We start from the raw sequence: 57,671 nt of genomic DNA on the forward strand, positions 1-57,671 counted from the left end.
CGTTCACCGTGTTCGGAACATGCAGGGGAAACAGATCTATGGGTGAACGGAATAACTACGGAGAGAAAGATATCTCACGAGGGATTTGCAAGAAACGTGTAACTAAGAAACAGCCCCCATGGACCGGGAGCTAGCCATAAAAAAGGCACCGTGAAGGTGCCTTTTGCATTTACTTGGTAACGCGCTTGTACTTGATGCGTTTTGGCTCCAGAGCATCTGAACCCAGGGTACGCTTCTTGTACTCTTCGTATTCGGTAAAGTTACCTTCGAAGAATTCGACTTTACCTTCATCCTGGTAGTCCAGAATGTGGGTCGCGATACGGTCAAGGAACCAGCGGTCGTGCGAGATAACCATCGCACATCCCGGGAACTCCAGCAGGGCGTTTTCCAGCGCGCGCAGGGTTTCGATATCCAGGTCGTTGGTTGGTTCATCGAGCAACAGAACGTTACCGCCAACCTGCAGCAGTTTCGCCAGGTGCAGACGACCACGCTCACCGCCGGACAGCTCGCCCACGCGTTTGCCCTGGTCGACGCCTTTGAAGTTAAAGCGGCCGACGTAGGCACGGCTTGGCATTTCGGTGTTACCGATACGCATAATGTCCTGGCCGCCGGAAACTTCTTCCCACACGGTTTTGCTGTTGTCCATAGCGTCACGGAACTGGTCCACGGAGGCCAGCTTCACGGTTTCACCGAGGGTGATAGAACCGCTGTCAGGCTGTTCCTGACCGGACATCATGCGGAACAGGGTGGATTTACCCGCGCCGTTCGGACCGATGATGCCGACGATAGCGCCTTTCGGTACGGAGAAGCTCAGATCGTCAATCAGCAGGCGGTCGCCGTAGGATTTACGCAGGTTACTAACTTCCACCACTTTATCCCCCAGGCGTGCGCCAGGTGGAATAAACAGTTCGTTGGTTTCGTTACGTTTCTGGTATTCGGTGTTGTTCAACTCTTCGAAGCGTGCCAGACGGGCCTTGCCCTTAGACTGACGGCCTTTAGCGCCCTGACGAACCCACTCCAGCTCTTTCTCAATGGATTTGCGGCGAGCGGCTTCCGTTGAGGCTTCCTGCGCCAGACGCTGGTCTTTCTGCTCCAGCCAGGAGGAGTAGTTGCCTTCCCATGGAATACCTTCCCCACGGTCAAGCTCGAGGATCCAGCCGGCGACGTTGTCGAGGAAGTAACGGTCGTGGGTGATCGCCACAACGGTCCCTTCGAAGTCGTGCAGGAAGCGTTCCAGCCACGCCACGGATTCTGCATCCAGGTGGTTGGTTGGTTCGTCGAGCAGCAACATGTCTGGTTTTTCCAGCAGCAGGCGGCACAGCGCAACGCGGCGACGTTCACCCCCGGACAGCTTCTCGATTTTTGCATCCCAGTCCGGCAGGCGCAGGGCATCAGCGGCGCGCTCCAGCTGCACGTTCAGGTTATGGCCGTCGTGCGCCTGGATAATTTCTTCATACTTGCCTTGCTGCGCGGCCAGCTTGTCGAAGTCCGCGTCCGGCTCGGCGTACTTGGCGTAGACTTCGTCCAGGCCTTTCAGCGCGTTAACCACTTCGGAAACGGCTTCTTCTACGGACTCACGTACGGTGTGTTCCGGGTTCAGCTTAGGTTCCTGCGGAAGGTAGCCGATCTTGATGCCAGGTTGAGGACGGGCTTCGCCTTCGATATCGGTATCGATGCCGGCCATGATGCGCAGCAGGGTGGATTTACCGGCACCGTTCAGACCCAGCACGCCGATTTTGGCGCCAGGGAAGAAGCTGAGCGAAATATTTTTCAGAATATGTCGTTTCGGCGGGACAACTTTGCCGACACGATGCATGGTATAAACGAATTGAGCCACAGTGCGACTTTGCCTCTTTTATCGTGATGTAAGATGGTACATAACAAAGGCGAAGTGTAGCGGTTTTCACGGTCTAATCCCAGCGGGGTATCGTGCTTCTGCCGCGCATGGCGCCTTTATACGTTTAATGACCAAAATATCCCTCCCGGACGTGGCGTATTGTGTCTCCCCTGGTTAGCATGAATGCATTCGCTTATTGCAGCGCAGGCATGATGCCGTCAGCAAAATAATGAGGAGAAGGTGTGGTAAAAGCCAAACAAGTCGTATGGCAGTTGCTTGCCGCAGGCGTTAGCCTGGTGATGTTAAACGGCGCGGTACGTGCGGATTCTCTCGATGAGCAGCGCAACCGTTACGCGCAAATCAAACAAGCCTGGGATAACAAGCAAATGGACGTGGTGCAGCAGCTGATGCCCACGCTGCAAACCTATCCCCTTTATCCTTATCTCGAATACCGTCAGCTCACCGACGACCTGATGAACGAGCCGACCGTCGCGGTGACCCAGTTTATCCAGGCGAATCCAACCCTGCCTCCGGCGCGCACCCTAAGCTCCCGCTTTGTTAACGAGCTGGCAAGGCGCCAGGACTGGCGAGGTCTGCTGGCCTTTAGCCCCGAGCCGCCAGCCACTAACGAAGCAAAATGTAATTACTACTATGCCAAGTGGAATACCGGGCAAGCGGATGCCGCCTGGGCCGGTGCGAAAGAACTTTGGCTGACGGGAAAGAGCCAGCCATCGAGCTGTGATGCTCTGTTTTCGGCGTGGCGGGCCTCTGGCACGCAGGATCCGCTGGCTTACCTTGAGCGCATCCGCTTGGCGATGAAAGAGGGGAATACCTCGCTGGTGAACGCGCTTGCGAACCAGATGCCAGCGGAATATCAGACCATTTCCAGTGCCCTGGTCAGCCTGCAAAATAACCCCAGCACGGTGCTGACCTTCGCCAATACGGTGGGCGCAACGGATTTCACTCGTCAGGCGGCCGCTATCGCCTTTGCAAGCGTTGCCCGTCAGGATGTAGAAAATGCGCGTCTGATGATTCCTTCCTTGGCCCAGGCGCAGAAGCTGACCGAGGAGCAGGTGCAGGAATTGCGTGACGTTGTGGCCTGGCGATTGATGGGCAGCGACGTGACGGATGAACAGGCTCGCTGGCGGGATGACGCTATTATGCGCTCCCAGTCTACCTCGTTGATTGAGCGGCGTGTGCGCATGGCGCTGGGTGCCGGAGACCGTACAGGACTGAATACCTGGCTGGCGCGTTTGCCGATGGAAGCCAAAGAGAAAGACGAATGGCGCTACTGGCAGGCTGATTTACTGCTTGAGCGGGGGCGTGAAGACGAAGCGAAAGGCATACTTCGTGCCCTGATGCAGCAGCGAGGTTTTTACCCGATGGTCGCCGCACAGCGGCTTGGGGAAGAGTATCCCCTGCGCGTGGATAAAGCTGAACCTGTGAACCCGGAGCTGGTACAGGGGCCTGAAATGGCCCGCGTCCGCGAGCTGATGTACTGGAATATGGACAACACGGCGCGTAGTGAATGGGCTAATCTGGTCACCAGCCGCAGCAAGCAGGAGCAAGCCGGGCTGGCGCGCTATGCATTTGAGCAGGACTGGTGGGATCTTAGCGTGCAGGCAACGATTGCCGGCAAGCTGTGGGATAACCTGGAAGAGCGCTTCCCGCTGGCTTATAAAGGCACCTTTGCCCGCTACGTGAGCGGCAAAACTGTGCCACAAAGTTATGCCATGGCGATTGCCCGCCAGGAAAGTGCCTGGAATCCGAAGGTACGCTCTCCAGTGGGGGCAAGCGGCCTGATGCAAATCATGCCGGGCACCGCTACCCATACTGTGAAGATGTTCAGCATTCCAGGCTACAGCAGTCCGGTGCAGCTTCTGGATCCGGACACCAACATCAATATCGGTACCAGCTACCTGCAGTACGTGTTCCAGCAGTTTGAGAACAACCGTATCTTTGCTTCCGCCGCCTATAACGCCGGGCCAGGGCGCGTGCGGACCTGGCTTGGGAACAGCGCAGGGCGGATTGACGCCATCGCGTTCGTGGAAAGTATTCCGTTCTCAGAGACGCGCGGCTATGTGAAAAACGTGCTGGCCTACGATGCCTATTATCGCTATTTCATGGGGCAGCCTGACAAAATCCTGTCGGACAGCGAATGGCAGCGACGTTACTGATTGCGCGAAGAGTATGTTATGCTGCCGTACTAGTTAAAGAGTATGGTGGCCTGACATGACTCAGCTCTCTCAGTATTCGGCAGAACAGGCCGAACAAAGTAATAAAGAGTGGCTCCGCTTTGTGGGGCTGTTGCAGCAAGCTTTTGGGCAGGAGCTTCACATGCCTTTGCTGACGCTGCTGCTAACGCCGGATGAACGTACTGCGTTAGGTACGCGGGTACGGATAATCGAAGAGTTACTGCGCGGTGAGCTTAGCCAGCGTGAGCTGAAGAACGAACTGGGCGCGGGTATTGCAACCATTACCCGCGGCTCCAACAGCCTGAAGGCCGCGCCGACCGAGCTGCGTGAATGGCTTGAAAAAGAGCTGCTGCAGGGCGGAAAGCCAACCCGCTAATGCGCTACCGGCCGTAAATCTCGTTATGAAACGGGCTTAGCGCCAGAATCACCGCCTGATGGTAAACGCTGCTCCGCGTGAGCTTTCCGGCGGTGAACACCCCAATCGCTCCCTCTTTACGCCCAATCTGATCGATACCCGTATAGTCCGACATCACCGGCCCCAGGGCGTTTCCGGCGCTGACTTTCTGCAGAATAATTTCCGGCAATGGCAGGGTAGCGGAACGGGCTTCACCGCGCTGCTGACGGTTCTCAATCACCACCCAGCTGAAGGTGCTACCTTCATCGATTCCGGCCTCAATGGCGACCCAAAAGTCGGCATCTGGTCTGATCTCCCGGGCATTTGCTACCCGGCACCGTGCGCCAGTTCGCGTTTCCTGACAGCCGTTGGGCTGCTCCGGCACGCCACTATCGACGACCACGGGCTCAATATGGCAGGATCCTTCACCATAAATCTCGCTAAACGCCTGCAGAATCGCCTGAATTTTGGCGGGATTGGTTGTTGCAGCTACGACATGGTTCATAATAAGTCAGAACTCTCGATATTTCGTGACCGGAGTATAACGGAAAAAACGCATGTTACAGGTATACCTTGTTCGTCATGGCGAAACGCAGTGGAATGCTGAGCGCCGCATTCAGGGGCAGTCAGACAGCGCGCTGACTGAAAACGGAGAACGTCAGGCCTGGCAAGTGGCCGAACGAGCCAGAGCCCTTGGCATCACCCACATCATCAGCAGCGATTTAGGCCGTACTCGCCGCACCGCAGAGATAATCGCCGAAGCCTGCGGCTGCGAGATTATCCTGGATTCGCGCCTGCGTGAGCTCAACATGGGCGTGCTTGAACGCCGTAAAATGGACTCTCTGACCGAAGAGGAAGAGAGCTGGCGACGTCGCCTGGTGGACGGCACCCCGGACGGGCGTATTCCTGAAGGCGAAAGCATGCTGGAGCTGAGCAACCGTATGCACGAAGCCCTGAACGCCTGCCGGGAACTGCCGGCCGGAAGCCGACCATTGCTGGTGAGTCATGGTATGGCGCTGGGTGGGTTGGTGAGTACGATTCTTGGCTTACCGGCATGGGCTGAACGTCGCTTGCGTCTGCGCAACTGTTCGATTTCCCGTGTGGATTATCAGCACAGCCCGTGGCTGGCGTCTGGGTGGGTGGTTGAAACAGCAGGAGACATCTCGCATCTTGATGCTCCTGCTCTGGATGAGATCCAGCGTTAACGACGAACCGGGATCAGGTATTCACAGCGGATATGCATCGGCACATCCTGTTCCCGCGTTTCATCCTGAGGATAGAAACGTTCGATGTCCTGACCTTTACGACGGGTCAGGTTGAGCGATGGCATACAGGTGCCATAAACCGTCAGGATAAAGTCCTGCAGCCCGGTGCCCAGCCCTTCATAGTTAAACTGTACATAATCCCCCCCTTCCAGCACCACCGGATGCGAGTCCGGCAGGAAACCATTCGCCAGCTCAGGCGTAAGCGCCGTGGTGTAGAAGACTTCCTGCTCATCGTCTTTTTCCGAGCTTGGACGAGGTTCATGCAGGCCGTACAGCACTCGCGGAATCGTCGGTGAGTTGCCGAGGAACTGTGTCCAGAACTGGATGCGCATCTCATTGCGGAAGTCGGAGATTTGTTCCAGCGTGCAGCTGTAGCTTTGCGTCACCCCAACCAGATGCGTTTCCGGCATCGTGATGAAGTGGGCCTGCGGTGGCGTAAATTCGCCGAGACGCAGCGGCGGGCGCATGCCAAAAGCGCTCCAGTCCGGCGAGCGACGATAGAGCGCCGGTGTTTGAGCAAACTGCTTTTTAAACGCACGGGTAAACGTCTGCTGCGAGTCAAATCGGTACTGAAGCGCAATGTCCAGAATAGGGCGCGCAGTCAGGCGCAGAGCAACGGCGGATTTGGAGAGTCGGCGGGCGCGAATATAGGCACCAATTGCGTGCCCGGTAACCTCTTTAAACATCCGTTGTAAATGCCACTTGGAATAACCTGCCTTTGCCGCCACATTATCAAGGGCGAGAGGCTGGTCGAGGTGGCCCTCCAGCCAGCTAAGAAGATCGCGAATGATCCCAGCCTGATCCATAAAATATCCTCATCCATACAAGCGAATGCCTGTTTACTAAGGTAGCGGATGATAGCATTTTTGTACTTTATGCATTCACCGTTTTTATTTAACAAGTTGTGCCAAATTTGCCGATTATGGAGGCAGGTTTTGCTAATAATGTGATATTCAACGACTTTTTGTCCGATTGTTGAATAGTCCCGTAGGGTAATTTTTAAACAATGGTAACAATATGAAATATAAAGCTTTAGCACTTTGCAGTGCGCTTCTGGCCGTGAGCTACGGCGCGAGCGCGGAGCAGATCGGATCGGTGGATACCGTGTTTAAAGTCTTTGGCCCCGATCACAAGATTGTAGTCGAAGCATTTGACGATCCTGATGTGAAGAATGTGACTTGTTATATCAGCCGTGCAAAAACCGGGGGCATTAAGGGCGGCCTCGGATTAGCGGAAGACACGTCTGATGCGGCAATTTCCTGCCAGCAGGTAGGCCCGGTTGAACTCAGCGACAAGATAAAAGCGGGTAAAGCACAGGGGGATGTCGTCTTCCAGAAGCGAACGTCGCTGGTGTTTAAAAAGCTGCAAGTGGTGCGTTTCTATGATGCGAAGCGTAATGCGCTGGCCTATCTTGCCTACTCTGACCGCGTTGTTGAAGGTTCGCCGAAGAACGCCATCAGCGCGGTGCCGATTATTCCGTGGAGTAAATAATCGTCTCTCCTGCCGTTGAACGGATGCGCCCACGCGTGACCGGCATGAGAAGCCTGATGTATTTCTGATGCATCAGGCTTGTCAGTTCTTACCTTCCTTATTAGTGTGTTATGACCGTGCCGTTGCCTTTTAAGGCTTCTTTGATGCAGATCGAGCCTCTACCGCCCCTTAATACCCTTATCGCCTTCGAATGTGTGGCCCGCTATGGCAACATTTCTCGTGCGGCGGAAGAGCTTAACCTGACGCAAAGCGCCACCAGCCGGCAAATCCTGCAGCTGGAAGAGATGCTCGGCTGCAAACTTTTTACCCGCACCCAGCGGCGAGTGCTGCTTACGCCACGCGGTGAAGCTTACGCGGAGCGGGTCAGGCAGCAGCTGGCTGCACTGTCGCATGCCACGGCGGAAGTGATGGGCTGGACCGGGCTGCCACAGGTGACCATCGCCTGTACCAGCGCTATGAGCTCGCTTTGGCTGTCGTCGCGCCTTTCGGCGCTACATCGTGAGCTGCCGGATTTACAGATTCGCATGAAAATCACCGACAACTTCTCCGAACTGCGCTCATCGGAATTTGATCTGGCTATTTTTTACCTGCGGAGCGTGCCCATCGGCTTTCACGCCACGCCGCTCTTCGATGAAGTCTGCTACCCCATGTGCTCCCCGGCGTTTCTCTCACGCATTGGTTCAGACGCCCCGGCGGAAGCGCTGCTGCAGCACACGCTGCTGATTCAGGACGATCCGCAGCGGGAGTGGACCGGGTGGAGCGACTGGTTTGCCTCGCAGAATGTTTTGAGCTTTGTGCCACGGCAAACCTGGCGAGCCAATAACTACCCGTTTTTGGTGGAGACGGCGGTCCGCGGCGACGGGATATTACTCGGCTGGGAAGGGCTAGTGCAGGATTATCTTAACCGGGGTGAACTTGTTGCGGCGCACTCTGGAAAGCTGGCGGCCGCCAGTAAATGTTTCCTGCTTATCCCACAGGATCGCTATATGAAGCCGGTTGTTCGTCATGTGATGAGCTGGCTTCAGCGACAGCCGTTGGTGGAATAAGCAGAAAATAGATGTAAATCACAAAAGACGATTATTTTATTATTTGGGTCATCAATAAATTATCTGCATATTTTATTAGCCATAACGTTTTCTTATGTAACGTAGCGAGAAATAATCGATGCATTACTTTTAATCCTTTGGTTTATTTATTGTCTCTAAATCCAGAGGCGGTATTTTATTTTTTAACTCGCCCCGGCGACGATAAGAAGTATGCATACCTATAAGCGTGAAAACCAGCCACATCGACTGTGATATTACTGACGCTAAATTAAAATCATGGCTGAGAGAATACAGCCCGCCCACGCAGCCTGCGATGTTAAGACAGGCGTAACCATTTGAATCTATTGATAGCCTTCGCATTTGAACCAGCGCGTATGCCAGCAGGTAACAAAACACGCCAATTAAACCTACAAGGGTATGTAGTTCCACTTTTTCTTTCCTGATGTGACTCCGTGAACGGGAAATTATCTTTTTTGCCGTGGTTCTGCCGTGCATTTTTTTCATAGTCTGATACGAAAAACTCATGCCTCAGTGTTTAGCTGTTTTGATATAAATCATAAATAGATGTGCTATGGCATCTGGCCGGTGGTCAGACAAACAAATAATAACGGAGAAAAATAAATGAAAGACGATCGTTCAGACGAAAACAAATACCTGCAAGGCGTGAGCATGAGCCGCCGTTCATTTATCAATACGGCGGCGCTGATTGGCGTGGGCAGTGCTTTATCGCTGTCGCCGCTGGCGGGTTTTGCAGCCGAAGCGACGCCTAAAAAAGGTGGCGTGCTGAAACTGGGCATGTCTGGCGGCAATACCAGCGACTCTCTGGATCCCACGCTCTTTAGCGACTGGGTGCCGCTTAACCAGGCGTATATGTTGATGAACGGCCTGGTGGAAATCGATGAGAATAACCAGGCCACGCCGGAACTGCTGGAAAGCTGGGAAGCTAAGCCGGGCGCGCAGGAGTGGACCTTTAAAGTGCGCCAGGGCGTGACCTTCCACAACGGTAAGGCTCTTACCGTGGAAGACATTCTTTACTCGATTAATCTCCACCGTGGCGACCAGTCACGCAGCGCCATTAAAACGCAGCTGGCGGCTATCAAAGAGCTGAAGAAGAGCGGCGAGAACGAAATTACCCTGACGCTGGACAGCGGCAACGCCGACTTGCCCTTCCTGCTGGCGGACTACCACCTCGTAGTGGTGCCGGACGGCTTTACCGACTGGAAACATCCGATTGGCACCGGTGGCTTCGTCTTTGATCAGTACCAGCCGGGCGTGCGCTCCTACTTCAAGCGCAACCCGAATTACTGGAAACCTAACCGTGCTTTTGTTGATGCCGTTGAGGTGTTGGTTATCAACGATGCGACCGCGCGCACCAACGCCCTTATCTCGGGCCAGGTGCATGCCATCAACCGCGTTGACTTTAAAACCGTTGATTTCCTGAAGCGCAGTCCGGCGCTGAACATCGTGCGTGCGGCCGGCGGGCAGCATTTCACCTTCCTGATGGATTGCCGCGTGGCACCGTTCAACAACAATGATGTTCGTACGGCGATTAAATACGGCATCGATCGTGAAAAATTACTGGCTACCGTGCTTCGGGGTTACGGCACGCTCGGCAACGATCACCCCATTCCGAAAACCGATCGCTTCTTCAATAAAAGCCTGGAGCAGCGCGCCTACGATCCTGACAAAGCGAAGTTCTTCCTGAAAAAAGCCGGGCTGAGTGCGCTGCCGCTTGAACTGTCGTCATCTGATGCTGCCTTTGCCGGGGCGCTGGACGCCGCCGCATTGTTCCAGGGTGAAGCCGCCGCGGCCGGGATCCAGGTCAGCATCAAACGCCAGCCGGCAGACAGCTACTGGGATGACGTCTGGATGAAAGCGCCGTTTAGCATGGGCTACTGGGGCGGGCGTCCAACTGCGGATCAGATGTTCTCCACCGCCTGGCAGTCCACGGCGAAATGGAACGATACCCACTGGAAAAACGACAAGTTCGACAGCCTGCTGATCCAGGCGCGATCGCTGCTGGACGATCAAAAACGTGCGGAAATTTATGGCGAGCTGCAAAGCATTGCCCGGGATGACGGCGGGGCGATGATCCCGCTGTTTGGTGACTATCTGGATGCCACCAGCAAAAAAGTCGGCGGCGTGAAACCTCATCCGCTGTTCAACTTTATGGGTGGCCGCCTGGCTGAACGCGTCTGGCTGGAGTCGTAATGAAAAAACAGATCCTTCATCGCTTATTGCTGGGCGTGCTGACGCTGTGGCTGGTTTCGGTGCTGATCTTCGTCGGCACTGAGCTGTTACCTGGCGACGTGGCGAGCGCCATCCTGGGCCAGAACGGCACGCCTGAAACCATTGCCGCGCTGCGTCTGCAGCTTGGTCTGGATCAGCCTGCAGTTTATCGCTATCTGCACTGGTTGTCTGGCGTGCTGCACGGTGACCTGGGCACTTCGCTTGCCAATAACCAGCCTATCGGTGCAGAGCTGCTGCCTCGCCTGGCGAACACACTGTTCCTTGCTGCTTATGCCGCCCTGATTGCGATTCCGTTAGCGGTGGTGCTGGGCATTGCCTCTGCGGTATGGCGCGGGTCCTGGTTTGACCGTCTGGCGAATACGCTGACGCTGATGAGCATTTCGGTGCCGGAGTTTTTCGTGGGCTACGTGCTGGTAATCTTCTTTGCCATTCGTCTGGCCTGGTTCCCCAGCCTCGCGCTGGTCGACCCGGATGCCAGCCTTCTCGACAGGCTCTATGCCTGCACGTTGCCAATGCTGACGCTGGTGCTGGTGGTGCTGGCGCACATGCTGCGCATGACGCGCGCTTCAGTCGGCGCGGTGATGTCCAGCAGCTATATCGAAACGGCGCTGCTAAAAGGGCTTTCCCGCTGGCGTATTGTGCTCAGCCACGCGCTGCCTAACGCGCTGGCGCCGATCATCAACGTGATTGCTTTTAACCTGGCGTACCTGGTGGTAGGCGTCATCCTGGTTGAGGTGGTCTTTGTTTATCCTGGCATCGGGCAACTGATGGTAGATGCGGTGACAAAACGAGATTTACCGGTCGTGCAGGCCTGCGGATTGCTGTTTGGCGGGACGTATATCCTGCTGAATACGACGGCAGATCTGCTGGCTATCTGGTGTAACCCACGACTGCGACATGCGAGGTAGGCCATGAAAAATATCAAAATTCGCACGGTGCCGCTGTCGGCAATATTGGGTTTGACCATCATTGCCGTCAATTTAATTGCCGCGCTTTTTGCACCCTGGCTGGCGCCGCACAGCGAAACGGCACAGGTGGGTGACATCTGGATGCTGCCGTCCAGTTCGATGCCGTTCGGTACCGACAGCCTGGGACGTGACATGCTGTCGCGCATTCTGTTTGGTGCCCGAACCACCATTGCGATTGCGCTGGCGATCACCGCTATTTCGTTTGTGGTGGGCATTATTACCGGGTTTACCGCCGCGATTTACGGGCGCTGGGTGGATGTCGTGCTGACCCGTATTGTGGATACGCTGATGTCGATTCCGGTGCTGATCCTGGCGCTGATCGTCCTGTCCGTGCTGGGGACATCTATTCCTGTGTTGGTGGGAACTATTGCGTTATTAGACGCAACTCGCGTTTTCCGTCTTGCCCGCCTGGTCGCGCAGGGGATCGTCTGCCTTGAATACGTTGAGGCGGCGCGCCTGCGTGGAGAGGGGCTGTGGTGGATCGTCCGCAAAGAGTTTCTGCCTAACGCCATGCCGCCGCTGCTGGCGGAATTCGGCATGCGCTTCTGCTTTACCTTCCTGTTTATTGCCGGGCTTAGCTTCCTTGGGCTGGGCATTCAGCCGCCGTGGGCGGACTGGGGCAGCATGGTGCGCGACAACGCGCAGGCCATCAACTTTGGCCAGTTTGCTCCGCTGTACCCCGCTGCGGCGATTGCCCTGCTGACGATCGGCGTCAACCTGGTGGTCGACTGGCTGCTGGTGCGTAACAACCTTTCGCTGGGAGAAGAGGCATGACACAACCGATTTTACAAATGCGTGATTTACGTATTGAAACCGAGCAGGGGCTGCCGCTGGTGAAAGGCGTATCTCTCAGTCTGATGCCCGGCGAAGTGCTGGGGCTGATTGGCGAGTCCGGCGCGGGGAAATCAACCATTGGTCTTGCGGCTCTGGGCTATGCCCGACCAGGCTGCCGGATAGCGGGGGGGGAAGTGCTGGTGGCCGGGAAAAATATCGTGGCGCTGTCCAGCAAAGAGAAGCGCGAGTTTCGCGGTAAGCGCGTGGCCTATGTGGCGCAGAGCGCGGCGGCGGCGTTTAACCCGGCGCTCACCATCGGCAAGCAGGTTTGCGAAGGGCCACTTCGGCACGGTTTGATGAATCAGGAGGAAGCGCAGGCCTGGGCCGTAACGCTGTTTAAAGCGTTGGATCTCCCTGAGCCTGAAACTATCGGCCAGCGCTATCCGCATCAGCTCTCGGGCGGGCAGCTACAGCGGGCGATGGCGGCGATGGCGATGTCCTGCAAGCCGGATGTCCTCGTGCTGGATGAACCGACCACCGCGCTGGATGTGACCACGCAAATCGAAGTGCTGGTGATGCTGCGCAAACTGGTCCGCGAGTTTAATACCGCAGCGCTTTATATCACCCACGATCTGGCGGTTGTCGCACAGATTGCCGACCGCATTATGGTGCTGCGTCAGGGAAGTGAAGTGGAATGTGGCAGCACGGCCGATATTCTGCAAAACCCAGCTGAGAGCTACACGCAGCGGCTGGTTTCCGAACGCGCCCACGCCTTAACGCCGGTTCATGCTGAAAGCAAACCTGAAGGACAGCTTCTGGCGCTAAACAATCTCTCTACGGGCTATAACGGTAAGACGGTCGTCCACAACGTCTCCCTCAGTATTGCCAAAGGGGAAACGATGGCCATTATCGGCGAGTCCGGGAGCGGGAAGAGTACGCTGGCCCGTGCGCTTTGCGGCCTGCTCACAGACACCAAAGGCAGCGTCACTTTTGCCGACAAGGCGCTGGCCAACCGCTATCAGCAGCGTGATAAAGAGACGCTGCGGCGTATTCAGATGATTTATCAGTTGCCCGATGTGGCGCTTAACCCAAGGCAAACCGTGCTTGAGGCGATTGGTCGCCCGGTGGCGTTCTATTTTGGCCTTGATAAACAGCAGGTTCGCACACGTGTTCTCGAACTCCTGAAACTAACTGAACTCCCTGATTACCTCATTGACCGCTACCCTGGTTCGCTTTCCGGTGGCCAAAAGCAGCGGGTATGTATTGCGCGAGCGCTGGCCGCGAAGCCCGATCTGATTATCTGCGATGAGGCAACCTCCGCGCTTGACCCGCTGGTAGCGGAAGAAGTGCTGAAGCTGCTGCGAAACCTGCAGGAACAGCTGGGGCTGTCTTACTTATTCATCACCCACGACCTGAGCACGGTAAAACGTATTGCCCAGCAGGTTGCCGTGATGTACCAGGGCAACGTCGTTGCGCAGGGCCCGACAGCGCAGGTATTCAGTGCCCCAATGCACAGCTACACCGAAAAACTGCTGACTTCCGTGCCGGAAATGCGCCCTTCCTGGCTGGATGAGGTGCTGGGTCAGCGTCAGTTAAATGCTATGGCAGGAGCCTCATGAAAACTCTTATTACGCAATTCCCTCACAGCGTGAGCGTGACGGAGCATTTGTGGATTGTTTTGAAAGACGGGACTCGTCTGGCCGCGCGTATGTGGCTGCCTTTATCGGCTTCGCAACAGCCGGTGCCCGCTATTCTGGAGTACATTCCCTATCGCAAGCGCGACGGAACTCGCACCCGTGATGAGCCGATGCACGGCTATTTCGCCGGCAATGGCTATGCCGTGCTGCGGGTAGACATGCGCGGCAGCGGCGATTCCGACGGGCTGATGGCCGATGAATATCTTCTGCAGGAGCAGGAGGATGCGCTGGAGGTGATCGACTGGATCAGCCGTCAGACCTGGTGCAACGGCGCCGTGGGCATGATGGGAAAATCCTGGGGCGGGTTTAACTGCCTGCAGCTGGCGGCTCGCCGCCCGCCGGCGCTGAAAGCCATTATCACCGTATGTTCGACGGACGATCGTTACAACGACGATATCCACTATAAAGGCGGCTGCCTGCTGAATGACAATCTGTGGTGGGGCGGCATTATGCTGGCCTACCAAAGTCGCCCGCAGGACCCGGAGCTGGTGGGGGAGGGCTGGTATCAGGCCTGGCTGAATCGCCTTGAAAATATGCCGTTCTTCCCGGCGCTGTGGATGGAGCATCCGCTGAAAGATGCCTACTGGAAGCACGGCTCGGTGGGGGAAGACTGGCAGGCCATTACCTGCCCGGTGATGGCGGTGGGCGGCTGGGCGGATTCCTACAGCAACGCGGTTTTCCGTCTGATGGATAACCTTAACGTCCCGCGTAAGGCGATCCTCGGCCCGTGGGCGCATATTTATCCTCAGGATGGCTCACCTACGCCGGCTATCGGCTTTCTGCAGGAGGCGGTGAGCTGGTGGGACCGCTGGCTGAAGCAAATCGATAACGACGTGCTGGATGGCCCGCGCGTCCAGGCCTGGCTGAACGACAGTCAGCGGCCGGATTCGCAGCGGCCGCAGGCCTTTGGGGAGTGGATTGCCATTGAGGATGATACGGATGCGGTGACCGTCCCTCAGCGCTGGCATTTGCAGCCAGGTCGGCTGGGAACTTCGCCATTAACCAATGAATATCAACAAGATATCCGTAGTGTGCAGAACCACGGATTGTTTGCCGGAGAGTGGATGGGGGCTGGCGTGCTGGGGGAAAGCCCGAGCGATCAGCGAATGGACGACGGGCTGGCAGAAAGTTTCGATAGCGCGCCACTGAGTGAAAGTCTGGCGATTTACGGTTTTCCGCAGTTTGACGTCACGCTTTCCAGCGATAAACCTGCGGCAATGCTGTATGTCCGCCTGTCAGACGTTGCGCCAGACGGAGCTTCGACCCGGGTCAGCCACGGCTGGGTGAATCTGAGTCATTTGCAGGGGCAGGAACAGAACGTCGCGCTGGTGCCCGGTGAAAAGGTCAATGTGACCGTGCAGCTAGATGGCATCGCCTGGCGCTTTGCAGCCGGGCACCGGCTGCGGGTTTCTCTCGCGACCACCTTCTGGCCGATGATCTGGCCGATGGCCGAAAACGCGACGCTTAGCGTTGATCTGGCCAGCGCCCAGCTGCAATTGCCGGTTTGTCGGGAAGTGAAGCCGATTGCTGGCCCGAACCCTCACCCTGAAACGGCGGCCAATACGCCTCTGACGATTCTCTCTCCGGGGCGCGTCGATCGCGAGCTGCGCTATGACGTGGTGAAAGACAGCTGGCAGAGCATTACTCAGGGTGTGGGCGGTGTTTTTGGCGAGGGCGTGTATCGCTTTGACGATATCAATACCACCGTCGATCATAGTCTCAGACGTCAGCTGACCGTGCAGAATGCCGATCCGCTTTCAGCGCATTATCTACTGACTCAGAACATGAAAATCGGCCGGGAAGGCTGGTGGACGGACACAGATATTGTGCTGGAGATGCGCAGTGACCTGACGCATTTTATCGTGAGCGGACAAATGACGGTTCAACACAACGGGGAAGTGGTTTTTACCCGCGACTGGAATGAACGCATTTCCCGCTGAAAGGCGGGAATAAAAAAGGGCCGACATATGTCGGCCCTTTTTGTTATTTCTAACCGTTTATTCCTGCAGATCGCCGCAGAAACGGTAGCCTTCGCCGTGGATGGTGGCGATGATTTCCGGCGTATCCGGCGTGGATTCGAAATGTTTACGAATACGGCGGATAGTCACATCGACGGTGCGGTCATGCGGCTTCAGCTCGCGACCGGTCATTTTCTTCAGCAGTTCAGCACGAGACTGAATTTTGCCCGGGTTTTCACAGAAGTGCAGCATCGCACGGAATTCACTGCGCGGCAGCTTATACTGCTCACCGTTCGGGCTAACCAGAGAGCGGCTGTTGATGTCCAGCTCCCAGCCGTTGAATTTGTAGCTTTCAACGGAACGACGTTCTTCGCTGATGGCCCCTAAGTTCATGGTGCGGGACAGCAGGTTACGTGCACGAATAGTCAGCTCACGCGGGTTGAAAGGTTTGGTGATGTAGTCATCCGCACCGATTTCAAGACCGAGGATTTTGTCCACTTCGTTGTCACGACCCGTCAGGAACATCAGCGCCACGTTAGCCTGTTCGCGCAATTCACGCGCCAGCAGCAGGCCGTTTTTACCCGGCAGGTTGATGTCCATAATGACGAGGTTGATGTCATTATCGGCAAGGATTTGATGCATCTCTGCGCCATCGGTCGCTTCAAAAACATCATAGCCTTCCGCTTCAAAAATGCTTTTAAGCGTGTTGCGTGTTACTAATTCGTCTTCGACGATAAGAATGTGCGGGGTCTGCATGTTTGCTACCTAAAATTGCCAACTAAATCGAAACAGGAAGTACAAAAGTCCCTGACCTGCCTGTTACATGCCATAAATTAACATGCCGGGCTTAACATGACTAAAGTACGTAATTGCGTTCTTGATGCACTTTCCATCAACGTCAACAACATCATTAGCTTGGTCGTGGGTACGTTCCCTTTGGACCCGACGGTGTCAAAAACGGCTGTTATCCTAACCATTTTAACAGCAACATAACAGGCTACTGCTGCTTAGACACCTGATAAAACTACGCTTCGTTGACATATATCAATTTCAATTGTAGCACGTTAACAGTTTCATTAAATCATCGTAGCTCAATGCTAGCTTTTGTCACAACTTTTTAATAATCAAGATCGTAAAGCGTTAAAAAAGTAAGCTGAATCTGGCCTGTGGCGGTAATGCGCTTACGGAAGAATAAACCATGCTAAACAAGTGGATATAACCGTTATTTACCCCATTGTCATGGTATATAATCACGTAAAAGCATAAGCTTAAGTTATAAATCCATCGAAAGCCGTTGTCACAATATATGTTGCAACAAAGTAAATTTGCGATGCGTATTATCCAAATTTGTGCATCACTTCGCACGTTTTAACGAATTTTAGAAGAGAGTTCCAATGCGTTTGCCAATTATCCTGGTTTCACCGGCCAGAGCAGAGAACGTCGGGGCCGCTGCCCGGGCGATGAAGACCATGGGGTTTACGGAGATGAGGATTGTCGCCAGCGATGCGCATCTTCAGCCCGCTGCGCGCTGGGTGGCGCACGGCGCGGGCGATATCCTTGATGGTATTCGTCACTTCGACACGCTCGCTGAAGCCCTGAGTGATGTCGATTTTGCTATCGCCACCACGGCCCGCAGCCGGGCGAAATTTCACTACTACGCGACGCCGCAGCAGCTGGTGCCAATGCTTGAAGAGAAACGCCAGTGGGTAGGATGTTCGGCGCTGGTTTTTGGTCGTGAAGATTCCGGGCTGACTAACGAAGAGCTGGAGCTGGCGGATGTTTTAACCGGCGTGCCGATGGTCGCGGATTACCCGTCGCTTAACCTGGGCCAGGCCGTGATGGTTTATTGCTACCAGCTTTCTGCTTTGATGCAGCAATCACCGGTGGAGCACATGGCAGGTGACGGGCAGCAATTGAATGCGCTGCGTTTGCGAATGACGGCGCTTTTGCATCGTCTTGACGTCGCGGACGACCAAAAAATGGTCGATTGGGTTCAGCAACGTTTGGGCCTGCTGGAGCAAAGAGACACGGCGATGCTTCACCGTTTGCTTCATGACATCGAAAAAAAAGTGCCAGAATGAAATGTTTTTGAATGTCTATTTTTTGAGACGTTCATCTAACTTATTGCGGTATTTTCGCGCTTTTACTCCCATTTTTGATGGGTTTTCCAGCGCGACCGGTCGAGGTCGTTTTTTGTGACAGAACTAAAAAAAATTGACTTGGAAAAGGGATTGCTTTAACCAATAGAGCTATTCCAAATTTAGAGCACACAACATCCATGTTTCGCTTCAGCCTGATTACCACAATTATCACAACCACCATTACCACAGGTAACGGTGCGGGCTGACGCATACAGGTAAAAATGAAAAAAGCCCGCACCTAAACAGTGCGGGCTTTTTTTTCGGGAAAAAATCAAGGGGTCACAACAATGCGAGTGTTGAAATTCGGCGGTACTTCGGTGGCTAATGCGGAGCGTTTCCTTCGCGTTGCCGATATCCTGGAAAGTAATGCCAAACAGGGGCAGGTAGCGACCGTGCTGTCTGCTCCGGCAAAAATTACTAACCATCTTGTGGCGATGATAGAGAAAACTATCGGTGGCCAGGATGCAGTGCCGAATATCAGCGACGCCGAGCGTATTTTTGCTGAACTGCTGGCTGGCCTGGCAGAGGCGCAGCCAGGCTTCCCGCTGGCCGAACTAAAGGCCGTGGTGAATCAAGAGTTTGCCCAGCTTAAACATGTTCTGCACGGGATCAGCCTGCTGGGTCAGTGCCCGGACAGCATCAATGCGGCGATTATTTGCCGGGGCGAGAAGTTGTCTATCGCTATTATGTCGGGCGTGCTGCAGGCCCGCGGCTACCAGGTTACCATCATCGATCCGGTCGAGAAGCTGCTGGCGGTCGGGCACTACCTGGATTCCAGCGTGGATATCGCAGAGTCAACCCGCCGTATCGCCGCCAGCCGTATTCCTGAAGATCACATGATCCTGATGGCCGGCTTTACCGCCGGGAACGACAAAGGTGAGCTGGTGGTGCTGGGGCGCAACGGCTCCGACTATTCTGCCGCCGTACTGGCTGCCTGTCTGCGAGCCGACTGTTGTGAGATCTGGACTGACGTCGACGGCGTTTATACCTGCGACCCGCGCCAGGTGCCCGATGCCCGGTTGCTGAAGTCGATGTCTTATCAGGAAGCGATGGAGCTTTCTTACTTTGGCGCCAAAGTGCTTCACCCTCGCACCATTACCCCGATTGCCCAGTTTCAGATCCCTTGCCTGATTAAAAATACCGGAAACCCGCAGGCGCCAGGTACGCTCATTGGTGACAAGAGCGATGACGAAGGGCTGCCGGTGAAAGGCATTACTAACCTGAACAATATGGCGATGTTTAGCGTCTCAGGCCCTGGAATGAAAGGCATGGTCGGCATGGCTGCACGCGTGTTTGCCGCCATGTCCCGTGCCGGGATTTCCGTGGTGCTGATCACCCAGTCCTCCTCCGAGTACAGCATCAGTTTCTGTGTGCCGCAGGCTGACTGTGGTCGTGCCCGCAAGGCGATGGAAGACGAGTTCTATCTCGAACTGAAAGAAGAGCTGCTGGAGCCGCTGGCGGTGACTGAACGCCTGGCGGTTATCTCCGTCGTGGGCGACGGCATGAAGACGCTGCGCGGTATCTCCGCCAAGTTCTTTGCCGCCCTGGCTCGTGCAAATATCAACATTATCGCTATCGCACAGGGCTCTTCAGAGCGTTCTATCTCCGTTGTGGTCAATAACGACGATGCTGTGACCGGCGTGCGTGTGACCCACCAGATGCTGTTTAACACCGATCAGGTTATCGAGCTGTTCCTGGTGGGCGTTGGCGGCGTGGGTGCGGCTCTGCTGGAGCAGGTTAAACGCCAGCAGGCATGGCTGAAGGCGAAGCACATCGACCTGCGCGTTTGCGGCGTGGCGAACTCTAAGGCCCTGCTGACAAACGTTCATGGCCTGGATCTCGAAAACTGGCAGCAGGCGCTGGAGCAGGCTAAAGAGCCGTTCAATCTTGGCCGCCTGATCCGGCTGGTGAAAGAGTACCATTTGCTGAACCCGGTGATTGTGGACTGTACTTCCAGCCAGGCGGTGGCGGATCAGTACGCCGATTTCCTGAGCGAAGGTTTCCACGTGGTGACGCCAAACAAAAAGGCCAACACCTCGAGCATGAATTATTACCATCAGTTACGTAATGCCGCGGAGAGTTCGCGCCGTAAGTTCCTCTACGACACCAACGTGGGGGCGGGGCTGCCGGTGATCGAAAACTTGCAAAACTTGCTGAATGCGGGCGATGAGCTGCAGCGTTTTTCCGGCATTCTTTCCGGGTCGCTTTCTTATATTTTCGGTAAGCTGGATGAAGGGATGAGCTTCTCGCTGGCGACCAGCACTGCCCGTGAAATGGGGTATACCGAACCGGACCCGCGTGACGATCTTTCCGGTATGGATGTCGCGCGTAAGCTGTTGATCCTGGCTCGTGAGACCGGAAGCGATCTGGAACTTTCGGATATCGAGATTGAATCCGTGCTTCCGGAAAATTTTGATGCGAGCGGAGACGTTGAGTCTTTTATGGCACGCCTTCCTCAGTTGGATGATGAGTTTACGGCTCGTGTGAGGAAGGCGCGTGACGATGGGAAAGTGCTACGTTACGTCGGCATTATTGAAGAAGACGGCAGCTGTAAAGTGAAAATCGACGCCGTAGACGGCAACGATCCGCTTTATAAGGTGAAGAACGGCGAAAATGCCCTGGCCTTCTACAGCCACTATTATCAACCGCTGCCGCTGGTGCTGCGCGGTTATGGGGCGGGTAACGATGTTACTGCCGCCGGCGTCTTCGCGGATCTGCTTCGCACCCTGTCATGGAAGTTAGGAGTTTAAGATGGTTAAAGTATATGCCCCGGCTTCCAGCGCCAATATGAGCGTTGGTTTTGATGTGCTGGGCGCGGCGGTGTCGCCTGTCGATGGCTCACATTTGGGCGATTACGTCACGGTTGAGGCGGCGGATAGCTTCAGCCTGACTAACCTTGGGCGCTTCGCCAGCAAACTGCCGGATGAACCGCGTGAGAACATTGTTTATCAGTGCTGGGAGCGTTTTTGTCAGGAGATAGGTAAAACTATCCCCGTAGCGATGACGCTTGAGAAAAACATGCCAATTGGTTCTGGCCTGGGTTCCAGCGCCTGCTCTGTAGTCGCTGGCCTGATGGCGATGAATGAATTCTGCGGCAAGCCTCTTAGCGACACGCGTCTGCTGGCGCTGATGGGCGAGCTGGAAGGGCGCATTTCCGGCAGCATTCATTACGACAACGTCGCGCCTTGTTTCCTCGGCGGAATGCAGTTGATGATCGAAGAAAGCGGCATCATTAGCCAGCAGGTGCCAGGCTTTGATGAGTGGCTTTGGGTACTGGCGTACCCTGGCATTAAGGTTTCAACCGCCGAAGCGCGTGCGATTTTGCCTGCCCAGTATCGCCGTCAGGACTGCATCAGCCACGGCCGCCACCTGGCCGGTTTTATTCATGCCTGCCATACCCGCCAGCCTGCGCTCGCCGCGAAGATGATGCAGGATGTGATTGCTGAACCTTACCGAGCCAAACTGCTGCCTAAGTTTGATGAGTCCCGTAAAGCCGTGGCGGATATTGGCGCCCTGGCGAGCGGGATCTCGGGTTCTGGCCCGACCTTATTTGCACTGTGCGATAACACCGATACCGCACAGCGCGTGGCTGACTGGCTCAGCCAACATTATTTGCAGAACCAGGAAGGTTTTGTACATATTTGCCGTCTGGATACGGCTGGCGCACGAGTTTTGGGATAAAGCATGAAACTGTACAACCTTAAAGATCACAACGAGCAGGTCTCTTTTGCACAGGCTGTTACCCAGGGGCTGGGCAAGCAGCAGGGCCTGTTCTTCCCGCACGACCTGCCGGAGTTTGAGCTGACTGAAATCGACGCCATGCTGGAGATGGACTTTGTCAGCCGCAGCAGCAAAATTTTGTCCGCGTTTATCGGCGATGAGATCCCGCAGGAGATTCTGGAAGAGCGCGTGCGTGCGGCTTTCGCTTTCCCTGCACCGGTTAATATGGTCGAGCCGGACGTAGGCTGCCTGGAGCTGTTCCACGGCCCGACGCTGGCGTTTAAAGACTTTGGCGGGCGCTTTATGGCGCAGATGCTAACCCACATCAGCGGCGATAAACCGGTGACCATTCTGACTGCAACATCCGGTGATACCGGTGCGGCGGTGGCCCATGCGTTTTACGGCATTGAGAACGTACGCGTAGTCATTCTTTACCCACGTGGGAAAATCAGCCCGCTGCAGGAAAAACTGTTCTGTACCCTCGGCGGCAATATCGAAACCGTGGCGATTGACGGTGACTTTGATGCCTGTCAGGCGCTGGTGAAACAGGCGTTTGACGATGAGGAACTGAAGGCGGCGCTCGGGTTAAACTCGGCGAACTCCATCAACATCAGCCGCCTGCTGGCGCAGATTTGCTACTACTTTGAAGCCGTGGCTCAGCTGCCGCAGGAAGCCCGTAACCAGCTGGTGGTTTCCGTGCCGAGCGGTAACTTTGGTGACCTGACTGCCGGCCTGCTGGCGAAATCCCTCGGCTTGCCGATTAAGCGCTTTATTGCGGCCACGAACGCCAATGACACCGTTCCGCGTTTCCTCGCGGAAGGCCAGTGGGCGCCTAAAACGACCGTCGCAACGCTTTCCAACGCAATGGATGTTAGCCAGCCGAACAACTGGCCGCGCGTGGAAGAACTTTTCCGCCGTAAGATCTGGCGTCTGACCGACCTTGGCTATGCTGCCGTGACCGACGAAACGACCAAAGATACGATGCGTGAGCTGAAGGCAATTGGCTATGTTTCCGAACCACACGCGGCCATTGCTTACCGAGCTCTGCGCGACCAGCTGCAGCCAGGTGAGTTTGGGCTGTTCCTGGGGACTGCGCATCCGGCGAAGTTTAAAGAGAGCGTAGAAGAAATTTTGGGTGAAGCACTGCCGCTGCCGCAGGAGCTGGCGTCCCGTGCCGACCTGCCGCTGCTGTCCAACAATCTTCCGGCTGATTTCGCCGAACTGCGTAAGTTTATGATGGTTAAAGCTTAATCTTGAAGCCCCATTTTGTGGGTAAAAATGGGGTCGTTTTCTCTGCTGAATTAGGGAGAAAATTAGCAGAAATCCCGCAGGGATAAAGGAGAAATTCCCATAAAATGCGGGAGGTTAGAGATTAGGATTGCGGAGAATAACGCGGGTGTGATTTCCGACATAAGCTCATCTTAACGGGCCCAGTGGGCCGGCTTAAGAAGTAAGGAGCAAGCTATGTTGAAATCCATTTTTCTGGCGTTGTCCCTGCTGGTGGTGACGCCGCTGGCAGTACAGGCGGGAGAAATCACGCTGGTGCCTGCCGTGACGCTGCACTTTGGCGATCGGGACGATCACGGGCGCTACTGGGACGGCCGTTACTGGCGAGATCATGACTGGTGGGGAAGGCACTATGAGTGGCGTGAACATCGCTGGCAGCGCCATGCACAATTCGATGGCCCGCCGCGTTATCATCATGATAATCGCTGGGATAGATAACCGGTGTTAGTTCAAAGTAAAACGCCAGCTTAGTGCTGGCGTTTTTTTATTGCTCGTGGCGCTTAAACACCAGCTCGTTTTTCTGCGAGGCGTCTTGATCAAAGAAATAGCCGTCGGTATTAAACGCTTTCAGCTGTTCGGGCTTCGTCAGGCGATTCTCAATGATGTAGCGGCTCATCAATCCGCGCGCTTTTTTCGCGTAGAAGCTAATGACTTTAAACTTGCCGTTTTTCTCATCCAGGAAGACGGGCTTGATGATGTCCGCATTCAGCTTCTTCGGCTTAACCGCCTTAAAGTATTCATCAGACGCCAGGTTTACCACGATGTTGTCGCCCTGCGTCGCCAGCACCTGGTTCAGCTTCTCGGTAATCGTGTCGCCCCAGAAGTGATAAAGATCTTTGCCTTTCGGGTTTTCCAGGCGAATGCCCATTTCCAGGCGGTAAGGCTGCATTAAGTCCAATGGACGCAGCACGCCGTAAAGCCCGGAAAGCATACGCAGATGCTGCTGGGCGAAATCAAAGTCTGCTTCGCTAAACTCTTCGGCCTGCAGGCCGGTATAAACGTCACCTTTAAAGGCGAGGATAGCCGGGCGCGCGTTTTGCGGCGTGAACGCAGGCTGCCACTCGTGGAAGCGCGTTTCGTTCAGTGAAGCCAGCTTGTCGCTGATGCTCATCAGCGAGGCAATTTGCGGCGCGCTAAGCTTGCGGGCAACGCTGATTAACTGCTGGGAGTATTCCAGCAGTTCAGGCTGTGTGTAGCGGTCCGTCGGGAGCTCGCTTTGGTAATCCAGCGTCTTGGCAGGTGAGATAAGAATTAGCATGTCCACTCCTTGCATAGTTTGGCCGTTACTTTAGCAAATTTCCCGCCTGTCGCGGCCTATGGCTGCAATCAGCTAAGGTTTTTTTTCCACGTTTCTGTCCCAAACGCCGGGGGCAAGCTGGTTCTTAATCTCCGGGAAACGGTTGGGGTTGAAAATGGGCGAGATCCCCAGCTTTTGCTGGCGCAGATAATCCGCCGCTATCGCTTTCACCACCGGGGAAAGCAACAGAATCGCCGTGATATTGGTTATCGCCATAATAGCCATCGCCACGTCTGCCAGCTGCCAGACCAGCGGCAGCGCGGCCTGCGTACCGAACATCACCATAGCGAGTACCATAAAGCGCAGTAAAAATTTCAGCGCGCGGCTGTCCTGGTTAAGGAACAGTAAATTGTTCTCTGCGTAGGTGTAGTTCGCCATGATGGACGTGAAGGCGAAAAGGAAGACGATGATCACGATAAAGCCGCTACCCCAGCCGCCAACCGCCGAGCTAAGCGCCTGCTGAACCAGGATAATGCCGCTACGCGAGGTTTCAATGCCGTCCATCATGCCGGACATCAGCACGATGGCGGCTGTCGCGGTGCAGATGATTACCGTATCAATTAACACACCAAACATTTGCACCACGCCCTGAGTAGCCGGGTGTGGAGGCCATGCGGCAGCGGCAGCGGCGGCATTCGGCGTGGAGCCCATGCCCGCTTCGTTTGAAAACATCCCGCGCTGAAAGCCATTGGTGATGGCCTGGCTGACGGTATAGCCCAGCGCACCTGAAGCGGCTTCATGCCAGCCAAAAGCGTGGCTGAAAATCAGCCTGATAACCTCCGGGAAGCGTTCAATGTGCAGGCCAACAACATACAGGCTCATGAACACCCAAAGTAACGCCATCAGCGGCACCAGCCATTGCGAGAGTCTCGCGATGGTTCTCATGCCTCGCCAGATAACCAGCGCGGTCATGGCAACCAGGAAAAGGCCCACCCAGATTTTCGGCACGTCAAACGCGTACTGAGTGGCAATAGCGATAGAGTTGGCCTGTACGGCATTGAACACCATACCGAAGGCTACGATCAAAAAGATGGAAAACAGCACGCCCATCCAGCGCATGCCAAGCCCGCGTTCCATATACCAGGCCGGGCCACCGCGATAGTTTCCTTCTTTGTCCCGGGTTTTATAAAGTTGGGCGAGGGAGCATTCTGCAAAGGCCGTTGCCATGCTGAGCACTGCGGCAACCCACATCCAGAACACCGAACCGGGGCCACCTGCGGAGATGGCCAGCGCGATGCCCGCAAGGTTGCCGCTGCCGACGCGCGCGGCAAGGCTGGTGCAAAGTGCCTGGAATGAGGATATTCCGGAAGGATCCGGCGAGCCGCTGTTGCGGAGGAAGAGACGCAGCCGGGTAAAGTAGCGGAACTGGACGAAGCCGCTGCGGAAGGTGAACCAGATGCCTGCCCCAATCAGCAGCCAAAGCAGTACCGAGCCCCAGAGTACTTCGTTGATAAAGAATAAGAAATCTGTCATTAACGTCCCTCTTGTTAATGCGTGATGGCGGCGAGGTTGACGGGCCCGGGCCATGCAATCCATTACGTTACAGATAAATTGGCGGTCGAGTTTAGCATATTCTCGTCCACTGGACGGACAGCACTTGTCGCGGTTGCACCTGATGGGCGGCGTGATATCATCAAGCCAGACCGGTTACATCTCCCTAACAAGCTACACCTGAAGAGAAACACTCATTATGACGGATAAATTGACTTCTTTGCGTCAACTGACCACCGTGGTTGCTGACACCGGAGATATCGCGGCAATGAAGCTGTATCAGCCGCAAGATGCTACTACCAACCCTTCTCTGATCCTTAACGCTGCGCAGATCCCTGAGTACCGCAAACTGATTGACGAAGCGATTACCTGGGCTCGTAGCCAGAGCAACGATCGCGCTCAGCAGGTGGTTGACGCTTCCGATAAGCTGGCTGTAAACATCGGCCTGGAAATTCTGAAGCTGATCCCTGGTCGTATCTCTACCGAAGTGGATGCTCGCCTGTCTTATGACACCGAAGCCAGCATCGCTAAAGCCAAACACCTGATCAAGCTCTACAACGACGCGGGCATCAGCAACGATCGTATCCTGATTAAACTGGCTTCTACCTGGCAGGGCATCCGCGCTGCAGAGCAGCTGGAAAAAGAAGGCATCAACTGTAACCTGACCCTGCTGTTCTCCTTCGCTCAGGCTCGTGCCTGTGCTGAAGCCGGCGTGTTCCTGATTTCTCCGTTTGTTGGTCGTATCCTTGACTGGTACAAAGCTAACACCGACAAGAAAGAGTACGCTCCTCAGGAAGATCCAGGCGTGGTTTCCGTGACCGAAATCTACCAGTACTACAAGCAGCACGGTTATGAAACCGTGGTGATGGGCGCAAGCTTCCGTAACGTCGGTGAAATCGTCGAGCTGGCTGGCTGCGACCGTCTGACCATTGCACCTGCTCTGCTGAAAGAGCTGGCAGAAAGCGAAGGCGCGCTCGAGCGTAAACTGAGCTACACCGGTGAAGTGAAGGCGCGCCCTGAGCGCATCACCGAGTCCCAGTTCCTGTGGCAGCACAACCAGGATCCAATGGCCGTAGACAAGCTGGCGGACGGTATCCGTAAGTTTGCTATCGACCAGGAAAAACTGGAAAAAATGATCGGCGACCTGCTGTAATCATTCCCGTGGCCGGCGCCTGTCGGCCACGCTTTTCACCGCTTTCCCTGTCTGCAACGCCTTTCCCCGTGTATCATTCCACTCAGACTTGCTGATTTCCGGGATTGATATGAATACCTTACGCATTGGACTCGTGTCCATTTCAGACCGCGCTTCTAGCGGCGTTTATCAGGATAAAGGCATCCCTGCGCTGCAAGAGTGGCTCGAGCACACTCTGACGACGCCCTTTAAGATAGAAACCCGTCTGATCCCTGACGAACAATCCCTCATTGAGCAAGCGCTTTGCGAGCTGGTGGATGAAATGGCCTGCCATTTGGTACTGACGACCGGCGGAACCGGGCCGGCACGTCGTGACGTAACGCCGGACGCTACGCTTGCCGTTGCCGATCGCTTAATGCCGGGTTTTGGTGAGCAGATGCGTCAGATTAGCCTGCATTTTGTCCCCACGGCGATCCTCTCGCGTCAGGTAGGCGTCATTCGCAAACAGGCTTTGATCCTCAACCTTCCGGGGCAGCCAAAATCGATTCAGGAAACGCTGGAAGGCGTGAAAGATGAAAACGGTAAGGTTGTGGTGCCGGGAATTTTTGCGAGTGTACCGTATTGTATACAGTTGCTGGATGGGCCTTATGTTGAAACGCATGACCATGTGGTAGCAGCTTTCCGCCCTAAAAGCGCCCGTCGCGAGACAAAACCCTGAATAATTAGCTTTTGTGACATAAGATCGAATTGGAGTGGAGTGTGAACATTTTGCCGTTATAGTAACTCTGGCTTTACAGCTAAACGGAAAAAATAATTAACACTCCTCTTTACAAGCGGTCCCCTATGTCAAAACAGCACGCCAGACCTCTTAATCGCCAGGATTATAAAACCCTGACGCTTGCTGCCCTCGGTGGCGCCCTCGAATTCTACGATTTCATCATTTTCGTCTTCTTTGCGGCAGTACTGGGAGAGCTGTTCTTCCCGGCCAACATCCCGGAGTGGCTGCGCCAGGTGCAAACATTCGCTATTTTTGCGGCGGGTTATCTTGTGCGTCCGCTGGGCGGGGTTGTAATGGCACACTTTGGCGATCTGGTCGGCCGCAAAAAGATGTTTACCCTTAGCATCCTGCTGATGGCGGTGCCGACGCTGGCCATTGGCCTGTTGCCAACATATGCCTCGTTAGGCATTGCGGCTCCGTTGCTGTTATTGCTGATGCGCATCCTTCAGGGCGCGGCAATTGGGGGAGAAGTCCCCGGAGCCTGGGTATTTGTTTCCGAACATGTTCCTGAGAAGCGCATCGGTATTGCCTGCGGTATCTTAACGATGGGGCTTACCGTCGGCATTCTGTTGGGATCCGTGGTAGCAACCATTATTAATACTTCCATGACCCAGCAGGCGATTCATGACGGCGGCTGGCGCATTCCTTTCTTCCTTGGCGGAATTTTTGGCCTGGTGGCGATGTACCTTCGCCGCTGGCTGCGTGAAACGCCGATCTTTCTCGAAATGCAGCAGCGTAAAGCGCTGGCCGAGGAGCTACCGCTTAAGTCGGTGGTCGTTGGGCATAAAAAAGCGGTGGTCGTTTCTATGCTGCTGACCTGGCTGCTCTCTGCCTGCATCGTGGTGGTGATTTTGATGTCGCCGATCTGGCTGCAAAAACAGCATGGGATTGCTCCTGCCTTAACGCTGCAGGCAAACAGTATTGCCACTATTATGCTGTGCGTGGGCTGTCTGCTGGCAGGGCTGTCGGCTGATCGCTTTGGCGCGGGGAAGACCTTTACCGTCGGCAGCGTCCTGCTCGCTATCTGTAGCTGGATTTTTTATCACCTGAGTGGGACTCATCCGGAACATCTCTTCTTGCTCTATGGCCTGGTCGGGCTGAGCGTGGGCGTGGTTGGCGCGGTGCCGTTTGTTATGGTACGTGCGTTCCCGGCGCAGGTGCGTTTTACCGGCATATCGTTCTCTTACAATCTGTCGTATGCCATTTTCGGCGGCCTGACGCCAATTGCGGTGACCATGCTGATGGGCGTTTCGCCAATGGCACCGGCCTGGTACGTGCTGGCGCTGGCTATCGTGGGATTAGTGATGGGGATTTGGCTGAGAAAGGATATTCATCATCAGGATAAGATAGAAGAAGGGGCACTTACGTCGTCCTGAATAAAAAAACGCGGAGCAGGGCTCCGCGTTTTAGTTTCCGCTAAAGGAAGATTAGTGCTTTTCACCGATTGGCAGCACGGTGCGGCCAAACTGCTCGTTCAGCACTTCACCCATTGCCAGGTAGATAGCGCTTGCGCCACAAACCAGGCCAATCCAGCCCGCAACCTTCACGATAGCTTCGTTATCTGCCAGGTGGCCAATCGCCAGCAGGGCAAACAGCACGGTCAGGCTGGCAAACACGAACTGCAGCATACGTGGTGCTTTCAGGGTGCCGAAGAACATGAACAGCGTGAATACGCCCCACAGGCCCAGGTACGCGCCAAGGAAGTGGCCGTTGGCCGCATCGCTCAGGCCCATCTTAGGCATCAGCAGAATCGCCACCAGCGTCAGCCAGAAAGAGCCGTAAGAGGTGAAGGCGGTTAAACCGAAAGTGTTCCCTTTTTTAAACTCCAGCAAGCCCGCGAAGATTTGCGCGATCCCACCGTAGAAAATCCCCATCGCGAGGATAGTAACGTCAAAACCAAAAATACCTGCGTTATGCAGGTTGAGCAAAATGGTGGTCATGCCGAAGCCCATTAAGCCCAGGGGAGCTGGATTAGCCAACTTAATGTTGCCCATAGTTCCTCTGAAAAATTCATTTGAAATGTAGTGTTAATTAACGCCCTGCAGCCGGGAGTCCGGTTGCGGGCGCGGCATAATAATCAGGCAGCACGTCGCCGTCTATGATCTGAGCGGGGGGAAAGCGGAAAATTTTTTTTCACCTGCCCCTTGATGGCAAGCGTTGTGACCCCATCTTGTATGCAACCGCAGTTGGCGGACCTGAAAAAAAACGCTTCGGGCAGTTGAAACAGACGCTTTTGCCCGCATAACAGGTTCACAACCACATGATGACGAATTTTTAGTGGAGACGTTTAGATGGGTAAAATTATTGGTATCGACCTGGGGACAACCAACTCTTGTGTCGCGATTATGGATGGTACAACTGCTCGTGTGCTGGAGAACGCCGAGGGCGACCGCACCACGCCTTCTATCATTGCTTACACGCAGGACGGCGAAATCCTGGTAGGTCAGCCGGCTAAACGTCAGGCAGTGACTAACCCGCAAAACACTCTGTTTGCGATCAAACGCCTGATTGGCCGTCGCTTCCAGGACGAAGAAGTGCAGCGTGATGAAGCCATCATGCCTTACAAAATCATCGGCGCTGACAACGGCGACGCATGGATTGACGTAAAAGGTCAGAAAATGGCACCGCCGCAGATCTCTGCAGAAGTGCTGAAGAAAATGAAGAAAACCGCTGAAGATTACCTGGGTGAGCCGGTAACCGAAGCTGTTATCACCGTACCTGCATACTTCAACGATGCTCAGCGTCAGGCAACCAAAGACGCCGGCCGTATCGCGGGTCTGGAAGTTAAGCGTATCATCAACGAACCAACCGCAGCCGCGCTGGCTTACGGTCTGGATAAAGAAGTTGGCAACCGTACTATCGCGGTTTACGACCTCGGTGGTGGTACCTTCGATATCTCTATTATCGAAATTGATGAAGTTGACGGCGAAAAAACCTTCGAAGTTCTGGCAACCAACGGTGATACCCACCTGGGTGGTGAAGACTTCGACAGCCGCATGATCAACTACCTCGTTGACGAGTTTAAGAAAGATCAGGGCATTGACCTGCGTAACGATCCGCTGGCCATGCAGCGCCTGAAAGAAGCGGCAGAAAAAGCGAAAATCGAGCTTTCTTCTGCGCAGCAGACCGACGTAAACCTGCCGTACATCACTGCAGACGCGACCGGTCCAAAACACATGAACATCAAAGTGACTCGTGCGAAACTGGAATCCTTGGTCGAAGACCTGGTGAACCGTTCTATCGAGCCGCTGAAAGTTGCCCTGCAGGATGCTGGCCTGTCCGTTTCCGATATCCAGGACGTTATCCTGGTCGGTGGTCAGACTCGTATGCCAATGGTGCAGAAAAAAGTTGCTGAGTTCTTCGGTAAAGAGCCGCGTAAAGACGTTAACCCGGACGAAGCTGTTGCTATCGGTGCAGCGGTTCAGGGTGGTGTTCTGACGGGTGAAGTGAAAGACGTACTGCTGCTGGACGTTACCCCTCTGTCTCTGGGTATCGAAACCATGGGCGGCGTAATGACTGCACTCATCAACAAAAACACCACGATCCCGACTAAGCACAGCCAGGTGTTCTCTACCGCTGAAGATAACCAGTCTGCGGTAACCATCCACGTGATTCAGGGTGAGCGTAAACGCGCATCCGATAACAAATCACTGGGTCAGTTCAACCTGGACGGGATCAGCGCGGCACCGCGCGGTATGCCACAGATCGAAGTCACCTTCGACATCGATGCTGACGGTATCCTGCACGTTTCCGCAAAAGACAAAAACAGCGGTAAAGAGCAGAAGATCACCATCAAGGCATCTTCTGGTCTGAACGAAGAAGAAATCCAGAAAATGGTTCGTGATGCAGAAGCTAACGCCGAAGCTGACCGTAAGTTCGAAGAGCTGGTTCAGACCCGCAACCAGGGTGACCATCTGCTGCACAGCACCCGTAAGCAGGTTGAAGAAGCAGGCGACAAACTGCCGGCTGACGACAAAACTGCTATCGAGTCTGCGCTGACCGCGCTGGAAGCGTCTCTGAAAGGCGAAGACAAAGCGGATATCGAAGCCAAAATCCAGGCACTGGCTGAAGTTTCCCAGAAGCTGATGGAACTGGCTCAGCAGCAGCACGCTGAACAGCAGGCTGGCAATGCCGCAGATGCAGGCCACGCCAACGCCGGCAAAGACGACGATGTTGTTGATGCCGAGTTCGAAGAAGTTAAAGATAAAAAATAATCGCCCTGATGCAGGGTAATTAACCGGCACGGGCGCGGAGTTTACTCCACGCCCGTGCTCGTATGTTAAGGGCAGAATAAAGAGATGGCGAAGAGAGACTATTACGAGGTTTTAGGCGTTCCGAAGTCAGCGGAAGAGCGTGAAATCAAAAAGGCTTACAAGCGCCTGGCGATGAAGTTCCATCCGGACCGTAACCAGGGCGATAAAGAGGCCGAGGCGAAGTTCAAAGAGATCAAAGAAGCCTACGAAATCCTTACCGACGATCAAAAACGTGCGGCCTACGATCAGTATGGCCACGCTGCGTTTGAGCAGGGCGGTATGGGTGGCGGCGGTGGCTTTGGCGGCGGCGGTGCGGACTTCAGCGATATCTTTGGCGACGTATTTGGCGACATTTTTGGTGGCGGACGCCGTCAACGTGCGTCTCGTGGTGCAGACCTGCGCTACAACATGGACTTAACGCTTGAAGAAGCGGTTCGTGGCGTCACCAAAGAGATCCGTATCCCGACCCTGGAAGAGTGTGACGTTTGCCACGGCAGCGGCGCGAAAAAAGGTTCTTCTCCGCAGACCTGTCCAACCTGTCACGGACAGGGCCAGGTGCAGATGCGTCAGGGCTTCTTCACCGTGCAGCAAAGCTGCCCGCATTGTCAGGGCCGCGGCACCATCATTAAAGATCCGTGCAACAGCTGTCATGGTCACGGTCGCGTAGAGAAAACCAAAACGCTGTCGGTGAAAATCCCGGCTGGCGTGGATACCGGCGACCGTATTCGTCTGTCGGGCGAAGGCGAAGCGGGTGAACACGGTGCACCATCAGGCGATCTGTACGTTCAGGTTCAGGTGAAACAGCACCCAATCTTCGAACGTGAAGGCAATAATCTGTACTGCGAAGTACCGATCAACTTTGCGATGGCTGCGCTGGGTGGGGAAATTGAAGTCCCAACGCTGGACGGTCGAGTTAACTTGAAGGTCCCTGGCGAAACGCAAACCGGCAAGCTGTTCAGAATGCGTGGTAAAGGCGTTAAGTCCGTACGCGGCGGTGCGCAGGGCGATCTGCTGTGCCGTGTGGTTGTCGAGACGCCGGTTAGCCTGAACGAAAAGCAGAAAAAGCTGCTGCGTGACCTGGAAGAGAGCTTCGGCGGCCCAACCGGGGCAAACAACAGCCCGCGCTCGAAGAGCTTCTTCGACGGCGTGAAGAAATTCTTTGACGATTTGACCCGCTAATTTCTTCCGGCTGCAAGACCGCAAAAACCTGAACTGCTTCATTCGGTTCAGGTTTTTTTATGCCTCTTTATATCGATCGGTTTTTTCGATCGTTACTTGCAATATAAGCTGTTTTTAACGATGTGTCATTATCGCTATGCTGGCTACCCTATTAGTGTTCAGGATGAATACGCTACTTAGAGAGTTGGGTGAAATAATGACTAAAAATCTGCAACGCTTTTTTCAGAATGATGCCGCTGGCGGTATTTTTTTGATTGTTGCCGCCGTGCTGGCGATGCTGCTGGCGAATATGGGAGCAACCAGCGCCGGCTACGAGGCGTTTCTTGCCACACCTGTTGAAGTAAGAATTGGGCCGCTGGATATCAGTAAAAATCTGCTGCTGTGGGTGAATGACGCCCTGATGGCGATTTTCTTCCTGATGATTGGCCTTGAGGTGAAGCGGGAAATGGTTATTGGCTCACTGGCCGATCGCCGTCAGGCTTCGTTTCCGGTCATTGCCGCGCTGGGCGGGATGGTTGTGCCGGCTCTGCTTTACCTGGTTTTCAACTATGCTGATCCTGTCACGCGTGAAGGCTGGGCTATCCCGGCGGCAACGGATATCGCCTTTGCTTTGGGGATCCTGGCGTTGCTGGGCAACCGGGTTCCGCTGGCGTTGAAGGTCTTTCTGATGGCATTGGCCATTATCGATGACCTTGGAGCGATCGTGATTATCGCGCTGTTTTATACCCACGATCTCTCGATGATGTCGTTGGGCGTTGCGGCGGCGGCCATCGTTGTCCTGGCGTTGTTAAACCTGTTCAACGTGCGTCGTACAGGCGTTTACATCCTGGTCGGCATTATACTTTGGACGGCGGTATTAAAATCAGGCGTGCACGCCACGCTTGCGGGAGTCATTATTGGCTTCTTCATCCCGCTAAAAGAGCAGAAAGGGCGCTCGCCTGCTCAGGAGCTGGAGCATGTGCTACACCCCTGGGTTGCTTTCCTGATCCTGCCGCTGTTTGCCTTTGCCAACGCCGGGGTTTCGCTCAACGGGGTGACGCTGGAGGGGCTGACGTCTCTGCTACCGCTCGGCATTATTTCCGGACTGTTTATCGGCAAGCCGCTGGGCATTAGCCTGTTCTGCTGGCTGGCGCTCAAGTTGAAGCTTGCCTCGCTGCCGGAGGGCACAAGCTTCAGGGATATTATGGCGGTGGGCGTGCTGTGCGGCATTGGTTTTACGATGTCTATTTTTATCGCCTCGCTGGCATTTGGCGACGTGGATGCGGAGCTTATTACCTGGGCGAAGCTGGGGATTTTGTTGGGATCGTTACTTTCTGCGGTCGTAGGTTTTGCCATGCTAAAAGCACGGTTGCCTAAGGCTGCTTCATGACGGTACTGGCTGCCGGGTCATCATCAGATGACCCGATAATGGATTAACTCTCAGGGAGTGAAGGGCATGTCCCATATCAATTACAATCATCTTTATTATTTCTGGCACGTGTGCAAAGAGGGGTCAGTCGTCGGTGCCGCTGAGGCTCTGTTCCTGACCCCGCAAACCATCACCGGGCAGATTAAAGCGCTTGAAGAACGCCTGCAAGGGAAGCTTTTCCGCCGTCAGGGCAGGGGACTAGTCCCTTCGGAGCTGGGGCAACTGGTGTTCCGCTACGCCGACAGAATGTTTACCCTGAGCCAGGAAATGCTGGATATCGTTAACTACCGTAAAGAGGCCAATATCCTGTTTGATGTTGGCGTCGCGGATGCGTTGTCCAAACGCTTGGTCAGCGGCGTGCTGGACGCCGCGGTCGTTGGGGATGAGCAAATTCACCTGCGCTGTTTTGAGTCCACCCATGAAATGCTGCTCGAACAGCTGAGCCAGCATAAGCTGGATATGATCATTTCGGACTGCCCGATTGATTCGACTCAGCAAGAAGGGCTGTTTTCGGTGAAGCTCGGCGAGTGCGGTATCAGCTTCTGGTGTAAAGGGCCTGCGCCGGAGCAATCTTTCCCCGCCTGCCTTGAAACTCGCCGTCTGCTTATTCCTGGACGCCGCTCCATGCTCGGGCGCAAGCTTCTCAACTGGATTAACATCCAGGGTCTGAAGATTGAGATTTTGGGCGAGTTTGATGATGCTGCATTGATGAAAGCGTTTGGTGCAGCGCATAACGCTATCTTTGTTGCTCCGACGCTGTACGCGCAGGACATCTACAGCGATGACAACATCGTCGAGATTGGCAGAATGGATAACGTGCTGGAGGAGTACCACGCCATTTTTGCTGAGCGTATGATTCAGCATCCTGCCGTGCAGCGCATCTGCAGCAAGGATTATTCGGCGCTCTTCAAAGTTGACTGAATGACAGGTATAAAAAAACCGGCGTTAGCCGGTTTTTTTATCAAAGCTCACAGCAAAAAGGCGATTAAGCCAGTTTGTTGATTTGCGCAGTCAGGTTTGCTTTATGACGCGCAGCTTTGTTTTTGTGGATCAGACCTTTAGCAGCCTGACGGTCCACGATTGGTTGCATTTCGTTAAATGCTTTCTGTGCAGCAGCTTTATCGCCAGTTTCAATCGCTGCGTATACTTTCTTGATGAAAGTACGCATCATAGAGCGACGGCTTGCGTTGTGCTTACGAGCCTTTTCAGACTGTACGGCACGTTTCTTAGCTGATTTGATATTAGCCAAGGTCCAACTCCCAAATATGATCTATGTGGACAATTCAAAGGCCGAGGAATATGCCCCGTTAGCCTTCTTTTGTCAATGGATTTGTGCAAATAAGCGTCGTTAAATTTCCGACACCTCTTACGTGTGATGGCGCGGATTCTACCAGCATCAGGCTTGGGAATACAGTCTTTCGCATCAAAATTCGTCAAGACAAATACGAAGCGGGCGCAAAGTCCTTCCCAGTTCAATGAATTCATTCAAGCTTTACGTTAAAGGCGGTAATCGTCGGTTAACCTTAATCGCGGTAGTTGGTATAATCCGCCAATTTCCACTGTTTTGAGCCAGCCATGAAGCTGATACGCGGTATACATAATCTGCGCCGGGAGCACCACGGGTGTGTACTCACCATCGGTAATTTCGACGGCGTACATCGTGGCCACCAGGCGCTATTAAAGGGTCTGTGCGAAGAGGGGCGTGCGCGCAACCTTCCGGTAATGGTCATGATTTTTGAGCCTCAGCCGCTCGAATTGTTTGCACCAGATAAAGCCCCGGCCCGGCTGACTCGCCTGCGAGAAAAGCTGCACTATTTGGCCGAGTGTGGCGTGGACTACGTTCTGTGCGTGCGTTTTGACCGCAGATTCGCCGCGTTGAGTGCACAAAACTTTGTCAGCGATCTTCTGGTTGACCGCCTCGGGGTGAAATTCCTCGCGGTAGGTGATGATTTCCGCTTTGGCGCTGGTCGTCAGGGGGATTTCTTGTTATTACAGAAGGCTGGCCGCGAATACGGTTTTGATATTACCAGCACTCAAACGTTTTGTGACGACGGGGTACGTATCAGCAGTACCGCGGTGCGTCAGGCGCTGGCTGCTGATGACCTGCAGCAGGCCGAAAACCTGTTGGGGCATCCGTTCATGATCTCCGGCCGCGTCGTGCATGGGGATGAACTGGGCCGCACCATTGGCTTCCCGACGGCAAACCTACCGCTGCGCCGCCATGTTTCCCCGGTAAAAGGGGTTTACGCGGTTGAAGTCTCAGGCCTGGGTGAAAAGCCGATTGCCGGCGTGGCAAATATTGGCACCCGCCCTACGGTGGCGGGAATACGCCAGCAGCTTGAAGTCCATTTATTGGACGTTGTAATGGACCTTTATGGTCGCCATATAGAAGTAGTGCTGCGTAAAAAGATACGTAATGAGCAGCGATTTGCTTCACTCGATGAGCTGAAGGCGCAAATCGCCAGAGATGTGGTGTCAGCCCGAGAATTTTTTGAGTCAAATGCCTGAAAGGCTAACCGAAATACGGAACCGAGAATCTAATGAGTGACTTTAAATCTACCCTAAATTTGCCTGAAACAGGGTTCCCGATGCGCGGCGACTTAGCCAAGCGCGAACCGGGTATGCTGGCGCGTTGGAATGATGACGATCTGTACGGCATCATCCGTAATGCGAAAAAAGGCAAAAAAACCTTTATTTTGCATGATGGCCCTCCTTATGCGAACGGTAGCATTCACATTGGTCACTCAGTTAACAAGATTCTCAAAGACATTATTATCAAGTCTAAAGGGCTCTCTGGCTTCGACTCTCCGTACGTGCCGGGCTGGGACTGCCACGGCCTGCCAATCGAGCTGAAAGTTGAGCAACTGATCGGTAAGCCGGGTGAGAAAGTGTCCGCCGCTGAGTTCCGTGCTGCGTGCCGCAAATATGCCGCCGAGCAGGTTAATGGCCAGCGCGAAGACTTCATCCGTCTGGGCGTGCTGGGCGACTGGTCTCGTCCGTACCTGACTATGGACTTCAACACTGAAGCCAACATCATTCGTGCGCTGGGTAAAATCATCGGTAACGGCCACCTGCACAAAGGGGCTAAGCCGGTTCACTGGTGCGTTGACTGCCGTTCCGCGCTGGCGGAAGCGGAAGTTGAGTATTACGACAAAACGTCCCCGTCTATCGACGTAACGTTCAACGCCGTGGATGCCGATGCGGTGAAAGCTAAGTTTGGTGCCTCAGCCGTCACTGGTCCGGTCTCCCTGCTTATCTGGACCACGACGCCGTGGACCCTGCCGGCTAACCGCGCTATCTCCCTGGGCGCTGAGTTTGACTACGTGCTGGTGCAGATTGAAGGCCAGGCGCTGATCGTGGCGAAGGACCTGATGGAAAGCGTGCTGAAGCGCGCTGGCGTGACCGATTACCAGATCCTCGGTACCGTGAAAGGTGCTGAGCTCGAACTGCTGCGCTTTAAACATCCGTTCATGGGCTTTGACGTGCCTGCCATTCTTGGCGATCACGTTACTCTGGACGCGGGTACCGGCGCGGTTCACACCGCCGGTGGCCACGGCCCGGACGACTACACCATCAGCCAGAAATACGGCCTGGAAATCGCTAACCCGGTTGGCCCGGACGGCAGCTATCTGCCGGGTACCTATGAGGGCCTCGACGGCGTTCAGGTATTCAAAGCTAATGACCTGATCGTGAACATCCTGCGTGATAAAGGCGCTCTGCTGCACGTTGAAAAACTGCTGCACAGCTATCCGCACTGCTGGCGCCACAAAACGCCGATCATCTTCCGTGCAACGCCGCAGTGGTTTATCAGCATGGATCAGAAAGGCCTGCGCGCGCAGTCCCTGAAAGAGATCAAAGGCGTGCAGTGGATCCCTGACTGGGGCCAGGCGCGTATCGAATCCATGGTGGCGAATCGCCCTGACTGGTGTATCTCACGTCAGCGTACTTGGGGCGTGCCGATGTCTCTGTTCGTGCATAAAGACACCGAAGAACTGCACCCACGCTCGCTTGAGCTGATGGAAGAAGTGGCTAAGCGCGTTGAGCAGGACGGTATTCAGGCGTGGTGGGATCTCGACCCGCGCGACATCATGGGCGACGACGCTGACAACTACGTGAAAGTGCCTGATACCCTGGACGTTTGGTTCGACTCCGGTTCAACCAACTACTCCGTGGTCGATGCGCGCCCTGAGTTCCACGGCCATTCTGCGGATATGTACCTGGAAGGCTCCGATCAGCATCGCGGCTGGTTCATGTCCTCCCTGATGATCTCCACGGCGATGAAAGGCAAAGCGCCGTACCGCCAGGTGCTGACCCACGGCTTTACCGTTGATGGCCAGGGCCGCAAAATGTCCAAGTCTATCGGCAACACCGTTAGCCCGCAGGACGTGATGAATAAGCTCGGCGCGGACATTCTGCGTCTGTGGGTGGCGTCTACCGACTATACCGGCGAAATGGCAGTGTCTGACGAGATTCTGAAACGCTCCGCTGACGCTTATCGTCGTATCCGTAACACCGCTCGCTTCCTGCTGGCAAACCTGAACGGCTTCAATCCAGAAACCGACATGGTGAAACCGGAAGATATGGTGGTGCTGGATCGCTGGGCCGTTGGCTGCGCGAAAGAAGCTCAGGCGGATATTCTCGCTTCTTACGAAAACTACGATTTCCACGAAGTGGTGCAGCGCCTGATGCGCTTCTGCTCCGTCGAAATGGGCTCGTTCTACCTCGACATCATCAAGGATCGTCAGTATACCGCGAAGGCCGACAGCGTAGCTCGTCGCAGCTGCCAGACCGCGCTGTATCACATCTCTGAGGCGCTGGTGCGCTGGATGGCGCCGATCATGTCCTTCACCGCCGACGAAATCTGGGGCTACCTGCCGGGTTCTCGCGAGAAGTATGTGTTCACCGGCGAGTGGTACGAAGGTCTGTTTGGCCTGGCGGAAGGTGAAGAGTTTAATAATATTTTCTGGGGAGATGTGCGTCGCATTAAAGATCAAGTTAACAAAGAGCTTGAGGCCCAGAAGGCAAATGGTATTAAGTCGAATCTCGAAGCGAAAGTGCTATTGAAATACGATGATGATTCTTTTGGCACTATCCGTAAATTACGTAAACTTGGTGATGAAGTTAGATTTATTTTTATTACTTCTCAGTTCGAGATTGCTCCAGAGGCTGGTGGTGTTACGAGTGACGAAAATCTTCAATACGTTGGAGGTGGTACAGCTGTACAGGCATTGGTAACTAAAGCCGACGGTGAGAAGTGCCCGCGCTGCTGGCATTACACCACCGATATCGGTCAGGTAGCGGAACACGCAGAAATCTGCGGCCGCTGTGTCAGCAACGTAGCCGGCGACGGCGAACAACGTAAGTTTGCTTGATGAAACCAATTTTCTCTACCGGGTTGCGCTGGCTGTGGCTGGTGGTGGTAGTTCTGATTGTGGATCTGGGCAGTAAATATCTGATCCTCCAGCACTTCATGCTGGGGGATACGGTGTCACTGTTCCCGTCCCTGAATTTGCACTACGCCCGTAACTATGGCGCGGCATTCAGCTTCCTGGCCGACAAAGGCGGCTGGCAGCGCTGGTTCTTCGCGGGTATCGCGATCGGTATTTGCGTGGCGCTGGTGTGGATGATGTATCGCGCTAAGGCGAGCCAGAAGCTGAATAACATCGCCTATGCGTTAATCATTGGCGGTGCGCTCGGTAATCTGTTCGATCGCTTGTGGCACGGCTTTGTCGTCGACATGATCGACTTCTACGTTGGCGACTGGCACTTTGCCACCTTCAATCTGGCCGATACCGCAATCTGTATTGGCGCGGCGCTGATTGTGCTGGAGGGCTTCTTTGTCTCCTCCGACAAGCCCGCAAAGCAAAAAGGGTAATCCATGGCTGAGTCCGTACAAACCAACAGCGCGGTGCTGGTGCATTTCACGCTAAAGCTTGAGGATGGCTCCACCGCCGAGTCAACCCGCGCAAACGGTAAGCCTGCGCTGTTCCGCCTTGGGGATGAGACATTGTCCCCGGGCATGGAAGACCAGCTGGTTGGCCTGAAGGCTGGTGATAAAAAAGCGTTCTCGCTGGCGCCAGAGTCGGCCTTTGGCATTCCAAGCCCGGATATGATTCAGTACTTTTCGCGTCGTGAGTTTGTCGAGGCGGGCGAGCCTGAGCCGGGCGCTATCATGCTGTTTACCGCAATGGATGGCAGCGAAATGCCGGGCGTGGTACGTGAAGTTAACGGTGACTCGATAACCGTCGACTTTAACCATCCGCTGGCCGGGCAGACTATCCATTTTGATATTGAAGTACTGGAAGTTAATCCGGTACTGGAGGCGTTGAATGCAGATCCTGTTGGCTAATCCCAGAGGCTTTTGTGCTGGGGTCGACCGCGCTATCAGCATTGTCGAAAACGCGCTGCAGATTTACGGCGCGCCAATCTACGTTCGCCACGAAGTTGTGCATAACCGCTACGTGGTGGACAGCCTGCGCGAGCGCGGGGCGATTTTCATTGAGCAGATCAGCGAAGTGCCGGACGGCGCGATCCTGATTTTCTCGGCACACGGCGTTTCTCAGGCGGTGCGTAACGAAGCCAAAAGCCGCGAGCTGACGGTCTTCGATGCCACCTGTCCGCTGGTGACTAAAGTGCATATGGAAGTGGCGCGTGCCAGCCGTCGCGGCGAAGAGTCGATTCTGATTGGCCATGCCGGCCACCCTGAAGTCGAAGGCACTATGGGCCAGTACAGCAACCCAAAAGGCGGAATGTACCTGGTTGAGTCGCCGGATGATGTCTGGACGCTTGAGGTTAAAGACGAAAGCAATCTGTCGTTTATGACCCAGACCACGCTTTCCGTGGACGATACTTCGGACGTGATTGACGCCCTGCGCAAGCGCTTCCCGAAAATCATCGGCCCGCGTAAAGACGACATTTGCTATGCCACCACTAACCGCCAGGAAGCGGTGCGTGCGCTGGCCAGTGAAGCTGATGTGGTGCTGGTCGTAGGGTCTAAAAACTCCTCTAACTCCAACCGCCTTGCCGAACTGGCACAGCGAATGGGGAAGGCGGCCTACCTGATTGATGACGCCGCAGATATCCAGGAAGCTTGGGTCAAAGAAGCCAATTGCGTCGGCGTTACCGCCGGGGCTTCTGCGCCGGATGTGCTGGTGCAAAACGTCATCACCCGCCTGCGTGAGCTTGGCGGCAGTGAAGCCCAGGAGCTGACCGGGCGCGAAGAGAACATCGTGTTTGAAGTGCCGCGTGAGCTGCGAGTCGACATCCGTGAAGTAGACTAGCGTCGTCGATTTACGTTTATGAGAAGATGCCAGCTGGTGTATGCCCGCTGGCATTTTTTTATGGAGAACAGCATGACCAGAATCCCGATTATTCTTGATACCGATCCCGGTATCGACGATGCGGTTGCCCTCACCGCAGCCCTGTTTGCACCCCAGCTGGATTTGAAACTGATCGCCACCGTTGCCGGAAATGTATCGGTGGATAAAACCACGAGGAATGCGCTACAGCTGCTGGAGTTTTGGCAAAAAGATACTCCCGTTGCCAGAGGTGCTTCGGTACCGCTGCTGCGTCCATTGCGGGATGCTGCCTACGTGCACGGCGAATCAGGAATGGAAGGTTATGTCTTTACAGAAACGTCTCGTCGTGCGCTGCCGGCGCCCGCCTTTCAGGCTATGTACGATTGCCTGATAAATAGCGATGAGCCGGTGACTCTGGTTACCATTGGTCCACTGACTAACGTCGCTTTGCTGCTGACTCAGTACCCGGAGTGCAAGGCGCGTATTAAACGCGTGGTCATGATGGGCGGTTCTGCGGGGCGGGGCAACTTCACGCCGACGGCAGAATTCAACATCGCTATCGATCCTGAAGCCGCTGCCCGTGTTTTTGAGAGCGGTCTGGAGATAATCATGTGCGGGCTGGATGTGACAAATCGTGCAATGCTTGCGCCTGAATTTTTGGCTTAGCTGCCAGCATTAAACCGCACCGGGAAAATGCTGCACGCGCTATTCAGCCATTACCGCAGCGGCAGCATGGAAACCGGGCTGAGAATGCATGATTTGACCGCCATTGCGTGGCTGGTGAAGCCCGAACTGTTTCAAACTTACCCTTGTTTTGTTGCGGTAGAAACACACGGAACTTATACCAGCGGAACCACGGTTGTGGATCTGGAGCATCGCCTGGATCGCCCGGCAAATGCTCAGGTTGCGCTGGATATCGACGTTCCCGGTTTTCAGGCGTGGGTCTCTGAGGTGCTGGCGCTGGCGCCTTGAGTGGCGATCTTCTCGCTTAAATAGTCGATCATTGCCCTCATGGGGCCTGGCATGTGCTCGTTTCGCGTCCACAAGAGCCATAATTCACCCGTATAGGCGCTAATGAACTCCCATTCTGGCAGCACCCGCACTATTTCGCCGCGCGCCAGCGCATCACGAGCGGTAAATAGCGGCAGGCTGCCAATACCCAGATTCTGCTTAACCGCGTCCAGCCTGACGCCCGTATGGTTTGCGGTATAGCGTCCGTGGGTTTGTACTGTCTCGGTCTTATCCGACCGACGAAACTTCCAGCGTGAATCAGTTGGCGTTTCCCCCAGGCTAATACAACTATGCTGGCGTAAGTCAGTGGGCGTTGCAGGTGTTCCGTGCCGGGACAGGTATTCTGGAGTGGCACAAATAATATGGGTGATCGGCATCAGCGGTTTACCGTACAGCCCCGGTGAGGGCACATTAGTAATACGCAGTGCCAGATCCATTCCGTCATCAATGAGATCCATATAGCGATCTTCCAGGCGCAGGCATACATTCACCTGCGGGTAGCGAGCAAGAAACTCGGGGATCAAAGGATGAATAACAAAATGGCCAACGGCCTTTGGCACGCTGAGTGCAACTTTCCCCTGCACGACAGATTGCAGGCTTCGCCCTTTATCCATCGCCTTATGAGCAGCATCCAGCATCTCCAGGGCATGTTGGTGCACCGTTTTACCTGTATCACTTAGCGCCAGCTTGCGGGTTGTACGATGCAACAATTTACAACCCATCTCCCGCTCAAGGCGTGAGACGCTGCGGCTGATAGCAGAGGGCGTGGCTCCCGTTATTCTGGCAGCAGCGGAAAAGCTGCCCTGCTCAACAATAACAACGAAAGTGGCGAGGTCGGGAAGTAAGGTCAGGTTCATTTGTGCTTACCAGGCAAAGATGCATTGTTTGGTGGTGAGATTATCCGTACTGATAAACGCAATATACTCTTCTGACAAAGAGGAGAACACGATGACTGAACGACTTTATTACTCAAGTGATGCAACCGAAGGCCGTGCGACGGTTATTAACTGCGAGGCACAAGCCGAAGATCGCTATGCAATAGAACTTGATAAAACACTGTTTCATCCGCAAGGCGGTGGGCAGCCGGCGGATAAAGGCTGGATTGCGGGCATACCTGTTGAGGGTGTCGTACAGCGCGGTAAGAGCGTAGTGCATATTCTTCGTCAGCCACTGGAGGCAAGCGAGGTAGATATACGAGTTGATGCGTCAGTTAGACAACTGCATTCACGCTGGCACTCTGCAGGACATTTAGTCGGCTATGCTGGTGAAGTCTCGGGCTGGCAGCCTGTTAAGGCGCACCACTGGCCTGATGAGGGACGTATTACTTTTGCCGCGAAAGGAAATGCCCCTGAACCCACGGCGGCTGCGCTGCTTGAAATAATACAACCGTGGCTGGAGAGTAAATTGAACCGTACCATTGAACTGGCGGCAGGAAGGCGCAAAGTGTGGTTCGGCGACCTGCCCGCTTATCTCTGCGGCGGTACTCACGTTCAGACGCTGGCCGAGATTAACGGGCTCAAGATTACCGGCATCAAAACTAAAAAAGGGCAGCTGATCGTTAATTACACGCTTGCATAAGCCCCTGATGCAGCATTTTTAGCGCAAATTATATGACGCCTGAGCAGGAGAAGAGGGGGCTGCGCAAAGGTTTTGTCCAGACCGTATTTAGCCACAGTAAAATAAAGGTTTTTCTGTCCGTTATTGATAACTGACGCGCCATGACAGTAAATTCTAATTATGGGTGTTTTCGGCTGGCGGCCCGGCAGCGGGCTGGTTAACCTGATAACGTTTTTACGAATTATTTAACCAAAGAGTAATGATATGCATGATGCACAGATTCGCGTAGCCATCGCGGGCGCGGGCGGCCGTATGGGGCGCCAGCTAATTCAGGCCGCTTTGCAGCTGGATGGCGTTCAGCTTGGGGCGGCGCTTGAACGTCCAGGCTCTTCCCTGGTCGGTAGCGATGCAGGTGAACTGGCCGGCGCGGCTAAAACTGGCGTGCTGGTAAGCGATAGCCTGGATGCGGTAGCTAATGATTTCGACGTCTTTATTGATTTTACCCGCCCGGAAGGGACGCTGGCTCACCTCGCATTTTGCCTCAAGCATGGCAAGGGCATGGTTATCGGCACAACCGGTTTTGATGATGCTGGCAAGCAGGCCATTAACGATGCGGCGTGTGAGATCCCGATTGTCTTCGCGGCGAACTTTAGCGTGGGGGTGAACGTCATGCTGAAGCTGCTGGAGAAAGCGGCCAGGGTCATGGGCGATTACACCGATATCGAAATCATCGAAGCGCATCACCGCTACAAGGTGGATGCTCCATCAGGCACCGCGCTGGCTATGGGTGAAGCGATTGCTCAGGCGATGGACAAAGATCTCAAAGACTGCGCGGTTTACTCTCGGGAAGGTCATACCGGCGAGCGAGTGCCTGGCACCATCGGTTTTGCGACCGTGCGCGCGGGCGACATTGTCGGGGAGCATACCGCGATGTTTGCAGATATTGGCGAGCGCGTCGAGATTACCCACAAGGCTTCCAGCCGTATGACGTTTGCTAATGGAGCCGTTCGCTCAGCTTCATGGCTTAAAGGTAAAAAGAACGGCATTTTTGATATGCGAGATGTGCTTGATCTTAACAATCTGTAGTTAAACCTATCCTTATAAATGTGGTTGTTTGTTTTTAATTGATTGATTTTAGGGTGATTAATTCACCCTTTTGTTTTTTTAAAGGCTTTGGTTTTAATAATTCATTATTATTTATTTAATTTACAGTTATTGCTCACTTTTGTGTTGTTGTAATGTTAATTTTGACCATTTGGTCCACTTTTTCGCTGCCGACTCACTACTTTTCCAGTATTCATGGCCGGCAACCGATTACTTTCCCCAAGTTAGCTGGTTATTTTGACCCTCAAATCAGATCTTTTTACTCTGAGCGGCGAAATAGACATAAAAACTTCGTCTTAAGGTAGACTTTCACCCGGCTTGTCTCTAGAATGCCGCCGTTTGCCAAAAATCCGTAGGGCAGACGCTTTTTGCATTTGATTCAAGCGTTGGTTTTGAATTAATATGCGAATAAATTGAATGTTTATTCCCTGGAGGACGTTTTGATTAAGTCAGCGCTGTTGGTTCTGGAAGACGGAACCCAATTCCACGGTCGGGCCATTGGGGCATCGGGTACGGCAGTGGGTGAAGTCGTTTTCAATACCTCATTGACCGGTTATCAAGAAATCCTCACTGATCCTTCCTACTCCCGCCAGATCGTCACCCTTACTTATCCTCATATCGGCAATGTCGGCACCAATGAAGCCGACGAAGAATCCTCCCAGGTCCATGCACAAGGTCTCGTCATTCGTGACCTGCCGCTGATTGCGAGCAACTTCCGGAGCACCGAGGACCTTTCTTCTTACCTTAAGCGCCATAACATCGTGGCCATTGCCGATATCGATACCCGTAAGCTGACCCGCCTGCTGCGTGAAAAAGGCGCTCAGAACGGCTGCATTATCGCGGGCGATAACGTAGACGCGGCCCTGGCGCTGGAAAAAGCGAAAGCGTTCCCTGGCCTGAACGGCATGGATCTCGCCAAAGAAGTGACTACGAAAGAAGCTTACACCTGGCAGCAGGGGAGCTGGACGCTTGAAAACGACCTGCCTGAAGCGGCAAAAGCTGAAGATTTACCCTTCCACGTAGTGGCTTATGACTACGGCGCAAAACGAAATATTCTGCGCATGTTAGTCGACAGAGGCTGCCGCCTGACCGTTGTCCCGGCACAAACGCCGGCTGAAGAAGTGCTGAAGATGAACCCGGATGGCATCTTCCTTTCTAACGGCCCCGGTGACCCAGCTCCGTGTGATTACGCCATCAGCGCAATCAAATCCTTCCTTGAGACAGATATTCCTGTCTTTGGGATTTGCCTCGGCCACCAGCTGTTGGCTCTGGCCAGCGGTGCAAACACCGTGAAAATGAAGTTTGGTCACCACGGCGGTAACCACCCGGTGAAAGACCTGGATAAAGACTGCGTGATGATCACCGCCCAGAACCACGGTTTCGCGGTTGATGAGGCCACGCTGCCTGCCAATCTGCGTGTAACGCATAAATCTCTGTTCGATGGCACGCTGCAGGGCATCCATCGTACCGATAAAGCCGCGTTCAGCTTCCAGGGTCACCCTGAAGCCAGCCCGGGGCCGCACGACGCCGCGCCGCTGTTCGACCACTTTATCGAACTTATCGAGCAATACCGTAACACCGCTAAATAAAATCAGGAGCGAAATAAAATGCCAAAACGTACAGATATAAAAAGCATCCTGATCCTCGGTGCCGGCCCGATTGTTATCGGCCAGGCCTGTGAGTTCGACTACTCTGGTGCTCAGGCTTGTAAAGCGCTGCGTGAAGAGGGTTACCGCGTTATTCTGGTGAACTCAAACCCGGCCACCATCATGACCGACCCGGAAATGGCGGATGCGACCTACATCGAGCCGATTCACTGGGAAGTGGTACGCAAAATCATCGAAAAAGAGCGCCCGGACGCGGTGCTGCCAACCATGGGCGGGCAGACCGCGCTGAACTGTGCGCTGGAGCTTGAGCGCCAGGGCGTGCTGGAAGAGTTCGGCGTCACCATGATCGGTGCCACCGCCGATGCTATCGACAAGGCTGAAGACCGCCGTCGCTTCGACATTGCAATGAAAAAAATCGGCCTCGACACCGCACGTTCCGGTATTGCGCACAATATGGAAGAAGCGCTGGCGGTTGCGGCAGACGTGGGTTATCCGTGCATCATTCGCCCATCCTTTACTATGGGTGGCACCGGCGGCGGTATCGCCTATAACCGCGAAGAGTTTGAAGAGATTTGTGAACGCGGTCTCGACCTTTCACCAACCAAAGAGTTGCTGATTGATGAGTCGCTGATTGGTTGGAAAGAGTACGAGATGGAAGTGGTGCGTGATAAAAACGACAACTGCATTATCGTCTGCTCTATTGAAAACTTCGACCCGATGGGCATTCATACCGGTGACTCCATCACCGTGGCGCCAGCGCAAACGCTGACCGATAAAGAATACCAAATCATGCGTAACGCCTCGATGGCGGTGCTGCGTGAGATTGGCGTGGAAACCGGCGGCTCAAACGTTCAGTTCTCCGTTAACCCGAAGACTGGCCGCCTGATCATCATCGAGATGAACCCGCGCGTGTCCCGTTCCTCCGCACTGGCCTCTAAAGCCACGGGCTTCCCGATTGCTAAAGTTGCCGCGAAGCTGGCGGTGGGTTACACCCTCGACGAGCTGATGAACGACATCACCGGCGGCCGCACTCCGGCTTCCTTCGAGCCGTCTATCGACTATGTCGTGACCAAAATCCCTCGCTTTAACTTCGAGAAATTTGCCGGCGCAAACGACCGCCTGACCACCCAGATGAAATCCGTGGGTGAAGTCATGGCTATCGGCCGCACCCAGCAGGAATCTCTGCAGAAAGCGTTGCGCGGCCTGGAAGTGGGCGCCACCGGCTTTGACCCGAAAGTCAGCCTGGATGACCCGGAAGCGCTGACCAAAATCCGCCGCGAGCTGAAAGACGCAGGTGCAGAGCGTATCTGGTATGTGGCTGACGCATTCCGTGCTGGCCTGTCCGTCGACGGTGTGTTCAACCTGACCAACATCGACCGCTGGTTCCTGGTACAGATTGAAGAGCTGGTGCGCCTGGAAGAGCAGGTGACTGAAATTGGTATCACCGGCCTGAACCACGACTTCCTGCGTATGCTGAAACGCAAAGGTTTTGCGGATGCGCGTCTGGCAAAACTGGCTGGCGTTCGCGAATCCGAAGTTCGCAAACTGCGTGAGCAATATAACCTGCACCCTGTCTACAAGCGCGTGGATACCTGCGCGGCAGAATTCGCGACCGACACCGCTTACATGTACTCCACGTATGAAGACGAGTGTGAAGCTAACCCGAACAACGACCGCGATAAAATCATGGTGCTGGGCGGCGGTCCAAACCGTATCGGCCAGGGCATTGAGTTCGACTATTGCTGCGTACACGCCTCTCTGGCGCTGCGCGAAGATGGTTACGAAACCATCATGGTTAACTGCAACCCGGAAACCGTCTCCACCGACTACGACACTTCCGACCGCCTCTACTTTGAGCCGGTGACTCTGGAAGACGTGCTGGAAATCGTCCGCGTTGAGAAGCCAAAAGGCGTTATCGTACAGTACGGCGGTCAGACTCCGCTGAAGCTGGCTCGTGCGCTGGAAGCGGCAGGTGTGCCGGTTATCGGCACCAGCCCGGATGCTATCGACCGTGCGGAAGATCGTGAGCGCTTCCAGCATGCCGTTGAACGCCTGAAGCTGAAGCAGCCTGCTAACGCCACCGTAACGGCTATCGAGCAGGCGGTAGAAAAAGCCGTGCAGATTGGTTACCCGCTGGTGGTTCGTCCTTCCTACGTGCTGGGCGGCCGCGCGATGGAAATTGTCTACGACGAAGCAGACCTTCGCCGTTACTTCCAGACTGCGGTGAGCGTTTCCAACGACGCGCCGGTGCTGCTTGACCGCTTCCTTGATGACGCGGTTGAAGTGGACGTGGACGCCATTTGCGACGGTGAAACCGTACTGATTGGCGGCATCATGGAACACATCGAGCAGGCGGGCGTTCACTCCGGTGACTCTGCGTGTTCTCTGCCGGCTTACACTTTGAGCCAGGAAATCCAGGACGTCATGCGCCAGCAGGTGCAGAAGCTGGCTTTCGAGCTGCAGGTGCGTGGCCTGATGAACGTGCAGTTTGCGGTGAAGGACAACGAGGTTTACCTGATTGAAGTGAACCCACGTGCCGCGCGTACCGTGCCGTTTGTTTCTAAAGCAACGGGCGTGCCGCTGGCGAAAGTTGCCGCTCGCGTCATGGCAGGTAAAACTCTGGTTGAGCAGGGCGTGACCAAAGAAATCATTCCCCCGTACTACTCGGTGAAAGAAGTGGTGCTGCCGTTCAACAAATTCCCTGGCGTTGACCCGCTGTTAGGGCCAGAAATGCGCTCTACCGGGGAAGTGATGGGCGTGGGCCGTACCTTCGCTGAAGCTTTCTCTAAAGCGATGCTGGGCAGCCAGTCCACGATGCGTAAGCCGGGCCGCGCGCTTCTCTCCGTGCGTGAAGGCGATAAAGAGCGCGTAGTAGACCTGGCCGCTAAGCTGCTGAAACAGGGCTTCGAGCTGGATGCTACCCACGGTACCGCGATTGTTCTGGGCGAAGCGGGCATCAACCCACGCCTGGTGAACAAGGTGCATGAAGGGCGTCCGCACATTCAGGACCGTATCAAGAATGGCGAATACACCTACATCATCAACACCACCGCGGGCCGTCAGGCGATTGAAGATTCCAAGCTGATTCGCCGCAGCGCGCTGCAGTACAAAGTGCATTACGACACCACGCTGAACGGCGGCTTCGCTACGGCGATGGCGCTGAACGCAGACGCCACCGAAAAGGTGACTTCGGTGCAGGAAATGCACGCGCAGATTAAAGGCTGATATTCGTCAGCCTGAAAGAATATTCCGAAAAAAACGCCAACGGCCTCTGAAAAGAGGCCGTTTTTGCTTCGGACTCAGCGAGATAGTCTACAGTTAACCAGCACACAACTGAAAATGACTAACACGCTGGGAGAACACCATGCAGAAACATACTTTACTCGCTTCCCTTTTCGCTGCCGTAACACTTCTGACCGTAGCAGGCTGCTCGTCGAATCAGGCCGTTAAAACGAGCGATGGCAAAACGATTGTGACCGATGGCAAACCGCAGGTAGATAAAGATACCGGCCTGGTGTCTTACAAAAATGCCGAAACGGGTAAAACCGAGCAGATCAACCGTGACCAGGTGAAAGAGATGAGCGAGCTGGATAACTAGTTAAGAAATATCCAACAACACGCTCAGCAATATTGACTGTTAGCCTGTCGATTAACTGACTAAACTCACTGTCATTAAAGGCAGTAGTGAAGACAGGCTTAACAATGATTCTTATAATTTATGCGCATCCCTATCCCCAGCATTCCCATGCCAACCGGCAAATGCTCGAGCGAGCCAAAGCGCTCCCAGGGGTAGAGATTCGCTCCCTTTACGAACTTTATCCCGACTTCAATATCGATATTGCCGCTGAGCAGCAGGCGTTAAGCCGCGCTGATTTGGTTATCTGGCAGCATCCCATGCAGTGGTACAGCATGCCGCCGCTGATGAAATTGTGGATAGATAAAGTGCTCTCGCACGGCTGGGCATACGGCAAAGGCGGGAATGCACTGCATGGTAAAGAAGTGATGTGGGCCGTCACAACCGGCGGCAGCGAAAAACATTTCGAACTGGGCGATCACCCTGGATTTGAGGTTCTTGCCCAGCCCCTTCAGGCCACGGCGCTCTACTGCGGAATGCAGTGGCTTCCTGCCTTCGCGATTCATTTCACCTTTGTTTGCGATGAATTTACGCTTGCCCGCCAGGCGGATGACTATAAGCAACGCTTAATTGACTGGCAGGAGGCTCACCGTGGATAGCCATAGCTTAATTCAGGCATTGATTTATCTCGGTTCGGCGGCGCTGATCGTGCCTATTGCCGTGCGGCTCGGATTGGGTTCTGTTCTGGGCTACCTGATTGCCGGCTGTATTATCGGCCCGTGGGGGATGGGGCTGGTTACCGACGCCGAAACAATTCTGCACTTTGCTGAAATAGGCGTGGTGCTGATGCTTTTTGTTATCGGGCTGGAACTCGATCCGCAGCGGCTATGGACGTTACGCGCCTCGGTGTTTGGCGGCGGTTTTCTGCAGATGGCAGCCTGTGGGCTGGCGCTGGGCGCTTTCTGTATTGTGATGGGGCTCGACTGGAAAATCGCATTGCTTATTGGCCTGACGCTGGCGCTCTCATCAACCGCGATTGCCATGCAGGCGATGAACGAACGTAACCTGACCGTGACGCCGATGGGACGCAGCGCGTTTGCCGTGCTGCTGTTCCAGGATATTGCGGCGATTCCTCTGGTGGCTATGATCCCGCTGCTGGCGAGCAGCGGCGGCACAATGACCTTTGCAACGTTCTTGATCTCCGCGCTCAAGGTGGTGGCGGCGCTTGCTCTGGTTGTGTTGCTTGGGCGTTATGTCACCCGGCCGGTGCTGCGATTTGTGGCGCGCTCAGGGTTACGTGAAGTGTTCAGCGCCGTGGCGCTATTCCTGGTGTTCGGCTTTGGCCTGCTGCTTGAAGAGGCCGGACTGTCGATGGCAATGGGAGCATTTCTTGCCGGGGTGCTGTTAGCCAGCTCTGAATATCGTCATGCGCTGGAAAGCGATATCGAGCCGTTCAAGGGCTTGCTGCTGGGGCTGTTCTTTATCGGCGTGGGGATGTCTATCGATTTTGGAACCTTGCTCGAAAACCCGCTGCGTATTCTCATGTTGCTGGTCGGTTTCCTGGCCATCAAAACGCTGATGCTTTGGCTGGTCGCTAAGCCTTTAAAAGTGCCGCGTAAGCAGCGCCGCTGGTTTGCCGTTTTGCTGGGGCAGGGAAGTGAGTTTGCCTTCGTTATCTTCGGCGCGGCGCATATGGCGCAGGTGCTTGACGATGACTGGTCGAAGTCGCTGACGCTTGCCGTGGCGCTATCAATGGCGGCCACGCCTCTGTTGCTGGTGTTGCTGAACAGGCTCGAGAAAACGGGCAGCGAGCAGGCCGGAGAGGCCGACGAAATCGATGAAGAGCAACCCCGGGTTATCATCGCGGGCTTTGGGCGCTTTGGGCAGATTGCCGGTCGTCTGTTACTGAGCAGCGGAGTGAATGTGGTCATTCTGGATCACGATCCTGACCATATAGAGACGCTGCGAAAATTTGGCACCAAGGTCTTTTACGGGGACGCCACCCGCGTTGACCTGCTTGAGTCAGCCGGGGCCGCAGGGGCTGAAGTGCTGATTAACGCCATTGACGATCCTGAAGCCAGCATGCAGCTCACTGAACTGGCGAAGGAGCACTTCCCGCATCTGCAGATCCTTGCCCGTGCGCGCGATATTAATCACTACATCCGCCTGCGTCAGGCGGGCGTCGAGATGCCGGAACGTGAAACGTTCGAAAGCTCGTTGAAGATTGGCCGCCGCGCGCTGGAGGGATTGGGCGTCGGCAAATACGAAGCACGTGAACGGGCGGACCACTTCCGCCGCTTTAACCTGCAAATGCTTGAAGAAATGGTGCCGACGGATGACAAGACTGCCGAGCGCGCCGATGTCTTTAAGCGTAATAGCGCGATGCTGACAGAGGTGATTAACGAGGATCGTGCTCACCTGCACGTTATTCAACGTGATGGCTGGCAGGGAACAAAAGAAGGGCTTCACAGCGGTAAGCTTTCCGATGAGCCCCCGGTGCGGCCAGCGGAGTGAACTTGCTGAAAAATATTTACTTTTCCTTATAGTGAACGGGGGTTAACGCTAACCCCTTGTTCCATATCCCGCAGTTGATTATTTAGGCGTCCAGGGTGGCGCAGAATAAAAAAAATTCTCGTTACGCGCCTTGCCCCCTGTCGACGAAAGATTGCGCTTTCCGTATAGTGGCGGCAATTTTTTTCATCATCCTTAGGTTATTTAAATGATCAGTCTGATTGCTGCTTTAGCGGTGGATCGCGTTATCGGCATGGAAAACGCCATGCCATGGGATTTACCGGCCGACCTGGCCTGGTTCAAGCGCAACACGCTAAATAAACCTGTTGTTATGGGGCGCCTGACTTGGGAGTCTATTGGTCGCCCGCTGCCGGGACGTAAAAATATCGTGATCAGCAGCAAAGCTGGAAATGACGATCGCGTTGAGTGGGTGAAATCGGTGGAAGAGGCTATCAAAGCCTGCGGTGATGCCGAAGAAATCATGGTCATTGGCGGGGGACGCGTATACGAGCAGTTCCTGCCCAAGGCGCAGCGCTTGTACCTGACTCATATTGATGCGGAAGTGGAAGGGGACACGCATTTCCCGGATTACGATCCGGATGAGTGGCAGTCAACCTTCAGCGAATTCCACGATGCCGACGAGAATAACTCCCACGGCTACTGCTTCGAAATTCTCGAACGTCGCTAAGTTTTAACCCTCTCTCATCAGAGAGAGGGTTAGCTTTTATGAAGCGACGGCCGCCGGACCTTCATCGCTATCCTGCTGGCGATTTGAAGGCTGTACGAACCAGGTTTTATCTTCCCAGCGCAGGCAGGTCAGTTCTCCTCCCCAGCAGCAACCCGTGTCCAGCGCATAGATCCCTTCCGGCGTGCCTTTCCCTTCCAGCGAGGCCCAGTGACCAAAGGCCACAGAATATTCGGCGGTAACGGGGCCAGGAATCGCAAACCAGGGCTTCAGCGGCGAGGGCGCTTTTTCCGGCGTGTCTTTGCAGTACATATCCAGTTGGCCATTAGGGAAGCAATAGCGCATGCGGGTGAGTGAGTTAGTGATGAAACGCAGGCGAGCCAGGCCGGAGAGATCGCTGGACCAGTTGTTGGGCATGTCGCCATACATTGCATCCAGAAACAGCGGATAGCTGTCGCTGGAGAGAACGGCTTCGACATCACGCGCGCAGGCCAGCGCGGTGTTGATATCCCACTGCGGCGTGATCCCCGCATGTGACATCACAAGCTTTTTCTCTTCATCCACCTGAATGAGCGGCTGGCGGCGAAGCCAGTTCAGAAGCTCGTCGACATCAGGCGCTTCCAGCAGCGGCGTAACGCGGTCTTTAGGCTTGTTTCGGCTGATGCCCGCAAAGACGGCTAACAGATGCAGGTCGTGGTTACCGAGCACGACTCGCACGCTTTCTCCGAGGCTGCGAACATAGCGCAGCACTTCCAGAGAAGCAGGTCCGCGAGCCACCAGATCGCCCGTCAGCCATAGCGTATCTTCTTCAGGGGTGAAATTAACCTGCTGCAGCAACGCGATCAGTTCATCGTAGCAGCCGTGAACATCGCCAATCAGATATGTAGACATGGTATCAGTGAATGAAAGTTGGAATGGCCAGACGGAAAACCGGGATCTCGACCCTAAAGGACTCTCCCTGCGCATCGACCATTTCATAATGGCCCTGCATGGTGCCGAGCGGCGTTTCGATAACCGCTCCGCTTGTGTACTGGTAGTCGTTGCCCGGCTCAATGTGCGGCTGCTCGCCGACAACACCTTCGCCCTGAACCTCGGTTTCGCGGCCGTTACCGTTGGTGATTAGCCAGTAACGGCCAAGTAGCTGAACTGCTGTTCGCCCCAGATTGCGAATAGTGACTGTGTACGCAAAGACGAAACGTTCTTCATCCGGTGAGGATTGCGACTCAATATAAACGCTTTGCACCTGCACGCATACGCGGGGCGAATCAAGCATGGTTTAGCTCTCCGAAGGCTGCTGTGGGTTGTCAGCCAGATAGTTTGCAAGCTTACAGTACTGCTCAACGGAAATGTTTTCCGCACGCAGTGTCGCATCGACGCCAAGCTCCGCCAGCACTTCGGCGTTAAACAGATGGCCAAGGCTATTACGGATCGTTTTACGACGCTTGTTAAATGCTTCTGTCGTGATACGGCTCAGCACACGCAGATCTTTAACCGGGTGCGGTAAAGTCGCGTGTGGTACCAGACGCACAACGGCAGAGTCCACTTTCGGCGCTGGCGTAAACGCAGTTGGCGGTACTTCCAGCACGGGAATGACGTTGCAGTAATACTGCGCCATCACCGACAGGCGTCCATACGCTTTGCTGTTTGGCCCGGCGACTAAGCGGTTAACCACCTCTTTTTGCAGCATGAAGTGCATGTCCGCAATGGCATCAGTATAGCTAAAGAGATGGAACATCAGCGGCGTAGAGATGTTATACGGCAGGTTACCGAAAACGCGCAACGGCTGGCCGATTTTCTGCGAAAGCTCGCCGAAATCCATGGTCATGGCATCCTGCTGATAAATCGTCAGCTTAGGGGCCAGGAACGGATGCGTTTGCAAACGGGCGGCGAGATCGCGGTCCAGTTCGATAACGGTCAGTTTATCCATGCGTTCGCCCACAGGCTCGGTCAGTGCGCCGAGGCCCGGGCCAATTTCGACCATCGCCTGGCCTGGCCGTGGGTTAATTGCGGAGACAATACTGTCGATAACGAACTGGTCATTAAGGAAGTTTTGTCCAAAACGTTTGCGGGCAAGGTGGCCCTGGTGGACTCGAGTATTCATTGACTATTTACAATCATTTTAATGGCGAGATTAAGCGCCGTAATAAAACTGCCGACGTCGGCTTTCCCCTGGCCTGCCAGCTCAAGAGCCGTGCCGTGGTCAACCGAGGTACGGATAAAAGGTAACCCCAACGTGATATTTACCGCGCGGCCGAAGCCCTGGTATTTCAACACGGGCAGACCCTGATCGTGATACATCGCCAGTACGGCGTCAGCACTATCGAGGTATTTAGGCTGGAATAACGTATCTGCCGGTAATGGGCCAGAAAGGTGCATCCCTAAAGCACGCATCTCATTTAACACCGGGATAATGGTGTCTATCTCTTCGGTGCCCATATGGCCACCTTCCCCGGCGTGCGGATTGAGACCGCAAACCAGAACATGCGGCTGCGGGATACCAAATTTGGTTTGCAGGTCATGATACAGGATGGTGACAATCTGGCGTAGTAAATCCGGCGTAATGGCGTCAGAAATTGCTTTCAGCGGCAGGTGAGTTGTGGCCAGCGCAACGCGAAGCTCTTCCGTGGCCAGCATCATCACCACTTTTTCGCTGTGTGAACGCTCTTCGAAGAACTCGGTGTGCCCAATAAACGGAATGCCGGCGTCGTTGATAATGCCTTTGTGTACCGGGCCAGTAATCAGGGCGGCGAACTCTCCGCTCAGACAGCCATCACAGGCACGGGCGAGCGTCTCGACGACGTAAGCACTGTTACGAATATCCAATTGCCCTGGAACGACCGGTGCGCGAAGCTCGACGGGGAGCACGGTCAACGTGCCAGCAGCCTGCGGTTTTGCCGGTTGATCGGGTTCGAAAGGCTGGAGCGTCAGGGGGAGGCCGAGTAGAGAGGCTCTGGCGAGTAGCAATTCAGGGGAAGCGCAGACGACCAGTTCAACGGGCCAGTCGCGTTGCGCTAACGCGACGACCAGGTCGGGACCAATCCCGGCGGGTTCGCCGGGAGTGATGGTCACACGAAAGATGTTAGCCATTGCTGCCTATGATTTTCACGTAAGCGCTGGCGCGCTGTTCCTGCATCCAGGTTTGCGCTTCTTCTGAGAACTTGCGGTTGAACAGCATGCGGTAGGCACGGTCTTTTTGCGCCGCATCGGTTCTGTCGACTTTACGAGTATCCAGCAGTTCGATCAGGTGCCAGCCGAAGGAAGAGTGCACCGGGGCGCTCATCTGGCCTTTGTTCAGTTTCTGCAGTGCGTCGCGGAAAGCAGGATCATAAATATCCGTTGCTGCCCAGCCCAGATCGCCACCCTGGTTCGCTGAACCTGGATCGTCAGAGAACGATTTTGCTGCTGCGGCAAAGGTGGTTTTCCCGCTCTTAATGTCAGCGGCAATCTGTTCCAGCTTCTGGCGTGCCTGGGTATCGTTCATGATAGGCGACGTTTTCAGCAGGATATGGCGGGCGTGAACTTCGGTCACAGAAATATTCTGATTCTGGCCACGCATATCGTTAACTTTCAGAATGTGGAAGCCAACGCCTGAACGGATAGGGCCGATAATGTCGCCCTTCTTCGCCGTGCTCAATGCCTGGGCAAAAATAGAAGGCAGTTCCTGGATGCGACCCCAGCCCATCTGGCCACCTTTCAGCGCCTGCTGGTCGGCAGAATAGCTGATAGCGAGCTTGCCGAAGTCTGCTCCGTTACGCGCCTGATC

52 protein-coding genes, 1 pseudogene and 1 other annotated feature (1 of these 54 running past the window's edge) are annotated in these 57,671 nt (G+C 54.7%); of the genes and pseudogenes, 38 read left to right on the forward strand and 15 right to left on the reverse strand.

Annotation, left to right across the window (positions count from 1 at the left end):
* Window positions 1-169 precede the first annotated feature (169 nt).
* A complete protein-coding gene (gene ettA / locus CNE01S_RS03485) occupies window positions 170-1,837 on the reverse strand; it encodes an energy-dependent translational throttle protein EttA (RefSeq protein ID WP_045781279.1) in 1,668 nt (555 codons plus the stop codon).
* Window positions 1,838-2,079: 242 nt separating this feature from the next.
* Here ettA and sltY point away from each other — a divergent pair, with 242 nt between their 5' ends.
* Complete coding sequence (gene sltY, locus CNE01S_RS03490) at window positions 2,080-4,014, forward strand: murein transglycosylase (RefSeq protein ID WP_061273492.1); 1,935 nt, start codon at window positions 2,080-2,082, stop codon at window positions 4,012-4,014.
* 55 nt (window positions 4,015-4,069) lie between these two features.
* Window positions 4,070-4,408 (forward strand): trp operon repressor, encoded by a 339-nt coding sequence (gene trpR / locus CNE01S_RS03495; protein ID WP_061273494.1) that lies wholly within the window; start codon window positions 4,070-4,072, stop codon window positions 4,406-4,408.
* Window positions 4,409-4,412: 4 nt separating this feature from the next.
* Here trpR and yjjX read toward each other — a convergent pair whose 3' ends face one another.
* Window positions 4,413-4,931: an inosine/xanthosine triphosphatase gene (gene yjjX / locus CNE01S_RS03500; RefSeq protein ID WP_061273496.1), complete on the reverse strand. Its 519-nt coding sequence runs from the start codon at window positions 4,929-4,931 to the stop codon at window positions 4,413-4,415.
* A 52-nt stretch (window positions 4,932-4,983) separates the two neighbouring features.
* On the opposite strand from yjjX, the gene gpmB reads away from it, so the two are divergent.
* Window positions 4,984-5,631, forward strand: coding sequence for a 2,3-diphosphoglycerate-dependent phosphoglycerate mutase GpmB (gene gpmB / locus CNE01S_RS03505; protein ID WP_061273498.1), 648 nt, complete (start codon window positions 4,984-4,986; stop codon window positions 5,629-5,631).
* On the opposite strand, the gene robA is transcribed toward gpmB, so the two are convergent.
* A complete protein-coding gene (gene robA / locus CNE01S_RS03510) occupies window positions 5,628-6,497 on the reverse strand; it encodes an MDR efflux pump AcrAB transcriptional activator RobA (RefSeq protein WP_061273500.1) in 870 nt (289 codons plus the stop codon). The two genes, gpmB and robA, sit on opposite strands and share 4 nt — an antisense overlap.
* A gap of 211 nt (window positions 6,498-6,708) precedes the next feature.
* Here robA and creA point away from each other — a divergent pair, with 211 nt between their 5' ends.
* Entirely contained in the window at window positions 6,709-7,182 is a 474-nt protein-coding gene (creA, locus tag CNE01S_RS03515; protein WP_008460116.1) for a protein CreA, read from the forward strand.
* Between the two features lie 143 nt (window positions 7,183-7,325).
* Window positions 7,326-8,228 (forward strand): LysR substrate-binding domain-containing protein, encoded by a 903-nt coding sequence (locus tag CNE01S_RS03520; protein WP_061273741.1) that lies wholly within the window; start codon window positions 7,326-7,328, stop codon window positions 8,226-8,228.
* A gap of 129 nt (window positions 8,229-8,357) precedes the next feature.
* Here the strand turns inward: CNE01S_RS03520 and CNE01S_RS24275 are convergent, their stop codons facing one another.
* Entirely contained in the window at window positions 8,358-8,657 is a 300-nt protein-coding gene (locus CNE01S_RS24275; RefSeq protein WP_072279094.1) for a CBU_0592 family membrane protein, read from the reverse strand.
* Window positions 8,658-8,849: 192 nt separating this feature from the next.
* On the opposite strand from CNE01S_RS24275, the gene CNE01S_RS03525 reads away from it, so the two are divergent.
* From CNE01S_RS03525 to CNE01S_RS03545, 5 genes are read left to right on the forward strand one after another with little or no spacing between them, the layout of a single operon-like run.
* Window positions 8,850-10,439, forward strand: a complete 1,590-nt coding sequence (locus tag CNE01S_RS03525; RefSeq protein WP_061273502.1) for an ABC transporter substrate-binding protein — start codon at window positions 8,850-8,852, stop codon at window positions 10,437-10,439.
* Window positions 10,439-11,386, forward strand: coding sequence for an ABC transporter permease (locus CNE01S_RS03530; protein ID WP_061273504.1), 948 nt, complete (start codon window positions 10,439-10,441; stop codon window positions 11,384-11,386). Before CNE01S_RS03525 ends, CNE01S_RS03530 begins: the two co-directional genes overlap by 1 nt.
* Window positions 11,387-11,389: 3 nt before the next feature.
* On the forward strand, window positions 11,390-12,220 hold the full coding sequence (locus tag CNE01S_RS03535) for an ABC transporter permease (RefSeq protein WP_061273506.1): 831 nt from the start codon (window positions 11,390-11,392) through the stop codon (window positions 12,218-12,220).
* Window positions 12,217-13,839 (forward strand): ABC transporter ATP-binding protein, encoded by a 1,623-nt coding sequence (locus tag CNE01S_RS03540; RefSeq protein WP_061273508.1) that lies wholly within the window; start codon window positions 12,217-12,219, stop codon window positions 13,837-13,839. The genes CNE01S_RS03535 and CNE01S_RS03540 overlap by 4 nt, the downstream gene beginning before the upstream one ends.
* A complete protein-coding gene (locus CNE01S_RS03545) occupies window positions 13,836-15,857 on the forward strand; it encodes a CocE/NonD family hydrolase (protein WP_061273510.1) in 2,022 nt (673 codons plus the stop codon). The genes CNE01S_RS03540 and CNE01S_RS03545 overlap by 4 nt, the downstream gene beginning before the upstream one ends.
* Window positions 15,858-15,914: 57 nt before the next feature.
* Here CNE01S_RS03545 and arcA read toward each other — a convergent pair whose 3' ends face one another.
* On the reverse strand, window positions 15,915-16,631 hold the full coding sequence (arcA, locus tag CNE01S_RS03550) for a two-component system response regulator ArcA (protein WP_008461663.1): 717 nt from the start codon (window positions 16,629-16,631) through the stop codon (window positions 15,915-15,917).
* A gap of 96 nt (window positions 16,632-16,727) precedes the next feature.
* Here arcA and yjjY point away from each other — a divergent pair, with 96 nt between their 5' ends.
* The 7 genes from yjjY (at window position 16,728) to CNE01S_RS03575 (ending at window position 23,461) form a co-directional block, all read left to right on the forward strand.
* Entirely contained in the window at window positions 16,728-16,868 is a 141-nt protein-coding gene (gene yjjY, locus CNE01S_RS25165) for a YjjY family protein (protein ID WP_001541509.1), read from the forward strand.
* A 401-nt stretch (window positions 16,869-17,269) separates the two neighbouring features.
* Window positions 17,270-17,956 (forward strand): tRNA/rRNA methyltransferase, encoded by a 687-nt coding sequence (locus CNE01S_RS03555; protein WP_061273512.1) that lies wholly within the window; start codon window positions 17,270-17,272, stop codon window positions 17,954-17,956.
* A 197-nt stretch (window positions 17,957-18,153) separates the two neighbouring features.
* On the forward strand, window positions 18,154-18,222 hold the full coding sequence (thrL, locus tag CNE01S_RS24280) for a thr operon leader peptide (protein ID WP_071530522.1): 69 nt from the start codon (window positions 18,154-18,156) through the stop codon (window positions 18,220-18,222).
* Window positions 18,161-18,278, forward strand: a sequence feature (Thr leader region). It overlaps the preceding gene by 62 nt.
* Before the next feature lie 25 nt (window positions 18,279-18,303).
* Window positions 18,304-20,766 carry a bifunctional aspartate kinase/homoserine dehydrogenase I gene (thrA, locus tag CNE01S_RS03560; protein ID WP_061273514.1) on the forward strand — a complete coding sequence of 821 codons (2,463 nt, stop codon included), beginning with the start codon at window positions 18,304-18,306 and terminating at the stop codon, window positions 20,764-20,766.
* Between the two features lies 1 nt (window position 20,767).
* Complete coding sequence (thrB, locus tag CNE01S_RS03565; RefSeq protein WP_061273516.1) at window positions 20,768-21,697, forward strand: homoserine kinase; 930 nt, start codon at window positions 20,768-20,770, stop codon at window positions 21,695-21,697.
* 3 nt (window positions 21,698-21,700) lie between these two features.
* Window positions 21,701-22,987: a threonine synthase gene (gene thrC, locus CNE01S_RS03570; protein WP_061273518.1), complete on the forward strand. Its 1,287-nt coding sequence runs from the start codon at window positions 21,701-21,703 to the stop codon at window positions 22,985-22,987.
* Between the two features lie 213 nt (window positions 22,988-23,200).
* Window positions 23,201-23,461 (forward strand): DUF2502 domain-containing protein, encoded by a 261-nt coding sequence (locus CNE01S_RS03575; RefSeq protein WP_061273520.1) that lies wholly within the window; start codon window positions 23,201-23,203, stop codon window positions 23,459-23,461.
* 46 nt (window positions 23,462-23,507) lie between these two features.
* Here CNE01S_RS03575 and yaaA read toward each other — a convergent pair whose 3' ends face one another.
* Both yaaA and CNE01S_RS03585 read right to left on the reverse strand, forming a co-directional pair.
* Window positions 23,508-24,281, reverse strand: a complete 774-nt coding sequence (yaaA, locus tag CNE01S_RS03580) for a peroxide stress protein YaaA (protein ID WP_061273522.1) — start codon at window positions 24,279-24,281, stop codon at window positions 23,508-23,510.
* A gap of 72 nt (window positions 24,282-24,353) precedes the next feature.
* Complete coding sequence (locus CNE01S_RS03585) at window positions 24,354-25,793, reverse strand: alanine/glycine:cation symporter family protein (protein WP_061273524.1); 1,440 nt, start codon at window positions 25,791-25,793, stop codon at window positions 24,354-24,356.
* A 217-nt stretch (window positions 25,794-26,010) separates the two neighbouring features.
* Between CNE01S_RS03585 and tal the strand changes: the two genes are divergently transcribed.
* The 3 genes from tal (at window position 26,011) to CNE01S_RS03600 (ending at window position 29,097) form a co-directional block, all read left to right on the forward strand.
* Window positions 26,011-26,964 carry a transaldolase gene (gene tal / locus CNE01S_RS03590; protein ID WP_061273526.1) on the forward strand — a complete coding sequence of 318 codons (954 nt, stop codon included), beginning with the start codon at window positions 26,011-26,013 and terminating at the stop codon, window positions 26,962-26,964.
* Window positions 26,965-27,073: 109 nt separating this feature from the next.
* Window positions 27,074-27,661 (forward strand): molybdopterin adenylyltransferase, encoded by a 588-nt coding sequence (gene mog, locus CNE01S_RS03595; protein ID WP_061273528.1) that lies wholly within the window; start codon window positions 27,074-27,076, stop codon window positions 27,659-27,661.
* Between the two features lie 125 nt (window positions 27,662-27,786).
* Window positions 27,787-29,097: an MFS transporter gene (locus tag CNE01S_RS03600; protein ID WP_061273530.1), complete on the forward strand. Its 1,311-nt coding sequence runs from the start codon at window positions 27,787-27,789 to the stop codon at window positions 29,095-29,097.
* 51 nt (window positions 29,098-29,148) lie between these two features.
* On the opposite strand, the gene satP is transcribed toward CNE01S_RS03600, so the two are convergent.
* Entirely contained in the window at window positions 29,149-29,715 is a 567-nt protein-coding gene (gene satP, locus CNE01S_RS03605; protein WP_061273532.1) for an acetate uptake transporter, read from the reverse strand.
* Between the two features lie 297 nt (window positions 29,716-30,012).
* Here satP and dnaK point away from each other — a divergent pair, with 297 nt between their 5' ends.
* From dnaK to nhaR, 4 genes are all read left to right on the forward strand, one after another.
* A complete protein-coding gene (dnaK, locus tag CNE01S_RS03610) occupies window positions 30,013-31,935 on the forward strand; it encodes a molecular chaperone DnaK (RefSeq protein WP_061273534.1) in 1,923 nt (640 codons plus the stop codon).
* An 84-nt stretch (window positions 31,936-32,019) separates the two neighbouring features.
* Window positions 32,020-33,153, forward strand: a complete 1,134-nt coding sequence (gene dnaJ / locus CNE01S_RS03615) for a molecular chaperone DnaJ (protein ID WP_038475698.1) — start codon at window positions 32,020-32,022, stop codon at window positions 33,151-33,153.
* A 196-nt stretch (window positions 33,154-33,349) separates the two neighbouring features.
* The gene (gene nhaA, locus CNE01S_RS03620) at window positions 33,350-34,522 is read left to right on the forward strand and encodes a Na+/H+ antiporter NhaA (protein ID WP_061273535.1); all 1,173 of its coding nucleotides are present in this window, start codon (window positions 33,350-33,352) and stop codon (window positions 34,520-34,522) included.
* Window positions 34,523-34,588: 66 nt separating this feature from the next.
* Window positions 34,589-35,482 carry a transcriptional activator NhaR gene (gene nhaR, locus CNE01S_RS03625; protein ID WP_061273537.1) on the forward strand — a complete coding sequence of 298 codons (894 nt, stop codon included), beginning with the start codon at window positions 34,589-34,591 and terminating at the stop codon, window positions 35,480-35,482.
* Window positions 35,483-35,546: 64 nt separating this feature from the next.
* Here nhaR and rpsT read toward each other — a convergent pair whose 3' ends face one another.
* The gene (gene rpsT / locus CNE01S_RS03630) at window positions 35,547-35,810 is read right to left on the reverse strand and encodes a 30S ribosomal protein S20 (RefSeq protein ID WP_008461694.1); all 264 of its coding nucleotides are present in this window, start codon (window positions 35,808-35,810) and stop codon (window positions 35,547-35,549) included.
* 326 nt (window positions 35,811-36,136) lie between these two features.
* Here rpsT and ribF point away from each other — a divergent pair, with 326 nt between their 5' ends.
* The 6 genes and pseudogenes from ribF to rihC all read left to right on the forward strand — a co-directional run bounded on the left by ribF (window position 36,137) and on the right by rihC (window position 42,831).
* On the forward strand, window positions 36,137-37,069 hold the full coding sequence (gene ribF / locus CNE01S_RS03635) for a bifunctional riboflavin kinase/FAD synthetase (RefSeq protein WP_061273539.1): 933 nt from the start codon (window positions 36,137-36,139) through the stop codon (window positions 37,067-37,069).
* Between the two features lie 32 nt (window positions 37,070-37,101).
* Window positions 37,102-39,933 (forward strand): isoleucine--tRNA ligase, encoded by a 2,832-nt coding sequence (gene ileS, locus CNE01S_RS03640; RefSeq protein WP_061273541.1) that lies wholly within the window; start codon window positions 37,102-37,104, stop codon window positions 39,931-39,933.
* The gene (gene lspA / locus CNE01S_RS03645; protein WP_039290186.1) at window positions 39,930-40,436 is read left to right on the forward strand and encodes a signal peptidase II; all 507 of its coding nucleotides are present in this window, start codon (window positions 39,930-39,932) and stop codon (window positions 40,434-40,436) included. The genes ileS and lspA overlap by 4 nt, the downstream gene beginning before the upstream one ends.
* A 3-nt stretch (window positions 40,437-40,439) precedes the next feature.
* Complete coding sequence (fkpB, locus tag CNE01S_RS03650) at window positions 40,440-40,910, forward strand: FKBP-type peptidyl-prolyl cis-trans isomerase (RefSeq protein ID WP_038475687.1); 471 nt, start codon at window positions 40,440-40,442, stop codon at window positions 40,908-40,910.
* Window positions 40,891-41,841, forward strand: a complete 951-nt coding sequence (gene ispH, locus CNE01S_RS03655; RefSeq protein ID WP_061273543.1) for a 4-hydroxy-3-methylbut-2-enyl diphosphate reductase — start codon at window positions 40,891-40,893, stop codon at window positions 41,839-41,841. The genes fkpB and ispH overlap by 20 nt, the downstream gene beginning before the upstream one ends.
* 72 nt (window positions 41,842-41,913) lie before the next feature.
* A pseudogene (gene rihC, locus CNE01S_RS03660) lies at window positions 41,914-42,831 on the forward strand (ribonucleoside hydrolase RihC).
* On the opposite strand, the gene CNE01S_RS03665 reads toward rihC, so the two are convergent.
* Window positions 42,792-43,727: a LysR family transcriptional regulator gene (locus tag CNE01S_RS03665; protein WP_061273546.1), complete on the reverse strand. Its 936-nt coding sequence runs from the start codon at window positions 43,725-43,727 to the stop codon at window positions 42,792-42,794. The pseudogene rihC and the gene CNE01S_RS03665 overlap by 40 nt on opposite strands.
* Window positions 43,728-43,818: 91 nt before the next feature.
* Between CNE01S_RS03665 and CNE01S_RS03670 the strand changes: the two genes are divergently transcribed.
* From CNE01S_RS03670 to folA, 8 genes are all read left to right on the forward strand, one after another.
* Window positions 43,819-44,448, forward strand: coding sequence for an alanyl-tRNA editing protein (locus CNE01S_RS03670; RefSeq protein ID WP_061273548.1), 630 nt, complete (start codon window positions 43,819-43,821; stop codon window positions 44,446-44,448).
* 243 nt (window positions 44,449-44,691) lie between these two features.
* A complete protein-coding gene (gene dapB / locus CNE01S_RS03675) occupies window positions 44,692-45,513 on the forward strand; it encodes a 4-hydroxy-tetrahydrodipicolinate reductase (RefSeq protein ID WP_061273550.1) in 822 nt (273 codons plus the stop codon).
* A gap of 458 nt (window positions 45,514-45,971) precedes the next feature.
* Window positions 45,972-47,120 (forward strand): glutamine-hydrolyzing carbamoyl-phosphate synthase small subunit, encoded by a 1,149-nt coding sequence (carA, locus tag CNE01S_RS03680; protein WP_061273552.1) that lies wholly within the window; start codon window positions 45,972-45,974, stop codon window positions 47,118-47,120.
* Window positions 47,121-47,138: 18 nt separating this feature from the next.
* Window positions 47,139-50,363, forward strand: a complete 3,225-nt coding sequence (gene carB, locus CNE01S_RS03685; protein ID WP_061273554.1) for a carbamoyl-phosphate synthase large subunit — start codon at window positions 47,139-47,141, stop codon at window positions 50,361-50,363.
* A 139-nt stretch (window positions 50,364-50,502) separates the two neighbouring features.
* A complete protein-coding gene (locus CNE01S_RS03690; RefSeq protein WP_038475661.1) occupies window positions 50,503-50,736 on the forward strand; it encodes a YgdI/YgdR family lipoprotein in 234 nt (77 codons plus the stop codon).
* A 104-nt stretch (window positions 50,737-50,840) separates the two neighbouring features.
* Window positions 50,841-51,371, forward strand: coding sequence for a glutathione-regulated potassium-efflux system oxidoreductase KefF (kefF, locus tag CNE01S_RS03695; protein ID WP_061273558.1), 531 nt, complete (start codon window positions 50,841-50,843; stop codon window positions 51,369-51,371).
* The gene (kefC, locus tag CNE01S_RS03700; RefSeq protein WP_061273560.1) at window positions 51,364-53,226 is read left to right on the forward strand and encodes a glutathione-regulated potassium-efflux system protein KefC; all 1,863 of its coding nucleotides are present in this window, start codon (window positions 51,364-51,366) and stop codon (window positions 53,224-53,226) included. Before kefF ends, kefC begins: the two co-directional genes overlap by 8 nt.
* A 205-nt stretch (window positions 53,227-53,431) precedes the next feature.
* Window positions 53,432-53,911 (forward strand): type 3 dihydrofolate reductase, encoded by a 480-nt coding sequence (gene folA, locus CNE01S_RS03705; protein ID WP_061273562.1) that lies wholly within the window; start codon window positions 53,432-53,434, stop codon window positions 53,909-53,911.
* 36 nt (window positions 53,912-53,947) lie between these two features.
* Here the strand turns inward: folA and apaH are convergent, their stop codons facing one another.
* The 5 genes in view from apaH to surA are tightly spaced (at most 4 nt apart) and all read right to left on the reverse strand, a layout consistent with a single transcriptional unit that may run on beyond the window.
* On the reverse strand, window positions 53,948-54,799 hold the full coding sequence (gene apaH / locus CNE01S_RS03710) for a bis(5'-nucleosyl)-tetraphosphatase (symmetrical) ApaH (protein WP_061273564.1): 852 nt from the start codon (window positions 54,797-54,799) through the stop codon (window positions 53,948-53,950).
* 4 nt (window positions 54,800-54,803) lie between these two features.
* A complete protein-coding gene (gene apaG / locus CNE01S_RS03715; RefSeq protein WP_061273565.1) occupies window positions 54,804-55,181 on the reverse strand; it encodes a Co2+/Mg2+ efflux facilitator ApaG/CorD in 378 nt (125 codons plus the stop codon).
* Between the two features lie 3 nt (window positions 55,182-55,184).
* The gene (rsmA, locus tag CNE01S_RS03720; protein ID WP_061273567.1) at window positions 55,185-56,009 is read right to left on the reverse strand and encodes a 16S rRNA (adenine(1518)-N(6)/adenine(1519)-N(6))-dimethyltransferase RsmA; all 825 of its coding nucleotides are present in this window, start codon (window positions 56,007-56,009) and stop codon (window positions 55,185-55,187) included.
* The gene (gene pdxA / locus CNE01S_RS03725) at window positions 56,006-56,995 is read right to left on the reverse strand and encodes a 4-hydroxythreonine-4-phosphate dehydrogenase PdxA (RefSeq protein ID WP_061273569.1); all 990 of its coding nucleotides are present in this window, start codon (window positions 56,993-56,995) and stop codon (window positions 56,006-56,008) included. The genes rsmA and pdxA overlap by 4 nt, the downstream gene beginning before the upstream one ends.
* Window positions 56,988-57,671, reverse strand: the 3' portion of a protein-coding gene (surA, locus tag CNE01S_RS03730; RefSeq protein WP_008461725.1) for a peptidylprolyl isomerase SurA. It continues 609 nt past the right edge of the window; the window shows 684 of its 1,293 coding nt (coding positions 610-1,293); the start codon falls outside the window, past its right edge; it ends in the stop codon at window positions 56,988-56,990. Before surA ends, pdxA begins: the two co-directional genes overlap by 8 nt.

Source organism: Cedecea neteri NBRC 105707 = ATCC 33855, from assembly GCF_001571265.1.
GTDB lineage: Bacteria > Pseudomonadota > Gammaproteobacteria > Enterobacterales > Enterobacteriaceae > Cedecea > Cedecea neteri.

Excerpts from the sequence above, each read along its gene's own strand:
- CNE01S_RS03520 (WP_061273741.1), top strand. The coding sequence starts at position 7,326 with ATGCAGATCGAGCCTCTACCGCCCCTTAATACCCTTATCGCCTTCGAA.
- robA (WP_061273500.1), bottom strand. The coding sequence starts at position 6,497 with ATGGATCAGGCTGGGATCATTCGCGATCTTCTTAGCTGGCTGGAGGGC.
- satP (WP_061273532.1), bottom strand. The coding sequence starts at position 29,715 with ATGGGCAACATTAAGTTGGCTAATCCAGCTCCCCTGGGCTTAATGGGC.
- thrA (WP_061273514.1), top strand. The coding sequence starts at position 18,304 with ATGCGAGTGTTGAAATTCGGCGGTACTTCGGTGGCTAATGCGGAGCGT.
- creA (WP_008460116.1), top strand. The coding sequence starts at position 6,709 with ATGAAATATAAAGCTTTAGCACTTTGCAGTGCGCTTCTGGCCGTGAGC.
- kefF (WP_061273558.1), top strand. The coding sequence starts at position 50,841 with ATGATTCTTATAATTTATGCGCATCCCTATCCCCAGCATTCCCATGCC.
- CNE01S_RS03545 (WP_061273510.1), top strand. The coding sequence starts at position 13,836 with ATGAAAACTCTTATTACGCAATTCCCTCACAGCGTGAGCGTGACGGAG.
- arcA (WP_008461663.1), bottom strand. The coding sequence starts at position 16,631 with ATGCAGACCCCGCACATTCTTATCGTCGAAGACGAATTAGTAACACGC.
- dnaJ (WP_038475698.1), top strand. The coding sequence starts at position 32,020 with ATGGCGAAGAGAGACTATTACGAGGTTTTAGGCGTTCCGAAGTCAGCG.
- CNE01S_RS03540 (WP_061273508.1), top strand. The coding sequence starts at position 12,217 with ATGACACAACCGATTTTACAAATGCGTGATTTACGTATTGAAACCGAG.
- CNE01S_RS03665 (WP_061273546.1), bottom strand. The coding sequence starts at position 43,727 with ATGAACCTGACCTTACTTCCCGACCTCGCCACTTTCGTTGTTATTGTT.
- dnaK (WP_061273534.1), top strand. The coding sequence starts at position 30,013 with ATGGGTAAAATTATTGGTATCGACCTGGGGACAACCAACTCTTGTGTC.
- CNE01S_RS03575 (WP_061273520.1), top strand. The coding sequence starts at position 23,201 with ATGTTGAAATCCATTTTTCTGGCGTTGTCCCTGCTGGTGGTGACGCCG.
- rsmA (WP_061273567.1), bottom strand. The coding sequence starts at position 56,009 with ATGAATACTCGAGTCCACCAGGGCCACCTTGCCCGCAAACGTTTTGGA.
- fkpB (WP_038475687.1), top strand. The coding sequence starts at position 40,440 with ATGGCTGAGTCCGTACAAACCAACAGCGCGGTGCTGGTGCATTTCACG.
- ispH (WP_061273543.1), top strand. The coding sequence starts at position 40,891 with ATGCAGATCCTGTTGGCTAATCCCAGAGGCTTTTGTGCTGGGGTCGAC.
- CNE01S_RS03525 (WP_061273502.1), top strand. The coding sequence starts at position 8,850 with ATGAAAGACGATCGTTCAGACGAAAACAAATACCTGCAAGGCGTGAGC.
- trpR (WP_061273494.1), top strand. The coding sequence starts at position 4,070 with ATGACTCAGCTCTCTCAGTATTCGGCAGAACAGGCCGAACAAAGTAAT.
- yaaA (WP_061273522.1), bottom strand. The coding sequence starts at position 24,281 with ATGCTAATTCTTATCTCACCTGCCAAGACGCTGGATTACCAAAGCGAG.
- folA (WP_061273562.1), top strand. The coding sequence starts at position 53,432 with ATGATCAGTCTGATTGCTGCTTTAGCGGTGGATCGCGTTATCGGCATG.
- apaH (WP_061273564.1), bottom strand. The coding sequence starts at position 54,799 with ATGTCTACATATCTGATTGGCGATGTTCACGGCTGCTACGATGAACTG.
- CNE01S_RS03670 (WP_061273548.1), top strand. The coding sequence starts at position 43,819 with ATGACTGAACGACTTTATTACTCAAGTGATGCAACCGAAGGCCGTGCG.
- CNE01S_RS03555 (WP_061273512.1), top strand. The coding sequence starts at position 17,270 with ATGCGTTTGCCAATTATCCTGGTTTCACCGGCCAGAGCAGAGAACGTC.
- CNE01S_RS03600 (WP_061273530.1), top strand. The coding sequence starts at position 27,787 with ATGTCAAAACAGCACGCCAGACCTCTTAATCGCCAGGATTATAAAACC.
- yjjX (WP_061273496.1), bottom strand. The coding sequence starts at position 4,931 with ATGAACCATGTCGTAGCTGCAACAACCAATCCCGCCAAAATTCAGGCG.
- CNE01S_RS03530 (WP_061273504.1), top strand. The coding sequence starts at position 10,439 with ATGAAAAAACAGATCCTTCATCGCTTATTGCTGGGCGTGCTGACGCTG.
- CNE01S_RS03690 (WP_038475661.1), top strand. The coding sequence starts at position 50,503 with ATGCAGAAACATACTTTACTCGCTTCCCTTTTCGCTGCCGTAACACTT.
- CNE01S_RS03585 (WP_061273524.1), bottom strand. The coding sequence starts at position 25,793 with ATGACAGATTTCTTATTCTTTATCAACGAAGTACTCTGGGGCTCGGTA.
- apaG (WP_061273565.1), bottom strand. The coding sequence starts at position 55,181 with ATGCTTGATTCGCCCCGCGTATGCGTGCAGGTGCAAAGCGTTTATATT.
- mog (WP_061273528.1), top strand. The coding sequence starts at position 27,074 with ATGAATACCTTACGCATTGGACTCGTGTCCATTTCAGACCGCGCTTCT.
- thrC (WP_061273518.1), top strand. The coding sequence starts at position 21,701 with ATGAAACTGTACAACCTTAAAGATCACAACGAGCAGGTCTCTTTTGCA.
- gpmB (WP_061273498.1), top strand. The coding sequence starts at position 4,984 with ATGTTACAGGTATACCTTGTTCGTCATGGCGAAACGCAGTGGAATGCT.
- nhaA (WP_061273535.1), top strand. The coding sequence starts at position 33,350 with ATGACTAAAAATCTGCAACGCTTTTTTCAGAATGATGCCGCTGGCGGT.
- ileS (WP_061273541.1), top strand. The coding sequence starts at position 37,102 with ATGAGTGACTTTAAATCTACCCTAAATTTGCCTGAAACAGGGTTCCCG.
- tal (WP_061273526.1), top strand. The coding sequence starts at position 26,011 with ATGACGGATAAATTGACTTCTTTGCGTCAACTGACCACCGTGGTTGCT.
- ribF (WP_061273539.1), top strand. The coding sequence starts at position 36,137 with ATGAAGCTGATACGCGGTATACATAATCTGCGCCGGGAGCACCACGGG.
- nhaR (WP_061273537.1), top strand. The coding sequence starts at position 34,589 with ATGTCCCATATCAATTACAATCATCTTTATTATTTCTGGCACGTGTGC.
- dapB (WP_061273550.1), top strand. The coding sequence starts at position 44,692 with ATGCATGATGCACAGATTCGCGTAGCCATCGCGGGCGCGGGCGGCCGT.
- carB (WP_061273554.1), top strand. The coding sequence starts at position 47,139 with ATGCCAAAACGTACAGATATAAAAAGCATCCTGATCCTCGGTGCCGGC.
- yjjY (WP_001541509.1), top strand. The coding sequence starts at position 16,728 with ATGACTAAAGTACGTAATTGCGTTCTTGATGCACTTTCCATCAACGTC.
- pdxA (WP_061273569.1), bottom strand. The coding sequence starts at position 56,995 with ATGGCTAACATCTTTCGTGTGACCATCACTCCCGGCGAACCCGCCGGG.
- thrB (WP_061273516.1), top strand. The coding sequence starts at position 20,768 with ATGGTTAAAGTATATGCCCCGGCTTCCAGCGCCAATATGAGCGTTGGT.
- CNE01S_RS03535 (WP_061273506.1), top strand. The coding sequence starts at position 11,390 with ATGAAAAATATCAAAATTCGCACGGTGCCGCTGTCGGCAATATTGGGT.